48 protein-coding genes, 4 tRNA genes and 2 pseudogenes (1 of these 54 cut by a window edge) are annotated in these 56,782 nt (G+C 61.6%); 15 read left to right on the top strand and 39 right to left on the bottom strand.

What is annotated here, in order from left to right:
- The 9 genes from ACF8GB_RS12755 to ACF8GB_RS12715 all read right to left on the bottom strand — a co-directional run.
- A protein-coding gene (locus tag ACF8GB_RS12755) for a response regulator (RefSeq protein WP_058638618.1) crosses the window boundary here: on the bottom strand, positions 1–11 show its beginning. Its footprint begins 637 nt before the window's first position; only the first 11 of its 648 coding nucleotides appear in the window; the start codon lies at positions 9–11; its stop codon lies off the left edge, out of view.
- Positions 12–39: 28 nt separating this feature from the next.
- Entirely contained in the window at positions 40–2,940 is a 2,901-nt protein-coding gene (locus ACF8GB_RS12750; RefSeq protein ID WP_196126681.1) for an ATP-binding protein, read from the bottom strand.
- A gap of 115 nt (positions 2,941–3,055) precedes the next feature.
- Positions 3,056–4,243, bottom strand: a complete 1,188-nt coding sequence (locus tag ACF8GB_RS12745) for an EAL domain-containing protein (protein WP_145256808.1) — start codon at positions 4,241–4,243, stop codon at positions 3,056–3,058.
- Positions 4,240–7,062, bottom strand: a complete 2,823-nt coding sequence (locus ACF8GB_RS12740; protein WP_325943968.1) for an ATP-binding protein — start codon at positions 7,060–7,062, stop codon at positions 4,240–4,242. Before ACF8GB_RS12740 ends, ACF8GB_RS12745 begins: the two co-directional genes overlap by 4 nt.
- A 76-nt stretch (positions 7,063–7,138) precedes the next feature.
- On the bottom strand, positions 7,139–7,873 hold the full coding sequence (locus ACF8GB_RS12735; RefSeq protein ID WP_392527132.1) for a molecular chaperone: 735 nt from the start codon (positions 7,871–7,873) through the stop codon (positions 7,139–7,141).
- Positions 7,863–9,212 carry a fimbrial protein gene (locus ACF8GB_RS12730; protein ID WP_145256814.1) on the bottom strand — a complete coding sequence of 450 codons (1,350 nt, stop codon included), beginning with the start codon at positions 9,210–9,212 and terminating at the stop codon, positions 7,863–7,865. Before ACF8GB_RS12730 ends, ACF8GB_RS12735 begins: the two co-directional genes overlap by 11 nt.
- Positions 9,209–11,800, bottom strand: coding sequence for a fimbria/pilus outer membrane usher protein (locus ACF8GB_RS12725; protein ID WP_058638622.1), 2,592 nt, complete (start codon positions 11,798–11,800; stop codon positions 9,209–9,211). Before ACF8GB_RS12725 ends, ACF8GB_RS12730 begins: the two co-directional genes overlap by 4 nt.
- Positions 11,784–12,539 carry a molecular chaperone gene (locus ACF8GB_RS12720; protein ID WP_145256817.1) on the bottom strand — a complete coding sequence of 252 codons (756 nt, stop codon included), beginning with the start codon at positions 12,537–12,539 and terminating at the stop codon, positions 11,784–11,786. Before ACF8GB_RS12720 ends, ACF8GB_RS12725 begins: the two co-directional genes overlap by 17 nt.
- A 73-nt stretch (positions 12,540–12,612) precedes the next feature.
- On the bottom strand, positions 12,613–13,158 hold the full coding sequence (locus ACF8GB_RS12715; RefSeq protein WP_078479122.1) for a fimbrial protein: 546 nt from the start codon (positions 13,156–13,158) through the stop codon (positions 12,613–12,615).
- Between the two features lie 146 nt (positions 13,159–13,304).
- Between ACF8GB_RS12715 and ACF8GB_RS12710 the strand changes: the two genes are divergently transcribed.
- Positions 13,305–14,261, top strand: a complete 957-nt coding sequence (locus ACF8GB_RS12710) for an arsenic resistance protein (RefSeq protein WP_392527131.1) — start codon at positions 13,305–13,307, stop codon at positions 14,259–14,261.
- A gap of 6 nt (positions 14,262–14,267) precedes the next feature.
- On the opposite strand, the gene ACF8GB_RS12705 is transcribed toward ACF8GB_RS12710, so the two are convergent.
- Positions 14,268–16,241 carry a choline BCCT transporter BetT gene (locus ACF8GB_RS12705; RefSeq protein ID WP_197844702.1) on the bottom strand — a complete coding sequence of 658 codons (1,974 nt, stop codon included), beginning with the start codon at positions 16,239–16,241 and terminating at the stop codon, positions 14,268–14,270.
- A 164-nt stretch (positions 16,242–16,405) separates the two neighbouring features.
- Positions 16,406–17,290 carry a homocysteine S-methyltransferase family protein gene (locus ACF8GB_RS12700; RefSeq protein ID WP_178102749.1) on the bottom strand — a complete coding sequence of 295 codons (885 nt, stop codon included), beginning with the start codon at positions 17,288–17,290 and terminating at the stop codon, positions 16,406–16,408.
- 118 nt (positions 17,291–17,408) lie between these two features.
- Between ACF8GB_RS12700 and ACF8GB_RS12695 the strand changes: the two genes are divergently transcribed.
- Positions 17,409–18,230, top strand: coding sequence for an ABC transporter substrate-binding protein (locus tag ACF8GB_RS12695; RefSeq protein WP_058638626.1), 822 nt, complete (start codon positions 17,409–17,411; stop codon positions 18,228–18,230).
- Positions 18,227–19,048, top strand: a complete 822-nt coding sequence (locus ACF8GB_RS12690; RefSeq protein WP_058638627.1) for an amino acid ABC transporter permease — start codon at positions 18,227–18,229, stop codon at positions 19,046–19,048. Before ACF8GB_RS12695 ends, ACF8GB_RS12690 begins: the two co-directional genes overlap by 4 nt.
- Before the next feature lie 70 nt (positions 19,049–19,118).
- Here ACF8GB_RS12690 and ACF8GB_RS12685 read toward each other — a convergent pair.
- The 3 genes and pseudogenes from ACF8GB_RS12685 to ACF8GB_RS12675 all read right to left on the bottom strand — a co-directional run.
- A pseudogene (locus tag ACF8GB_RS12685) lies at positions 19,119–19,568 on the bottom strand (methyl-accepting chemotaxis protein); the annotation flags it as partial.
- 102 nt (positions 19,569–19,670) lie between these two features.
- A pseudogene (locus ACF8GB_RS12680) lies at positions 19,671–20,357 on the bottom strand (PAS domain-containing protein); the annotation flags it as partial.
- Between the two features lie 176 nt (positions 20,358–20,533).
- Positions 20,534–22,309, bottom strand: coding sequence for an EAL domain-containing protein (locus ACF8GB_RS12675; protein WP_392527129.1), 1,776 nt, complete (start codon positions 22,307–22,309; stop codon positions 20,534–20,536).
- A 211-nt stretch (positions 22,310–22,520) separates the two neighbouring features.
- Here ACF8GB_RS12675 and ACF8GB_RS12670 point away from each other — a divergent pair, with 211 nt between their 5' ends.
- Complete coding sequence (locus ACF8GB_RS12670) at positions 22,521–24,476, top strand: ATP-binding protein (RefSeq protein ID WP_392527127.1); 1,956 nt, start codon at positions 22,521–22,523, stop codon at positions 24,474–24,476.
- Positions 24,477–24,503: 27 nt separating this feature from the next.
- Here the strand turns inward: ACF8GB_RS12670 and ACF8GB_RS12665 are convergent, their stop codons facing one another.
- On the bottom strand, positions 24,504–25,025 hold the full coding sequence (locus ACF8GB_RS12665; RefSeq protein ID WP_392527126.1) for an AAA family ATPase: 522 nt from the start codon (positions 25,023–25,025) through the stop codon (positions 24,504–24,506).
- 485 nt (positions 25,026–25,510) lie between these two features.
- On the opposite strand from ACF8GB_RS12665, the gene ACF8GB_RS12660 reads away from it, so the two are divergent.
- A complete protein-coding gene (locus ACF8GB_RS12660) occupies positions 25,511–26,713 on the top strand; it encodes a PD-(D/E)XK nuclease family protein (RefSeq protein ID WP_392527125.1) in 1,203 nt (400 codons plus the stop codon).
- Positions 26,714–26,908: 195 nt separating this feature from the next.
- Here the strand turns inward: ACF8GB_RS12660 and ACF8GB_RS12655 are convergent.
- Together ACF8GB_RS12655 and ACF8GB_RS12650 are read right to left on the bottom strand one after the other, a co-directional pair.
- Positions 26,909–26,984: transfer RNA gene (locus ACF8GB_RS12655), tRNA-Thr, on the bottom strand.
- Between the two features lie 70 nt (positions 26,985–27,054).
- On the bottom strand, positions 27,055–27,465 hold the full coding sequence (locus ACF8GB_RS12650; RefSeq protein ID WP_058638634.1) for a pilin: 411 nt from the start codon (positions 27,463–27,465) through the stop codon (positions 27,055–27,057).
- 214 nt (positions 27,466–27,679) lie between these two features.
- On the opposite strand from ACF8GB_RS12650, the gene ACF8GB_RS12645 reads away from it, so the two are divergent.
- From ACF8GB_RS12645 to yacG, 4 genes are read left to right on the top strand one after another with little or no spacing between them, the layout of a single operon-like run.
- Entirely contained in the window at positions 27,680–28,888 is a 1,209-nt protein-coding gene (locus ACF8GB_RS12645; protein ID WP_392527123.1) for a type II secretion system F family protein, read from the top strand.
- A gap of 1 nt (position 28,889) precedes the next feature.
- Complete coding sequence (locus tag ACF8GB_RS12640; protein ID WP_196186749.1) at positions 28,890–29,759, top strand: A24 family peptidase; 870 nt, start codon at positions 28,890–28,892, stop codon at positions 29,757–29,759.
- Positions 29,756–30,379 (top strand): dephospho-CoA kinase, encoded by a 624-nt coding sequence (coaE, locus tag ACF8GB_RS12635; RefSeq protein ID WP_392527122.1) that lies wholly within the window; start codon positions 29,756–29,758, stop codon positions 30,377–30,379. Before ACF8GB_RS12640 ends, coaE begins: the two co-directional genes overlap by 4 nt.
- Entirely contained in the window at positions 30,376–30,576 is a 201-nt protein-coding gene (yacG, locus tag ACF8GB_RS12630; protein ID WP_023533231.1) for a DNA gyrase inhibitor YacG, read from the top strand. The genes coaE and yacG overlap by 4 nt, the downstream gene beginning before the upstream one ends.
- Before the next feature lie 49 nt (positions 30,577–30,625).
- On the opposite strand, the gene ACF8GB_RS12625 is transcribed toward yacG, so the two are convergent.
- On the bottom strand, positions 30,626–31,309 hold the full coding sequence (locus ACF8GB_RS12625; RefSeq protein ID WP_058638639.1) for an energy-coupling factor ABC transporter permease: 684 nt from the start codon (positions 31,307–31,309) through the stop codon (positions 30,626–30,628).
- 150 nt (positions 31,310–31,459) lie between these two features.
- On the opposite strand from ACF8GB_RS12625, the gene ACF8GB_RS12620 reads away from it, so the two are divergent.
- The gene (locus ACF8GB_RS12620; RefSeq protein WP_023533234.1) at positions 31,460–32,089 is read left to right on the top strand and encodes a DUF1780 domain-containing protein; all 630 of its coding nucleotides are present in this window, start codon (positions 31,460–31,462) and stop codon (positions 32,087–32,089) included.
- 349 nt (positions 32,090–32,438) lie between these two features.
- Positions 32,439–33,734, top strand: coding sequence for an NAD(P)/FAD-dependent oxidoreductase (locus ACF8GB_RS12615; protein WP_078479144.1), 1,296 nt, complete (start codon positions 32,439–32,441; stop codon positions 33,732–33,734).
- 36 nt (positions 33,735–33,770) lie between these two features.
- Here the strand turns inward: ACF8GB_RS12615 and ACF8GB_RS12610 are convergent, their stop codons facing one another.
- The 7 genes from ACF8GB_RS12610 to rluD all read right to left on the bottom strand — a co-directional run bounded on the left by ACF8GB_RS12610 (position 33,771) and on the right by rluD (position 40,099).
- Positions 33,771–34,817, bottom strand: a complete 1,047-nt coding sequence (locus ACF8GB_RS12610) for an FAD-binding oxidoreductase (RefSeq protein ID WP_268977718.1) — start codon at positions 34,815–34,817, stop codon at positions 33,771–33,773.
- 122 nt (positions 34,818–34,939) lie between these two features.
- Positions 34,940–35,015: transfer RNA gene (locus ACF8GB_RS12605), tRNA-Lys, on the bottom strand.
- Positions 35,016–35,021: 6 nt separating this feature from the next.
- Positions 35,022–35,098 (bottom strand) — tRNA-Pro (locus tag ACF8GB_RS12600).
- Positions 35,099–35,102: 4 nt separating this feature from the next.
- Positions 35,103–35,178, bottom strand: a tRNA-Asn gene (locus ACF8GB_RS12595).
- A gap of 483 nt (positions 35,179–35,661) precedes the next feature.
- Positions 35,662–38,226: an ATP-dependent chaperone ClpB gene (clpB, locus tag ACF8GB_RS12590; protein WP_023533276.1), complete on the bottom strand. Its 2,565-nt coding sequence runs from the start codon at positions 38,224–38,226 to the stop codon at positions 35,662–35,664.
- Positions 38,227–38,399: 173 nt separating this feature from the next.
- Complete coding sequence (pgeF, locus tag ACF8GB_RS12585; protein WP_058638641.1) at positions 38,400–39,140, bottom strand: peptidoglycan editing factor PgeF; 741 nt, start codon at positions 39,138–39,140, stop codon at positions 38,400–38,402.
- On the bottom strand, positions 39,137–40,099 hold the full coding sequence (rluD, locus tag ACF8GB_RS12580; RefSeq protein WP_023533229.1) for a 23S rRNA pseudouridine(1911/1915/1917) synthase RluD: 963 nt from the start codon (positions 40,097–40,099) through the stop codon (positions 39,137–39,139). The genes pgeF and rluD overlap by 4 nt, the downstream gene beginning before the upstream one ends.
- 147 nt (positions 40,100–40,246) lie before the next feature.
- Here rluD and ACF8GB_RS12575 point away from each other — a divergent pair, with 147 nt between their 5' ends.
- Together ACF8GB_RS12575 and ACF8GB_RS12570 are read left to right on the top strand one after the other, a co-directional pair.
- Entirely contained in the window at positions 40,247–41,266 is a 1,020-nt protein-coding gene (locus ACF8GB_RS12575; RefSeq protein WP_058638642.1) for an outer membrane protein assembly factor BamD, read from the top strand.
- 94 nt (positions 41,267–41,360) lie between these two features.
- On the top strand, positions 41,361–41,591 hold the full coding sequence (locus ACF8GB_RS12570) for a PP0621 family protein (protein ID WP_023533255.1): 231 nt from the start codon (positions 41,361–41,363) through the stop codon (positions 41,589–41,591).
- Between the two features lie 8 nt (positions 41,592–41,599).
- Here the strand turns inward: ACF8GB_RS12570 and thiO are convergent, their stop codons facing one another.
- The 5 genes from thiO to ACF8GB_RS12545 are packed head-to-tail and all read right to left on the bottom strand — an operon-like array spanning position 41,600 to position 44,420.
- Positions 41,600–42,697: a glycine oxidase ThiO gene (thiO, locus tag ACF8GB_RS12565; RefSeq protein WP_058638643.1), complete on the bottom strand. Its 1,098-nt coding sequence runs from the start codon at positions 42,695–42,697 to the stop codon at positions 41,600–41,602.
- Positions 42,698–42,753: 56 nt separating this feature from the next.
- Positions 42,754–43,140, bottom strand: coding sequence for a type IV pilin protein (locus tag ACF8GB_RS12560; RefSeq protein WP_058638644.1), 387 nt, complete (start codon positions 43,138–43,140; stop codon positions 42,754–42,756).
- A 1-nt stretch (position 43,141) separates the two neighbouring features.
- The gene (locus tag ACF8GB_RS12555; RefSeq protein ID WP_058638645.1) at positions 43,142–43,606 is read right to left on the bottom strand and encodes a hypothetical protein; all 465 of its coding nucleotides are present in this window, start codon (positions 43,604–43,606) and stop codon (positions 43,142–43,144) included.
- A complete protein-coding gene (locus tag ACF8GB_RS12550) occupies positions 43,603–44,241 on the bottom strand; it encodes a PilW family protein (protein WP_392527118.1) in 639 nt (212 codons plus the stop codon). The genes ACF8GB_RS12555 and ACF8GB_RS12550 overlap by 4 nt, the downstream gene beginning before the upstream one ends.
- Positions 44,238–44,420: a prepilin-type N-terminal cleavage/methylation domain-containing protein gene (locus ACF8GB_RS12545; protein WP_078479150.1), complete on the bottom strand. Its 183-nt coding sequence runs from the start codon at positions 44,418–44,420 to the stop codon at positions 44,238–44,240. Before ACF8GB_RS12545 ends, ACF8GB_RS12550 begins: the two co-directional genes overlap by 4 nt.
- 109 nt (positions 44,421–44,529) lie before the next feature.
- Here ACF8GB_RS12545 and ACF8GB_RS12540 point away from each other — a divergent pair, with 109 nt between their 5' ends.
- Positions 44,530–45,027: a GspH/FimT family pseudopilin gene (locus tag ACF8GB_RS12540; protein ID WP_078479151.1), complete on the top strand. Its 498-nt coding sequence runs from the start codon at positions 44,530–44,532 to the stop codon at positions 45,025–45,027.
- A gap of 36 nt (positions 45,028–45,063) precedes the next feature.
- Here ACF8GB_RS12540 and ispH read toward each other — a convergent pair whose 3' ends face one another.
- From ispH to murJ, 6 genes are all read right to left on the bottom strand, one after another.
- Complete coding sequence (gene ispH / locus ACF8GB_RS12535; RefSeq protein WP_058603167.1) at positions 45,064–46,011, bottom strand: 4-hydroxy-3-methylbut-2-enyl diphosphate reductase; 948 nt, start codon at positions 46,009–46,011, stop codon at positions 45,064–45,066.
- Positions 46,012–46,025: 14 nt separating this feature from the next.
- The gene (gene fkpB, locus ACF8GB_RS12530) at positions 46,026–46,463 is read right to left on the bottom strand and encodes an FKBP-type peptidyl-prolyl cis-trans isomerase (RefSeq protein WP_058603168.1); all 438 of its coding nucleotides are present in this window, start codon (positions 46,461–46,463) and stop codon (positions 46,026–46,028) included.
- On the bottom strand, positions 46,456–46,971 hold the full coding sequence (gene lspA, locus ACF8GB_RS12525) for a signal peptidase II (RefSeq protein ID WP_058638649.1): 516 nt from the start codon (positions 46,969–46,971) through the stop codon (positions 46,456–46,458). The genes fkpB and lspA overlap by 8 nt, the downstream gene beginning before the upstream one ends.
- Positions 46,964–49,795: an isoleucine--tRNA ligase gene (ileS, locus tag ACF8GB_RS12520; RefSeq protein WP_392527117.1), complete on the bottom strand. Its 2,832-nt coding sequence runs from the start codon at positions 49,793–49,795 to the stop codon at positions 46,964–46,966. Before ileS ends, lspA begins: the two co-directional genes overlap by 8 nt.
- A complete protein-coding gene (ribF, locus tag ACF8GB_RS12515) occupies positions 49,792–50,742 on the bottom strand; it encodes a bifunctional riboflavin kinase/FAD synthetase (protein ID WP_392475656.1) in 951 nt (316 codons plus the stop codon). The genes ileS and ribF overlap by 4 nt, the downstream gene beginning before the upstream one ends.
- Before the next feature lie 118 nt (positions 50,743–50,860).
- On the bottom strand, positions 50,861–52,399 hold the full coding sequence (gene murJ / locus ACF8GB_RS12510) for a murein biosynthesis integral membrane protein MurJ (RefSeq protein WP_196186685.1): 1,539 nt from the start codon (positions 52,397–52,399) through the stop codon (positions 50,861–50,863).
- 250 nt (positions 52,400–52,649) lie between these two features.
- Between murJ and rpsT the strand changes: the two genes are divergently transcribed.
- Positions 52,650–52,928, top strand: coding sequence for a 30S ribosomal protein S20 (rpsT, locus tag ACF8GB_RS12505; protein ID WP_023533220.1), 279 nt, complete (start codon positions 52,650–52,652; stop codon positions 52,926–52,928).
- Positions 52,929–53,056: 128 nt separating this feature from the next.
- On the opposite strand, the gene ACF8GB_RS12500 is transcribed toward rpsT, so the two are convergent.
- Genes ACF8GB_RS12500 through ACF8GB_RS12490 form a run of 3 tightly spaced genes read right to left on the bottom strand, consistent with a single transcriptional unit; the run spans position 53,057 to position 56,619 of the window.
- Positions 53,057–55,357 carry an MlaD family protein gene (locus ACF8GB_RS12500; protein ID WP_392527115.1) on the bottom strand — a complete coding sequence of 767 codons (2,301 nt, stop codon included), beginning with the start codon at positions 55,355–55,357 and terminating at the stop codon, positions 53,057–53,059.
- Positions 55,350–55,973, bottom strand: coding sequence for a paraquat-inducible protein A (locus ACF8GB_RS12495; protein WP_058603173.1), 624 nt, complete (start codon positions 55,971–55,973; stop codon positions 55,350–55,352). The genes ACF8GB_RS12500 and ACF8GB_RS12495 overlap by 8 nt, the downstream gene beginning before the upstream one ends.
- Complete coding sequence (locus ACF8GB_RS12490) at positions 55,960–56,619, bottom strand: paraquat-inducible protein A (protein ID WP_196125945.1); 660 nt, start codon at positions 56,617–56,619, stop codon at positions 55,960–55,962. The genes ACF8GB_RS12495 and ACF8GB_RS12490 overlap by 14 nt, the downstream gene beginning before the upstream one ends.
- Between the last annotated feature and the right edge of the window lie 163 nt (positions 56,620–56,782).

The raw sequence follows: 56,782 nt of genomic DNA, 5'->3' as shown, positions 1-56,782 counted from the left end.
TGATGAGGCATGCAGAAATACTCCAATAGGGGACAAGGCTCATCCGGGAATCTCGTCTGACAAGCGTTGCGCGACCTGGGCAAGCCGCTCGCACAGCGCACGGACTTGCCCGCCCAGGCGTGCGTCCAGCGGCAGTTCCTGCAACATGTTTTCCAGTCGCTGGCATGCGGTGTACAACGCGGTCGCGTTGATGCTGGCCAATGCACCGCTCAAACTATGCAACCGTTGTTCGACCAGAACTGCATCGCGCTCGATCACCCCCTTTTCCAACTGTTCGATGTCGCTTGCCAACGTCTGGGCAAGCAATTGGCGCATGGGCTGGGACAATTGAATCCAGCCTGAAAAATCCTCACTGCCCGGGTCGGTTGCAGCCTGGGTACCAGTCGATCCAGGGCAGTGGTTCATCAGTACCTGCCGCAGTGCACCAAGGCTCAGAGGCTTGACGATCCATGCGGTCATACCCGCTTGCAGGCAACGCTCACCTTCTTCGCGCAGCGCATTGGCGGTGATGCCGATGATGGGTACGTCCACGCCTGCCTCTCGCAGCGTGCGGGTCAGCGCGTAGCCGTTCATTTTGGGCATGTTGATGTCGGTGATGACCATGTCGAAACGCTTGGCGTGCCAGAGTTGAAGTGCCTGGTGGCCATCAGCCGCGACGGTTGGGTAAGCCCCGATGGCTTCGAGCTGCTCACGCATGACCGCCTGGCTGACTGGGTTATCCTCAGCCACCAAAACGCTCAACTTCAATGGTGCAGACGGCGCCTGCGACCCCTCTTTTTGCACAGGCACCACGGTCGACGAGGAGGCTACAACGGGCAGGCGTATGAACAGTGAGAAGCTGCTCCCAAGGCCAGGCTCACTGACCACGCGCATGGTGCCGCCCATCGACTCACTCAAGCGTGAACAAATGGAAAGCCCGAGCCCGGCACCTCCTCCTTCCTGCCCTGCCGATACCTGGTAGAACGGTTTGAACAGATGCTCCAGGGCCTTTTCGGGAATCCCTTTTCCGGTGTCCGTCACCTGCCATTGCAATAACACATCCTGATCGCCGCGCTCTTGAACGATCAAGCGCAGGCGTACGCGTCCAGAGGGGGTGAACTTGATCGCGTTGCCTAGCAAGTTGTGTAGGATCTGCCTGATCCGCCCGGCATCCCCTTCTACCTGTGCAGGCACATGGGCGTCTATTTCAGCTTCAAGCTGCAGCCCTTTACTTTGAGCTGTGGCTTCGAAACTGGCCTGTGCGTCGTCGACCAGCTGACGCGGATCGAAAGCGGCATGCTCGAATGCCATCTGCCCAGACTCGATCTTGGTCACATCCAGAACGTTACTGATCAGCTGGAACAGCACTGTCGACGAGTTTTCGATGATTTGCAGGTAATGCCGCTGGCGCTTACTGAGCTCGGTCAGCGAGAGCAGTTCAAGATTGCCCAGCACACCGTAGAGCGGGGTTCTAATTTCATGGCTCATGGTGGCCAGGAAAACGGTCTTGGCCTCATTGGCAGCCGTTGCACGCTGGTGGGCCTGGTTGAGCTGCAATTGCTCGTCGACGTGGCGGGTGATGTCATTGCAGCCGCAGAGGAACACGTCTTCTCCGTCGTAACGGGTAGCGACCGCCACCACCTGGACGTAACGCCCGTCTACCTGCAGGCACAGTTCGCCCGGCGCCTGGTCGCCGTGGTTATCGCGCAGCAGTTGAAGCACCGCTGCGGTAACGCCCAGTTGTACTGCGCACTCGTTTTCCAACAACACCCTGTGATCGTGGCGCCTCACGACGCACAGCCCGACTGGCACGTTGTGGAGGATGATGCGGCTAAAAGCCTCGCTTTCCGCCAGCCGGATTTGTGCTCGTTGAGCGGGCCTGACGATGCGCGACTTGTACCAGTGATTGACCCAGAGCCCCAGCAGGATCGCAGCGATGATTGTCAGCGCCAGGCCAAGCAGCGGCCATTTGGCGTAGCGCAGAAAGTCCCCGTAGCTGATGGCATACAGCCCAGTCCACGCGTCTCCCGACGACGACATCATCTTGAAACGCAAGCCGCTCCGGTTGAAGCTCAGGCCAAGCGGGGCCAGATCACCCTTGCCGCGCTCTCCCATCAAGACCTTGCCATCTGGGGAAATCAGGGTGAACTGGTTGTAGACCGATAGCCTGAGCACACGCTCGAATTCATCGACCTGCTCCGTATCCATTACCGCAGCCAAAACCATTTCCCTATCGCCCGTCGCACTCGGCTTGAGGGTGTGCTCGGGCGCCAACTTCAGAAGCGCGACCATGCGCAGGTTGTCGTTGTAAAGGCGTGCTGGCGCTCGCACCCAATGGACACGCTGGTCGGGCAGCACGTCGGGTTGAGCCAGCAAGTGCACCAGGCGATCGACCACGGTTACATAATGGCGAGGCAGCAGCGGCTGATGTTGACGCTGGTCGCCAGCAGCGGGCACGGCAATGCTTGCGCCCGCTCCCCGTTCGAGCACGAACAGTTGTGGCGATGCGTAGAACGAGCGGGCCCAGAACCCCCCGTAGTAGTCGGTCAGACGCAACCCCAACCCCAAGGCGCCGCGTATTTCCTGGTCCCGGAAATCGCCGGTGTAGGCCAGGGTGAAGGGTAAGGAGAGTTCGAATCCCTTCGCCTTGAGCAGTGTCTTGCCGTCGATGCTCGTTGAATCGAGCATTGTGACACCCTGCTCCACGGGTGGAGGAAGCTCGCCACCGGCTGGCATGCTGTTGGCCAGATTCTGCAGGAAGATCTCGTGCTCATGGATGATTTCGATCACCCGGGCAAAATGCAGCTCCAGCCGCTGCTGCTCCGATTCAAGCAGGCGCGACACTGCCCAGTAACACGTACTGGACAACAGCAGCATGAGCCCGCTGAGCAGCAGGATTGCCTTGTTCAGGCGCTGAGAGCTGCGCGCAAGTTTGTCCATGCGCAAGCTTGCATTTTTCATGGTGTTGATCGTCGACATCACTCTATGAAGGTGAGAGTGCTCCAACAGACACAAAATTCATGCCATATAGCGACATATTTACGTAGCTGAAACGTTTATTCCAGCATCCGATTCTTTATTCAACGCTCTGCCCGTTTAGCAAATAGAGCATGTTGTCTCGGTCCACGGCTGGAGAGATGATGAACCCCTGCACCTGGTGACACTGGGCCTTGCGTACAACTTCCAATTCCTCTCGCGTTTCAACACCTTCTGCTACTGTCACCAGCCCCAACGCGCGCCCGAGGTGGACGGCACTGGCCAAGGCGATGGCCATGTCGGGGTTGCATGCACAACCACTGACCAAGGAGCGATCAATCTTCATTTCGGTGAAAGGCGTGGAGATCAGGTTGGAATAGGAACTGTACCCTTTGCCGAAATCATCCTGTGCCAGGCCGAAGCCCATCATGCGCAGCCGGCACGTCCCTGCAAAGTAATCGCTGGAGCGCCGGGTGGTCGACGTTTCTGTCAACTCGAAGGTGATGGTCCTGGGGTCGGCGCCTCGTCCTCGAACCTTTCGGTGCAGCGTGTCGACCAGATCGGGACGGTCCAGCAGGTGCGTGGGCAGATTGATCGAGACCGGTAGCCTGTATCCTTCTGCGGCCCAAAGCGATTGAGCGCTAAGCGTTTGCTCAAGCATGTTGCACAGCAGCGGCAAATCAAGCCTTGCAGCCTCCAAATCGGGCAGAAATGCCCGCGGCAGCAAGAGACCTTCGGCTGGATGCAGCCATCTGGCCAGGGCCTCGGCACCGACGATCCTGCCGTCGAGCAGGGATTTCTTGGGCTGAAACCACGCCTGTATCTCGCCCGCCTGCAGTGCACGGGTAAGCGCGCTGGCCGAATGACCACCGGAACAGGATCGAGGTTGCAAGTGGCCTTGAGCGCAGGCGCTATCCATGTAGCGACGCAGTGCAGCGACATGATGCGCCTGCACGGGCTTGCTGATCATGCCGGCCAGGCGAATACCGAGGTTCTCGGCGACCTTGCCAACGCCGGCGAGCACGCGCGCAGAAGCCGCGGTCATCAGCCCCAGCGCCGGAGGCGTCGGTAGCAGGCTCATCTTCTGGATGAACTGTACGCCGTCCAATTGCGGCATCATCAGGTCAGTGACGACAAGGTCGTAGGCCTGGTTGCGCAACTGCTCGATCGCCAGGTTGGCATCGGCTTGCAGCGCGACGTCGAACCCACCGACGGACCGGAACAGCTGTGCCAGGTGCTGGTGTTGAAAGGGGTGATCCTCGACGATCAAGACGCGATAGATCATCAGGCCGCGCCCTTACGGTACGGCAGCAGGCACTGGTAGAGCGCGTGCAACGTGAAGGGTTTGACCAGAAACTGGTCCATTCCGGCGCCCAGGCAACGCTCCGCCTCATCGAGCATGGCGTTGGCGGTTGCGCCCACAATGGGGATGGCATGGCCCTGTTGCCGCAGGTGCTGCGCCAGCTGGTACCCGTTGATCCTGGGCATGTTCACGTCGGTCAGCACCAGGTCGAAGACTTCCTTCTGACACAGCGCCAGCGCTTGCTCGCCATCATTGGCAAGAGTGACCGTGCAGCCGAGCTTCTCCAGTTGATCCCGCAGGATCAGCTGGTTGATGACATTGTCCTCAGCCACCAGCACATGAATGCACAGTTTGGTTTCGATCATTGCTTGACGGGCTGTGGCGCTGTGTCGGGCCTCGATGCCCTGGGCCTGGCTCACCGCCTGGTTAAGGCACTGAAGATTGTTCAGCCCCACCTGCCAGTATTGAGTCGAAGGGCGAGAAAGCGCGTGCTCATCGGCGCAGGCCAATACCAATGGGCCAGGCCATTGCCTGATGACAGCCGAGCTGGCAGGCCCTGGACATAACTCGACCAGTACGATGCCCGGCTCATGACGGACGTCCGGCACGCCAATCGCCTGCGCCCGGGCACCCCAGCGACGCAGCCACCCAGCGGCATGATCGGCCAGTTCGGGAACAGGTGAATAAACCATCACGCCTTGGTTGAGCAAAGGCTGGGCCCAGCTCTGATCTTCATCGAGCGCCAATTGCCCGAGCGGCAGCGTGAACGAAAAGCTGCTGCCCAGGCCCGGCTCGCTGAACACACGAATCGACCCGTTCATCAACTCGACCAGCCGCTTGCAGATGGACAGGCCCAGGCCGGTCCCTGCCACCGTGTTGGTACTGGGACCACTTTGAAAGAAGGGCTCGAACAGGTGCTGCTGGTCCTGCTCGGGGATGCCCTGCCCCGTGTCCACTACCTGCCAGCGCAGCATCATGCGCTCCCCTTCGACCCCAACCAGGTGAAGCCTGACCATGATTCGGCCACTGCGGGTGAACTTGACCGCGTTGCTGAGCAGGTTGCCAAGAATCTGGCGGGTACGCGTCGTGTCGCCCAATACCTGCTCAGGAAGCTGCGGGTCCATGCAGCTGAGCAACTGCAACCCTTTGGTGTGCGCAGCCCCCATATAGCCCTGCATAACGTCCTGGGTCAGCTCGACGGGTGAGAACGCACTGACTTCCAGCGCCAGTTGCCCGGCCTCGATCTTGGACACATCCAGCACATCGCAGATCAGCTGCAGCAAGGTGGCCGATGAGCCTTCGATGGCATTGAGGTACCCCCTTTGCTGGCTATCGAGGTGGGTGCGCGAAAGCAGTTCGAGCGTTGCAAGCATGCCGTAGAGCGGTGTGCGGATTTCATGGCTCATGGTGGCCAGAAACAGTGTTTTCGCTTCATTGGCAGCATCGGCCAGCGCCCTGGCCTGTTGCAGCGAAAGCTCGGCGGTTTTTCGTTCGGTGATGTCGCTGAAGGCGCAGATCAGAACATCTTCGCGTCGATAGCGGGTAGGTGCATAACTCAGACACAGGTGACGACCATCGGCCATTTGCAGCTCTTCTGTGCAACTGGTCTGCGCAGGCTTGCCAAACGCACGGGTAATCCAGTCCTGACAGGCTCGGGTTCGCTCATCGCCCATTACAAGCCACTGCTCGCTCAGCCGATTGGCCAACACCACCGCACCGTCACGACGACGCAATACACACAGCGCAACCGGGGCGGTGCGGATGACGGCACTGCTAAACGCTTCGCTTTCGACCAATGCCTCGATTCGAGCAGCTGCCGGGCGGATGAGTCGCAAGTCGACCCGGCGGACCAGCCACAGCATCAGCAGTGTGACGGCGACACTGATCAATACTGCCAGCCCGAACGGCAGAATCAGCACTGGGACGATAGAGGCCAAGGGTGTGCTGTAGATGATCTGCCAATCCGAATGGTCGAGCTGTTTGCGAATGCTCAGGCGGTCTGGGAGCCAATAGCCGCCTTCCCAACCGAAACCATCATCCACGTGCGTTGCCGTATGGCGCTGGGAAGTCAATTGCTGCTCGCGGTCCTTGCTGGCGATGATCTGGCTTGCACTGTCGACCAGCTGGAATTCACCCGCCTGCTCATGGCGCAACGCTGCCACCAGCTGCGGGCCCTCTACTTCAAGCCCCAGCCAACCTGAAGCGCGGTCGCGCTCATCCATGGCAATGAAAATGTAGAGCGAGGGCGGTTTATCGTCTCCAGGGTCCGCCAGCCAGATTTGCTCGTTTCCTGGTTCGCCAGTCGATCCGCGCAGGCGTTGCAGCACGGCGCTGGGAACCTGGGGTGGGACCTCGGGCCGGCTGTAGAGCCACTGCACCGACGCATCCAAAGCGTGCGGCACGTATACCAGGTTGGTCTGCTTGGTGCGCAAAAAATCCAGCATGCGCGGCGTCAGCCACAAGCTCCAGGTACCGCTGGGCTGACGGAGAACAATATGGACTTCCTCGCCCGGAATGTAAGTTTCGCTATCGCTGGCAGTGGCAGCGTGCTTGACCGTCGAGAGCCCCAGCGACTTGAGCAAGGTCTGACGGCTGACAAAGAAATCCTGGGCGTTGAAGATGGCCTCGTTCATGTACCTGCGCCGGGACGAAATCTCCTCGTTCAGGGTCATGCGCATGTAACCGTAGGCGCCGACATAGACACCCGCTACGAGGGTGATCGCAAACAGGCGTAGAAGATTACGCGCCGCAATAGGCGTTGACAGGTTCCACTGGGCGGCAGGTAACAGGTTGGCTAGCTTCATGCAGCCAGCCTAGGGGCGGCACCGACAGACCTGAATAGGACGAATCTCAATCTGGCGATACGCCACGTGGCCTTGCTCAAGGGCTGATGGACACGGGGTGTGTGATGGGCCGCTCACCGCGTTGTGCGTTACCCTCGTCATCGAGCCATGAAAAGCGAAACGTCGCGTCGCTAGGCACGGTGGCCGGTGCCGTCTGCCATTGCATACTGAACGGTGCCAGCAAAGGCGCATCCAGAGCGATCGAGCCCTTGCCTTCGCCGATCTGCGCGTGGGAGAGGGAGATGTAGAACGGCGTTGGATTGCGCAACTGGACACTGCGACCTTGGGCCGTGACCACCAGGTGCGAAGGTGCTAGCTCAGCCTTGCTCGACAAACCCTGGGGCCGGTAGATGACTTTCAACTGAGTGCGGAGCGTGATCGTCAGACGCGTCGCACCCTCGTCCAGCACCTCGGTTGGCCGAGGTGGAATCTCGTACACATTAAGCCAGTACAACGACTCTCGATCCTGGGCAAGCACCTGCCCGGTCGTGACGAGGCGCACGCTTCGCTGCTGTTGGGGTTCAAGCCTGAACATCGGGGGAAGCGGCATGATCGGTGCGCTCGCGGTGTCCGGCGTGACAGCCAGGTCCCCATTGTCGACCCAAGTCTGGACCACGACCGGATAGGCGTTTTGATTGACCAGTGCCAGTGAGGTTTCGCGCTGGCCTTCATGCACGATGACCCTCGTGCGCTCGGCAGTGACCCCAGCGTTGGCGAGCGTGCTGATCAGCATAGCGACCAGCAGCAGACGTTGCCCACAGCTACTGAACACGTATCACCACCTGCGCTGTGGCCTCGACCCGGCCAGGCCTTACGGTAGGCAGGGTGCCGGTGGAGAGTTTCTCCAGACGCGCTCGGAATGTCTCGGTGTATTGGCCGATGCCATTGACGGTACCGGTCAGGTTAGCAGCGCTGCTGATCACCGGGTACCAACCCCGGCTAGCCGCACCACTGCCATTGGCAGAATCCTCATTGGCCAGCAAATTGATGGGCGCACCGCCGCGCAGCAGCCGTATGCCTACGCCCTGCGCCACGCCTGCCTGGCCATAACGGTCCGCCAGCAGGTAGGTCAGGCCGCCCTGAGCATTGACCAGGCCCAGGGAAGACGACGCAGCCAGGGCACCGGAGGAAACCTTGATGCCAATGGCCGTACCGTTGGCGCTGGTGCTGTTCACGATGTTGCTCTGGCAGCGAAAGTTGATCTGAAAGGGCATTTCGCGGCGGCCGCCCGCGTTGATTTCGCTCACGCTGATCGAGGGAAACACGACATAGGGGGTGACACTGGTGACGCTGCAGGTGGGATAACGCTTGAGCGTGACCTTGTTGTACAAGCCCAACGCACCAGGCCAGTTCCCGTACCAGCCACTCCAGTTTCCATAGTGCGTTTGACCCACTGTCGGATAGGCCAGCCCAGGCCCCTTGATGGCGATATAGGCCGCCGGCTGTGCGTAGCCGTAAAGCTGCGATGAAACCGTTTCGCTGTAGTAGTTGTAGCTGGGATCTTTGGGTGCACTGAACAGCTCCGCGCGAACGGCACTGAGGTTCTTGGCCTTGACCAGCTGATACCCGCGCGAGTCGGTGTCCAGCCCCGTGAGCCGCCGCTCCTGCCAGACGTCGGTGAACAGTTGGCCGGTTGCCAGGTGAGTCAGGCGCAACAGCACATTCGTCCAGGCTGTCCGGTAGGCGCTGCGCAAGCCCAGGGTGTTGCCGACGCTGTCGCCCCCCTGGAACCAGCCGCTGTAGACGTCGTCACCATTGGTGGAAAACATCTCGTAAACCGCATCCCGGGCCTCGCAGCGAAAAAACACGTATTCCGGGTTGAATCCGGCCGTAGCACCGTATTGGGTGAAAGGCGCTACCGAGCTGGCAATCAACGAACCGTAAGGCTGAAAGCTGGGGTCGCTGACGTTGATCACGCTAGGTAAGCCCAAGGAGCCATTGCAGGTATCACAGCCACCGGCCCACGCACCGGCAGTGCCCTCCCCGGGCCGGATGGCATCGTTGGCCGTGGTAGTGGCGGCGCCCACATAGGTGACCTTGTAACAAGTCGCCCAGGCGTTCTGAACGGTTGCGAACACAAAGGCTGCCAACAGCCAAGCCCTGAACGTCATGAGGGTTCCTCGTTAGGCGTGCATGTACTTTTCAGATGAATGAAGCCTTGGCTGTCATGGGCGTTGCTGCTGTTGACGTCGAAGGGCAACAGGCATGCCTGGTCGGGGCCTGAGCCCCAGCGGACCTGCAGGCGCCCGCTGTCGGCCTGGGCGCGTGCATACACCTGCCCGCCCTGTCCCACCATGCCAATGACGGTGCCCTGCTCGTCCAGCACATCGGCGCCCAGCGCAATGGCACCGCCGCCTGGCAAGCTGGCCTGGATCAACAGGGCATGGCCGATCAAGGTCTTGAAATCGACCAGCACCGCAGCACCGGCGTAGGGCGCGACCTTTCGTTCCGTTTCGATCAGCTCGGCCTGGTCACCCATGCCGCTGGGGTCGAGCCCTACCGGGTTGTACCGGTAGGGTGACAGCGAAGGCACCACCGCGTAGCCATCCGCGTTCACACGAGCCCCCTGCCCGCCCCGGATGATCGCGCCACCTGCGCCCTTGGCCCGCACCAGCGCGAAGGTGTCCCCCACATAGGGCCCCAAGGTCAGGCCGCCTCCATGCAGGACGGCTGCCCCGCGAATGCCACCATTGACCTGCCGGTAATCGGCGCTTTGCGAGTAACCGCCGTTGAATGTGGCAACGGCGCTTTGTGCCTGGAGATTGCCCGTCCAGTTCGTCCCGCGTCCGGCGCTGTCACGACTGGCCGCGATTGCGTAGCTCATGTCGCGCTGGGCTCCCAGGGTGCCGTTGATGCCCGTCTGGAAACTGCTGCCCTTGGTATCACCTGAGCGCTGCGTCAGCATCGAGCTGATACTCGGTGCCCGGGTCGAGCTGCCCAGGGGCATGGAGAGCGTCAGCGTCAGGGTATTGGTGCGATTGCTGGTGTCGTGCTGGTCTGCCTGGTTGGCGAAATCGGGCACGGCAGCACTGGTCACCGTGTCCCGGTACCACGTCGTGCGCTGGCGTGAATAGGCCAGGCTGTAATTGAGCTGCCGCCAGGTGTTGGAATAACCGAACTGCACCTGCGTATCACGGCTTTTGCCGTCGTAGTAGTCGCTGCTCGAGCCAGACAGATACAGATTTCCGTATCCCCCCAGCCCTTGGTTGACCAGCAAGGTCAGTTGATTGCGCTGCTTGAAACTGGTCGAGTCCCAACTGTCACCCCGCTCGGAGGCCTGCCGCGCACCCAGCGCATCAGCCAGATCCCGGTACCCTTGGGTTGAGTATCGATACCCGGCAAGGTTGAGGGTGGTGTTGGTGGGCTGAAAGGTACGGCTGTAGCTAAGCCCCATGCGCCAGCCTTGCTTGCGCTGTTGGTTTTCAACGGTGGCACTGGAAAACGTGCTGTTGACGCCGAAGGCGCCATAGGGCGTTGCCAGTACGCCACCGCCCAGCACAGCCAGGTAGTCCTGCGCTACCCGAGCGCCCAGGTTGGCCGAAATAGTATTGTTAAGGCCCCTTTGGTAAGTAGCCTCGGCAAAAGCCCCTTGGTTCGCACCGGTCTGGCGTACCTCACCCAGCGTGGCGCTGTAGCGAGAGATGCCCGGGCGGATGGAGTCGGGCACCGCCGCATACGGGACAGTGAAGCGTGTGATGCTGCCGTCAGCCTCGATTACCTGCACGTCCAGGTCACCGTTGTAGGCCGTACCGTACAGGTCGTCGATAACAAAAGGGCCCGCCGCCACCGTGGTTTCGTGCACCTTGCGGCCATTCTGACTGATCACCACGCGAGCGTTGCTCACCGCTGTGCCGCGCACCTGCGGGGCATATTGACGCTGTGAGTCGGGCAGCATGCGATCGTCACTGGCCAGGCGCACGCCCCGAAAGCCGATGCTGCCGAACAGGTTGCCTTCGGTGAAGCTGTCGCCGACCGTCAGTTCGCTTTGCCAAGGGGCAATGGCACGCTGTGCATACGTGCGAATGCTGTTCCAGCGGCTGACCGCAGTGCCCCCAAAGCTTGAGTAGCTGTAGTTGGACTGGTGCCGCAAACGCCACAGCCCAACGTTCACGCCCGTGTTCAGACCCAGGTAGCCGTAGTTGGCCGCCTGGCTTGCTGATGCTTCGTAGCGAGAGTTGTAGAGGCTTGCGTCGTAGTTGACGAAGCCCATCGTGCCGCCTGCGTCCCAGTCCTGCGGATCGACGTAGCCGCGCGGCTTGATGTCGAGCAATGCCTGGGGCACGGAGAGGTCCAGGCGCAAGCGAGCTGAGTCGTATTGAAACGTTGCCCCCGGTAGCCGCGTGCTCAGCGCCAGGCACTGGGCTGCGTCGGCGGTAGGTGTTTCAAGCGTGCGGGCGTTCATGTGTTGATGCAGGTACCGTTCGGAAAAACAGGGTTCGACGACATCGTCTTGCAGTCTGAAACTCACTTCGCTTCGGTTGACGTAAAGCGTGTTCACGTACACATCGACCAGGTAAGTACCCGGGTCGATCTGCTGCGCACGATTGAAACGCTCCAGGCTGCCACCGGCCAGACCCGAGCCAAGCAACAGGCTGTCGTCGAAGCGGTACTCACCCTCGCCATGGGCCAGCCGGGCCATCATCCAGGCGAGGCCGCACAGCAGGACCGAGGTGCGCCGCAGATTAGCGCTGCAAGCCATGAGTGATGCCCACACGTGCACCGTAGTCGTTGATCAACTGCGCGTTGAGCTGCGCCGCTGTACCTGTGAGCGCTCCGGTGGCCTCTGGCGTCCACTGCACCGAACCGTAGGGCGGCACCATGGCAGCGCGCAGTTTCACCTGTCTGTTGCCGACAGTGATCGTCGCGGCCCCGAACGAGGCATGGAAGCCCGTCGGATTGTCGACGAGCACGTGCCAGCTGGCGCCGCTCTCGACCAGACTGAAACGTAGTTTTTCAGGCAACTGCTCGACCGTGCCGGCGATGCCAGTAGGGCGGTAGAACAGCTTCAGGCGATTACGAAGGATCAGCAGCATCTGGCTTCTGTCAGCCTGTGCGGCGTTGCGCGGGGGGATCTGGAGCACGTTCAGATAGAACACCGACTCGCGGTCCTGAGGGAGCGCCGCGCCGGTATAGATGAGCCTCAAGGATTGTCCGCTGCCCGGAGCCACGCGTGACACGGCCGGATTGACCATGAACGGCGCCTTGGCAGTTTCTGGCGTAGACGCAGGATCATCGATATCCACCCAGGCTTGCACGACATTGGCGAAGGGGTCCTGATTGGTGAGCTGCAGGGTTTTTTCCTTCGCATTGCCGGGGTAAATGACCCGTGTACCCGTCACTACCACGCTGGCCTGGACGAGGGTCGCGCCCGTCATGCCGAGCACGAAGGCAAGCGCAATGGCGACCAGCCTGAGCCGGCCCACTGGCAAAGTTCTCATGCAGATACCTCGAAGGACTGCCGCCCTGGATACGAGCCCCCGGGCGGCAGTCGGAAAAAGTGGCGTGCGCCAATTACTCGTAACGCAGGGTGTAGGTAACCGCGCCAAGCACAGGGCCCGCAGTAACGGTGGCGGCCTCGGACACGTAACGCACGGCATAGTCGTGGCTTGTGGAGGTCTGGCCGGAACTCAGGATGATTTGTCCGGCGCTGACGGCCGCACCCCCTGCCAGGTTCACCGGGCTACCGCCGGGTGCGTCGAGCAACTGCAGTGCAACGCCGGTCGCGCCATTGGTGGCGGTGTTGGTCAGGTTGCCCAGCGATGTCGGATTGGTGGCCTGGAACAGCGTGGTGAATTGCTCGTTGGCGTCGGTCGGCGCGGCGCAGCCGGTCAGGCGCAGGGTGAATTTGGTCTCCCCGGTGTTTTTGCCGGTGCTGCCACTCAGCGCACTGGCTGGCACGCTTTGCATGACAACGGTTGGCTCGGTGTTGCCATCGACGACAGCAGAGCAGGTCTGATCGGTGACTTCTCCGCTGAAGGTGATGGTGTTGGCCGCGTTCGCCAGGCCGGGAACGGCCATGGTTGCAGCTGCAGCGAAAGCGATAGCGCGAATATTCATTACAGCGTCCTGTGGTTGTTATGTGGGCTGCGCATAGAATGCAGCCCTGGCGCTGTTGGATAACTCAGACGAGTCTTAAAACGGCCACACGCGCTCGATTGCCGCATCGCGCTACAGCGCTGCACTTTTTCCAAGCAGGTACGTTCTTGACCAGAGACCAACTCGAAACCCGGCAGACACCCCTTTATTTCGCCACCGTGCTGGTGGCCATCGCCTTCGGCCTTGTAGCCGATGCCAGTGCCTCTGTCCTGGAAGCACTGATCACGCCAGCCATCGCCGTGCTGATGTACGCCATGTTCCTGCAGATACCCTTTCTGCACCTGCGCGCGAGCCTGGCCAATCGGCGGTTCATGACTGCCTTGCTCCTGGCTAACTTCGTGCTGGTGCCCGTCCTGGCGTGGGCGTTGACCCGTGGGCTGACAGGCCACCCGGCCTTGCTGATCGGCACCCTGCTGGTCCTGCTGGCGCCCTGTATCGACTACGTGGTGGTGTTCACGCACATGGGCAAGGGCGATGCACGGCTCATGCTGGCCGCCACACCCGTGCTGTTGCTGCTACAGCTGGTACTGCTGCCGCTTTACCTGGCGCTCATGCTTGAAGACGGCGACCACATAAGCCTGGCGCTCGGGCCTTTCGTGCAGGCGTTCGTGCTGATGATCGTCGTGCCGTTGGCCTTGGCGGTGCTGACCAGTGCACACGTGGCCAAATCAGAGCGGGTCAGTCGCTGGAACGACGCCTGGGCCTGGATGCCGGTGCCGGCGATGGCACTCGTGTTGTTCGTGGTGATCGCTTCGCAGATCGGCATCGTGTTGCAGGCGCTGGATCAACTGCTGCCCGTGGTGCCGGTGTTTCTGGGCTTTGCGCTTTTGGCACCGGTGATTGGCTGGGCGACGGCACGGCTGATGGGCTTGCCTGTACAACAAACGCGCGCCGTGATGTTCAGTGCCTCGACGCGCAATTCGTTGGTGGTGTTGCCGTTGGCGCTCGCCTTGCCAGAGCAGATACGAACGCTGGCAGCGGCGGCGGTGATCACGCAGACAGTGGTCGAGCTGATCTGCGAGCTGGTGTACGTGCGGGCGTTTCCAGTGGTCGCCCGCACGTAGGCGGGTTCAGCTGACCACGTGCAGGTAGTGCAGGTGGCGCTCGTACTGGTCGAGGATGTCGCCGATCACATCTTCACGGCTCCAGCCCATGACATCGTAGTCCTGCCCGCCTTCGCGCAGGTACACCTCGGCACGGAAGTACTTGCGTGCATCGCTGTTGTCATCGGCATCGCGCATGACGAAGCTTGGCGTATTGAAGGCGCGGGGGCGAACCTCGTATTTGAAGCGGCCCTCACCGGCATGGGAAAGCTCCAGCGTGATGCGGCCGTCTTCGCGCTCATCCACCGTCACTTCGTAGCCTTGTTTGCGCAGCTCCTGTGCCACTTCCTCGCACGCGGGCTTGACCACCTCTCCAATGAAGCGAGTGACATGAGCCCTGCGCGGCATCATCGCGATATTGCGCAACCGACGCTGCCAGCCGCCGTGGTTCTGACGGCCCTGCCGCTGGCCCGGCAACGCCTGGGTTCGCAGACCACGCCGCGTGGCGTCCAGCCCCAGTGCTTTGAACAGCCCCCAGATGGAAAACAGCAGAATGATCGCGAACGGCAGCGCACTGGCGATGGTGGCGGCCTGCAAGGCCTTCAAACCGTTGGCCAACAGCAGGGCAATGGCTACTGCGCCCATGCTGACCGACCAGAACACACGTTGCCAGAGCGGTGAATGTCCCCTGCCGGACGAAGCCAGCATGTCCACCACCAAGGCGCCCGAGTCGGCTGAGGTGACGAAGAACACGACGACCATCAGCACCGCCAGCATCGAAATGGCTGTGGACCAGGGGAAATGCTCGAGAAACGCGAACAAGGCTAACGAACTGTCCTGATCGACCACCGTGGCCAGGTCTTTGATACCCCCGTGCAGGATCATGTGAATGGCCGAATCGCCAAATACGGTCATCCACAGCAAGGTGAAACCTGCCGGTACGAACAGCACGCCACAGACGAACTCGCGAATGGTGCGACCACGGGAAATCCGTGCAATGAACAGCCCGACGAAGGGCGACCAGGACAACCACCAGCCCCAGTAGAGCAAGGTCCAGCCACCAATCCAGTCGGTGGGTTCATAGGCGAATAGGTTGAACGTCTTGTTGACGATATCGGACAGGTACGCACCTGTGTTCTGCACATAGGCCTGGAGCAGGAAGACCGTAGGCCCGACTGCCAGGACGAAGAGCATCAGTACCACAGCAAGGCCCAGGTTGAGCTCCGAAAGAATCCGGATACCCTTGTCCAGGCCGCTGGCTACCGACAGCGTGGCCAGCGCACAGGTGACGGCGATCAGGATGACCTGGATCGTGGTGCTGATCGGAAGACCGAACAGCTGATGCAAGCCGCTATTGATCTGCAGCACGCCGTACCCAAGCGAGGTCGCCACGCCGAACACGGTGCCCAGGATGGCGAAGATATCAACCGCATGGCCAATGGGCCCGTAGATACGCTCCCCGATCAGCGGGTACAGCGCCGAGCGCAGGGTAAGCGGCAGCCCGTTGCGAAAACTGAAGTAGGCCAGGATCAGCGCCACGATGGCGTAGATCGCCCAGGCATGCAGGCCCCAGTGGAAGAATGTGATGTTCATCGCTTCGCGGGCCGCAGCCACCGTATTGGGGTCACCCACAGGCGGGTTGATGAAGTGCATCACAGGCTCGGCCACGCCGAAGAACATCAGACCAATGCCCATGCCCGCCGAGAACAGCATGGCGAACCAGCTCTTGTTGGGGTAATCGGGCTCGCTGTGGTCCGGGCCCAGCTTGATATCGCCGTAGCGGCTGACGGCCAGGAAGACGACGCTGATCAGCACCAGCGCAACGGTAAGAATGTAGAACCAGGCCGCATTGGTGACGATCCATTGCTGAACATGCTCGAAGACGCTTTGGGCATGCTCCTGGAAAAGGGTGGCGTATAAAACCAGCAACAGCACCAGTATCGCACTGGTGAAAAAGACAGGTGGGTTGATGGTGCTCCTGCGTTGTTGTTCTTCAGGCATAGGCATTGCTCCTTCTGACGTTCAGCGCTGCGCTCCATGGTTGGGCAGTCAGAACACGACTGCCCGTGGCGCATGATGAATGGAAGATGCTGAAACCTTACCGTCAGTTCCAGCATTTCCCAAACTTAAACGCTTCGCTTGCTTTTCAGATGCCCTTGAACCCGTCAGCCGAGGCGCTGTTTGAGCTCGGCAATGTGCTCAGGGCCAATGCCGCAGCAGCCACCCACCATGCTGGCGCCGCGTGCGCGCCAGTCTTTTGCCCAGGCCAGGTAGCCCGGTGGGTCCAGGTCTTCGCGCAGTTCGTCCAGCCCGTCGTTGGCGGTGGCTTCCTTGGGCTGGGGTGGGAAGGCGTTGGCATAGGCACCGATGGCGACTTCGCCACCTTGCTGATCGATGACCGAACGGGCGACATCGATGGCCGCGCCGATCACTTCCGGCTGGCTGCAGTTGAACAGCACCGCTGCTGCGCCCAGTTCGATCACCGCCTGCACGGCATCGGCCACCGGCTCACCGGAGCGCAGGCGCGGCACCGTATCGACGTCTTCATCCTGCAAGGTGAAGGACACCCAGAACGGGCGACCGTCCTCGGGCAGGTGGGCACGTATGGCGCGGACTTCAGCGATCGCGCTCTGGGTTTCGGCAAGCCACAGGTCAACGTGTGGCGCCAGGCCCTCAAGCAGCGGCCGCAGGACTTCCTCGACGCGCTCAGGCTGGAACAGGTCGGGACGATAGGACCCGAATAACGGCGGAAGCGAACCGGCCACCCTCACCGGGTGCGGGCCGGTGTCGGCTGCGTGGCGGGCCAATTGACCGGCAACATTGGCCAACTGCCGGCCTTCTTCGGCAAAGCGCGCTTCACCAATGTGGAAGGGGACGACCGCATAGCTGTTGCTGGTAATGACCTGAGCACCTGCGGCAATGAACGCCGCATGCACCCCCACCACCGCTTCCGGCGCCTCGGTCAACGCCAGTGCAGACCATTCTGGCTGGCGGAACGGCGCACCGCTGCGCTGCAGTTCGCGGCCCATGCCGCCGTCGAGAATCACCATCGCTCGCTCTGTCATATAACTACTCTGAAGGTGCTTATGAATAAAATTCATTATGTGGGTTAGATATATAACTATTTAATACCCTAATACTCATTTGGCCAACACTTCAGGTATGAACATGCGTTTTTCCACATTGCTCGGTGCAAGCCTTGCGCTGCTTGCGACCGCCACCCAGGCCTTTGCCGGCGCCACGCTGGAGCGGGTCGAATCACGCAAGGAACTGGTCAATGTGCTGATGGAGAGCTATCCCCCGTTCTCGTTTCTCAATGACCAGAATCAGCTCGACGGCTTCGACGTGGATGTGGCCAAGGCAGTGGCGGACAAGCTGGGCGTGAAGCTGCGCCTGGAGACGCCTTCCTGGGATGTGATCGCCGCCGGTCGCTGGAGTGGGCGCTACGACATCTGCATTTGCTCGATGACCCCCAGCAAGGCCCGCGCCCAGGTGTTCGACTTCCCTGTGGAGTACTACGCCTCCCCGGCTGTCATCGTGGTCAATGCCAAGGATGACCGCATCCACGGTGCAAAAGATCTGGACGGGCGCAAGGTCGGCCTGACCAGCGCGTCGAGCTACGAAAGCTACCTGAACAAGAATCTGGTCATCGAGGGTGACGAGGGCCGAACCCTCGACTACCCCTTCGACTTCGTGCAGATCGCCCCGTATGACACCGACAATGTGGCGTTCCAGGACCTAGGGCTGGGCGCGGGCGTGCGCCTGGATGCAATCCTGACCAACCTGGTCACGGCCAAGCCGCGCCTGGACCAGGACAAGCGTTTCAAGCTCGCCGGTGCGCCGTTGTATGAAGAACCCAACTCGGTCGCCATCGAGAAGGGCGACCCAGAGTGGGATGCCAAGGTTCGCCAGGTGTTCGCCGAGCTCAAGGCAGACGGCACCCTGGGCAAGCTGTCGCAGAAGTGGATCGGCGCCGATATCAGCAAATGAGCACGTTTCCGCCCTCCCCCAAGCCCGTGGCCAGTACCACGGGCACACGCCTGCTGGGCTTTCGCACACGGTTGATGCTCACCTGGCTGGTGATGTTCGCCCTGTTCGTCGGGTTCTTCCTGAGCTTCGACCTCAAGTTCTCGATCATCCTGGAGAAGTTTCCCAACCTGGCCGGTTTCAAACTGGGGCCCAACGGTTTTCTGCAGGGCGCAGCGCTGACGCTGTTTTTGTGCATATGCTCGATGGTGGTGTCGGTGGCGCTGGGCTTTGCCGCTGCGCTGGCACGCTTGTCCGGCAGCGCAGTGCTGGTGGGTGTTGCCAGTTTCTACACGTCGTTTTTCCGCGGTACACCGCTGCTGATCCAGATTCTGCTCATCTACCTGGGCTTGCCCCAGATAGGCCTGGTGCCCGGCGCGATCAGCGCCGGTATCATCGCCCTGTCGCTGAACTACGGCGCTTACCTCAGTGAAATCTTCCGCGCGGGCATCCTGGGTGTTGCCCGAGGCCAACGCGAAGCGGCGCTGGCGCTGGGCATGCGCCCGCCGCAGATTTTCTGCCACATCGTACTGCCGCAGGCCATGCGGGTGATCATCCCGCCAACCGCCAACCAGTTCATCTCCATGCTCAAGGATTCGTCGTTGATCTCGGTGATGGGGGTGTGGGAAATCATGTTCCTGGCCCAGTCCTACGGACGGTCGAGCTACCGCTACCTGGAAATGCTGACCACCGCTGCCGTGATCTACTGGGTGTTGTCGATCGCGCTGGAGCTGGTACAGGCGCGCCTTGAGCGGCATTACGGCAAGGCCTATCAGCGCTGACGGTGCCTAGCGCCTGCCCTTGGCCAGGGGCAGGCGTTGCGTTCATCGGCAGCCGTGCTGCCGGATGGGGCTAACGCCCCGCCTCCGCCACCAGTTTCGAAGAGAACTGGCCCACGGCGGTGACCACTTCCTGCGCACCTGACTGGATTTCCGTGATCACGGTACCCGCCTGCTGGGCCAGGCTCAGACCCAGTTCAGCCTGTTTCCTGCTCTCGCCCATGCTGTGTACCGCCTCCTCCACCAGCGCGTTGTTCTTCTGCACCACCTCGACGATTTCCTGGGTCGCGGCACTGGTTCGCCCGGCCAACTTGCGAACCTCGTCCGCCACCACGGCAAAGCCCCGGCCTTGATCACCGGCACGCGCGGCTTCGATGGCCGCGTTCAGCGCCAACAGGTTGGTCTGCTGGGCGATGCCGCCGATGGTCGACACGATGGACGTGATCAGGTGCGACTGATGCCCCAGCGCCTCGACACCCGTGGACACGTTCGAGACCTGCTCGACGATGCGGTTCATGGTCTCCACCGTGTCCCTGACCGCCTCCGCGCCGCGCTGGGCGGAGCTGTCGGTCTTCATGGAGATCTCATAGGCAACGTCCGCTGCCGAGCTGACCTGTTTCTCGCTTTCGACCTGAGCGGTGATATCCACCGCGAACTTCACGACCTTGTACAGCCGCCCGCGGGTGTCGCGCACCGGATTGTAGGAAGCTTCGAGCCACAGCTCGCGGCCGCCCTTGTCAAACCGCAAAAAGCGCTCAGCAACGAAGCGACCGTCGTTGAGGCTGGCCCACAGTCGCTGATAATCCGGCGACCGGGTGTAGGCCGGATCGCAGAAAATACTGTGATGCTTGCCAACGATTTCCGGGAGCGTGTAGTTCACCGTATTCAGGAAGTTCTGGTTGGCGGTGAGTATGGTGCCGTCCAGTGCGAACTCGATCACCGCCGTGGACCGGGAAAGCGCCTTGATCAGCTCGTCGTTTTCACGGGCCTTGTCGATGGCGGCGGTGACCTCGGTGCCGTAGGCCGTCATATGGGTCACCTCGCCGCTGGGGGCCTTGACCGGGCACCACGCCGCGCGCATCCACACCAGACGCCCATCGGCCGCGATGTAGCGGTAGTCGTCGCTCACCCCAGTGCCCTGGCTCATCGCGGTCTGGAAATCCTTGTAGCAAGGCAAGTCCTTCACATAGTCAGGCGTGAGCGCGCCCATCGATGTGCCGACAAGCTTCGAAGTGTCGATCCCCACGAAGCTGGAAAACCGCGGGTTGACGGCCGTGATCAGCAGGTTACGGTCCACGGTGATTTCAAGCATCTCTGTGGACCTGCTCTGTTGCGCAGCCCTGAGCCCATGAAGCTCCCGTTTAAGTGCCTCGACCTCATCCCTAAGCGCTTTGTTGAACATGGCGATCCTCGTCATTGCGGATGACAACTGTTGGGATTGAACAGGCGCTGACGGGCAGCGCACACCGAGTGCTGCTTCACCTAACGTCAGGCTTGCCGCGGCTGACGCAACCATGCAGCCAGGTCATCTGCCGGGAGGGGCCTTGCGTAATAATAGCCTTGCCCTTGATCACAGCCCCATCCCCGTAGCACATGATGGTGCAGGTCCGTCTCCACACCCTCGGCCACCACCGTCAGGCGCAGGTCGCGCAGCAGGCTGACCAGCCCGCGCACGATGTGCCAGTCATTGCCGCCAGGCTGCAGTTCGGCCAGCAGGGAACGGTCGAGCTTCACGCTGGTGGCGGGGATTTTGCGCAGGTAGATCCAGTTGCTGTAGCCGCTGCCAAAATCGTCGATGCCGATCGAAATGCCCAGGGCGCGGAAGCGCTGGAGCTGTTCCTGCACGGCATCGAAGTCGGCTATCAGGGCGCTTTCGGTGAACTCGAGCTCCACCAGGCTCGGGTGCACCTGGTGTCGGGCAAGCGCTCGCGTGACATCTTCGTATAGCTGACCATCACCCAGATCGAGGGCCGAGATGTTCAACGAGACCTGCAACATCAGGTCGCTGGCCTGCCACTGGGCAATTTGACGGCACACCTGTTCCACCACCCAGCGAGTTATGCCGCGGATGGAAGCGGTGGTTTCCGCCAGCGGAATGAACTCTGCCGGGCTGATCACGCCCAGTTGCGGATGCGTCCAGCGCAAGAGCGCCTCGACCGCCACGCAGCGGTTGCTGCCAAGGTCGATCCTGGGCTGGTAGGCCAGGCTCAACTGGTCAGGTGCCAGCAGTGCGGCTTCCAGGGCATTGAGTATGGCGGTGTTGCGCCGCAGGTTGGCGTCCACCACCGGGTCGTACGCCAACCAGCGCTGATCGCTCTTGCGAGCGGTGTCGGTCATGCTGGCCATCAGGCGCAGGATATCCGGCGAGGCGCTGGCGTCCACGCCCAGCGTCAGGACGCTGATACCGACATCCGGCGTGACCGGTACGTGACCGCTGCGCAGTGGCCCACCGAGCGAAGCCACCAGCGTCTGAAGCCAACCAGCGAGAAAGCTGGTATCGCACGCCTCAATCACCGTCATGAAGCCCAGGGTACTGGCCCGATAAAGGCGGCAGCCGGGCGGAAGTGTTGTGAGCAGCACTTCTTTGACTGCCCGCATGAAATCGGTGAAAAACTCGATGCCCAGCGCCTTGAACAGTCGGTCCATACCCGCGGCCGACACCGGCTCGATGAACACAGCCACCTGGCCGGCCGTCACGGCACCTTCCTTGAAGTCCGTCTCGAAGCGCCGCCGATTGGGTAACCCGGTCATCGGATCGTAGAAGTTCTGCCGGTGGATCGACTGCAGGCGGGCCACCACCACTTTGGCGGCGTTGGTCAGCAGATTACGGTCGCGCTCCGACAAGGCTTGGCGCGTGGCATGGTCGATGATGCACAGCCCACCCAGGCTGACGCCTGGCCGAACGATCAGCGGTGCGCCAGCGTAGTAGCGAATGTGGGGGGCCGATTGCACAAGCGGATTATCCACCGTGCGCGGGTCCTGCAGCGTGTCGCAGATCTCGAGCACCGTTTCCTGGCGCAGGCCATGGGCGCAGATGGACATTTCGCGCGGCGTGCGGTCGTCGGCCATGCCGATCTTGGCCTTGAATACCTGGTAATCGCGGTCGACGATGCTGACCAGCGCGGTAGGGACGTCGAAGTGCGCACAGAGCATGTTGACGACGCCATTGAGCACCGGATCCTCTCCATTTGCCAGGTCCGATGTAAGGCGGTCCACTTCAACCAGGCGCAAGCGCTCGTCTCGAAGGGTCGTCAAGTTGTCCATGAAAGCTCCGGTCGCGGTAACAGCAAATTCTAGCCCAGAAGGCACATTGCCAGCTTAGCTGTGATCGGTTTCTCTCGACAATTGAGCCCCCCCACCGGCGGTCGGCCAAAAAATCTATTGGACGCCTGCGGTCAGCTAGCCTAAAAGGCTGTCAGCCGCGCTTGGCACGGCAGATCGCGTAGATGATGCTCAGCCTGTTACGGAGTCAGCCTTGGCCTGGTTCAAAGAAAGGATTACCGCCATCCTGCAACGCCTGCGACGTGCCGAACCGAGCACGGCCAGCCGCTACGTGGGCGCCGCGTTGATCATCGCTGCGTGCTCCCTGGCGCGCGCGCAGATGTCGCCTGCCGCGCTCCCCTACCTGTTTTTCATTCCTGGCCTGATGCTGATCGGGTTCTGGTTCGGCGCAGGTCCGTCCCTGCTGGGGTGCACCATGGCGGTGCTGATCGCCCAGTATTTTTTCATCGGGCCGCTGGGTTTCGATGCTGACTGGGCCACGTGGGCCAACAGCCTGAGTTTTGGCGTGGTGACCTTCGCCATGGCGGTGGTGTGTGCTTCGCTCAGGCGTAACCTGAGCGCCGTGGAACGGCTCAACGATACGCTCGAGCAGCAAGTGCAACACCGAACGGGGGAGCGCGACAGCCTGTGGAACGTGTCCCCCGACCTGATCTGCACGTTGTCCGAAAACGGCCAGGTGCTGTCGGTGAACCCGGCGTGGCAGGTAGAAACGGGCTTCACTGAAGAACAGCTCAAGACTGGGACGTTCTACAGTTTCATCTCCCCCGCACAATTGGCGAACGCGTTGCGCGAGCTCAACCACAAGCCCATCGTCGAGCTCGACACCCAGAGCGTGCGCAGCGATGGCCAACCCTTGCTGCTCAACTGGCGCATTGCCGGGTTCGAGGGCCGTTACTTCGCCGTGGCACGTGACGTCACCCAGTACCGCGAGCGGCAGCAGGCGTTCGAGCAGGTCAGCCAGCAATTGCAGCAAAGCCAGAAGATGGAAGCGCTCGGGCAGCTCACCGGCGGCCTGGCCCATGACTTCAACAACCTGCTGACCGTGATCACCGGCACGCAGGACATGATCGAGCAACGCCTGGCGCAAGGCCGGCATGACGAACTGGGCCGTTACCTGGCGTTGGCCAGAGCTGCCACTCGCAAGGCCAGCACCCTCACCCACCGCCTGCTGACCTTCGCCAGGCAGCAACCACTGGCCAGCACCACGGTCGATGTGGTGCTGCTGGTGGACGACATGAAAGAGCTGCTGGCCAGAACCCTTACACCCAAGATCGAGTTTCAGCTCAGCCCATATCCGGCGCCAGCCTTGTGCTACTGCGACGCCCATCAACTGGAAAATGCGCTGCTCAATCTGTGCATCAACGCACGTGACGCCATGCCCCAAGGGGGCCGTTTGCAGGTGCGGGTCAGCAAGGTGACAAGCGGCACGGCTGAGCTGGAGCAGCTTGGGCTACGCGCGGGCGAATACATTCAGGTAAGCGTCACCGATACAGGCCTGGGGATGCCGGCCAGCATTGCCGAGCGGGCCTTCGAACCCTTCTTCACCACCAAGCCGCTGGGGTCGGGCACGGGTCTGGGGCTTTCGATGGTCAGGGACTTCGCTCGCCAGGCGGGCGGCACGGCAGTGATCGAATCGGTCATGGGCAGCGGCACCACGGTCAGTCTGCTGTTGCCCGTCCACCTTGAGCCGGCCCCGTCCAGCGTCACAGCAATCACGCACGCCACCCTGACAGCCCGTACCGACAACCGCGGCAGTGCACTGGTGATCGAGGACGAGTGCGCGATCCGGGAGCTGGTCGGCGAAGCGTTGCAGGAGCTCGGTTTCGAGGTGATCGAAGTTACCCATCCTGCCGACGCGCTGCACCTGATCGAACAGTGCCAAGACCTGCAGCTTGTGGTGACCGACCTGGTCCTGCCCGGCGGCCTGACGGGAGACAACATCGCCCAAGGGGTGCGGGCGCTTGTGCCGGCAGTGCGGGTGCTGTTCATTTCAGGGTTGATCGAGGCGCCGGCCAGCCTTGCCGAGCAGCAGCCACATACGCGCTTGCTGCCCAAGCCCTTCACGCTCGGCCAGTTCAAGGCGTGCGTCGAAGGGATGTTCGGTGACCAGGATGCACCCCTGCTGCTGGACCAGGCCAAACGCCGCTAACACCATGGCCGACAAGCGTCACATACCTCAGGGCTGCGAATCTATCGACGCCAGAAACTGACGCGTCTGCCGGTTGGAGCGAAGGTGCACGACCCGGCACCCTGCAGGCGCCGTCGCCATCAGGTGCTTGATCTTGTCCTGTGAAGAATGCCGCGTGGACCAGATGAACCGGATGAAGCCAGGCAAATTGCGCAGCGATTCGGGGCAGTCGTCTGGCAGGTCCGGGCGTGTGCGGCCCAACTGGGTCAAGGTCCTGACCAGCACACGCCAAAATCGGACCGTCAGGGAACGGTCAATCCAGATAAGCATTTGGGCCCTGGCAAGACGGTTGTCCCAGGTCGCCGAATGCCCGCCCTCGAAGATCCACCGTTCGCGCGCCTCCACTTCATGGCACAGGCGGGTCTTTTCGTCCCGGCTGCGCTCGACCCAGCCGGGTAGCCAGTGAATGGTATCGATATGCACGACCGGCAAGCCGGTTCGCTCGCCCAGGTGGCGAGCCAGCGTACTCTTGCCGGCGCCCGGTTGACCAACGATCATGACGCGTTTCATGGGGACTCCTTTTCAACCCGCCATTTTGTACAGGAGGCCGGGGTTGTAAAGAAGTCTCCAAGCTGCGTGCCAATTGCGCGCAGCCCGCTGGGCGCTGAGCAGATTGTGGTGCATCACAATACGACGCTTGAGGGGGCGTTTTGTGAGGTGGTGTTGGGGCGAGATTGGACTTTCAGGTGATTAGTACGGTGATGCCTGCTTGGGCGGGCGTTACGAGAGCGCACGTATCGCGTCGAAAGAGGCCTGGCATCGCGCCCTGTTAGCTGTAGAGCAGGCAAGCCGATTACATCTGATCTAGGAAAGCGCGAATCGGTGACCGTCTGGATCAATGAATACGTAGCTCGCGGCCTATATCATCGGCCCCGAGTACGATCCAACGTGATGGTTGATGTGCGAATTTCTGATCGCTACAGCACGCCGTTGATATCTAACTCGAACCCGAACCACGGGACAATGCTGAATCTGATTCTGGACAAATAACGAGCATGGACAAAGCGCAACTGTTGTTGAATCAGGCAGGCAGCCTGGTGAGGGAGACAGAAGCCAAGCTCGCAGCAAGCGGTGAGCTTTTCAATATCTTCTCCATCACCCGAATCGAGCGGGCCGAAGTCAATACCCACTCTGCGATGATTGCAGAACTCTTGAACCCCAAGGGCCGCCACGGTCAGGGTGAATGCTTTCTCGAACTGTTCCTGGCGACAATGGGCTTCGACTACGAAGGCAGCATCAGCGACGCCAAGGTCAATAAAGAGCAGTTTTTTGCGGGCTACGGCCGTGTCGACGTAGTGATCCACCTGCGGGACCACCTCATCCTGATAGAAAACAAGATCGACGCCCCTGACGGCAAACAGCAACTTAAGCGGTATAACGACATTGGCAAGGCCTCACGCAAGCCGTGGCAGTTGTGGTACCTGACAAAAAAAGGCACGCAAGCGCACGCAAACAGTCACTGCGGCGTGAGCTACCGCCAACTGTCTTACCAGGAGCACATCCTCGGCTGGCTTGAGCAGTGCATCAGCATCTCGACCGCAACGCCGGCGCTTCAGCACGCGTTAATCCAGTACAAGCATCTGGTCCAGAAAATCACCGGGCAAACCATGACGCATACAACACGACACGCACTGATCGAACTTCTCATTGCCGGCGACAATTTGCAGGCCGCCGAAGCCATTGCCCAGGCACTGCCCCATGCGAAGGGGACGGTATTGTTTGGCTTCTTCAATGCAGTACGACATGGGTTGTCGGCACAATGCACACCGGTGTCAGCGCCGCCTGGCTTTTCTGGGCATGACTGCAGCGAGGAGAACTGCCGCAAATGGTTCTATCCCAAGGCGTCGAGATTGAAGCACGTGGGGCAGTTTTTCGACATTGGCGTCGATGGCATGCTGCTTAGAATTGAGGTTGCGTCTGAGGCGCTGCACTACGGGGTGGTGCTGATCACGGGCGGGAAGATGGCGAGCGAGGGTGAGTTATCTGAGCAGACGCTTTCATTGCCTTCATCGTTGATGTGGAGGAATTGGAATGCGTTTAAATGGTATTCCTGCCTGTATCAAGACAATGTTGCTAGCGGCATGGAGGGTTTGTCTGATGCTGGGCGGTTGGTCAGGGAGGTGCTGCGTGTGGTTGAGTTGATCAGATCGGGCGTGGTGGACCGGTCTGGGCTGCAGCTTGAAGGTGCATTGAGCTGAATCGCTGTTGGAGTTTGATACACCCGATAGATCGTTGGGGGCGGTCTGACGTCCCGGTGAGGCCGCTCCAGTGGTCGTGTGATGCCAGGGGTGACGGGATAGGCTGCTAGGCCGTTCTGAGTGAACAGCGTGGTGCACTGAGGCGGCTTTTGCGGGGGTTCCAGAGATTTTAGTGGCCTTCGCTGGATTCTGAAGTGGTGCCGGAGACAGGAATCGAACCTGCGACCTTCGCGTTACGAGTGCGCTGCTCTACCGACTGAGCTACACCGGCGTGTAGCGCAACGTACCACTGCTGCACCCGTTACGCAAACCTCTGTTTCCATTCGTTTATTGCGTCACCCTTACGGCGCGGCGCAGCCGTTGGGGGCGAGGTCGGTTTCGATGTCGGTAGTGCAGGCCCAACCGGTGGCTGAGCGGGTCAGGGTCAGGGCCTTGCCCAGCACGGTCGCGGGGGCGTCGACCAGGGTGCAGACGATGCGGCCACTGGCGTCGCTGGCCTTGCCGGTGGCGGTGATCGCGCAATGGGCGGTGCTGGGCTGGCCGCCGAGGCTGGCGACGTCGGTGACGTCGCGGCCTTCGTTCAAGCGCAGGTCCATTGCGGTTTTCAGGGCGCTGATCTCCAGCAGGCCGGCGGCGGCCTTGGAGCGGGCTTGGTGGTTGGTGTACATCGGTAAGGCGATGGTCGCCAGAATGCCGATGATCGCGACGACGATCATCAGTTCGATCAGGGTGATGCCGCGTTGCCCTTTCATGAACAATTTCCTTTTCGATACGCAGACTCAGTGAGGTCAGGCTTGCCTCGACCGGCAGCGGCGCAGTAGGCCTGAACAGACACCTTTTGTCACCCCTACCCGCTTGGGCTTTGCCCTCGCTGCACTACTCTAGTGACCATCGGAAAGGCGCGCCTTTCCAAGGACGAGGCAAGCTGTTTCCAGGCTTGTCACAGGGACGAAAAAGGACATGTGCATGACGTCATCTACGCATCTCTATACCTGGCAGGGCACGGACGCCAGCGGCGCACCCGTCAGCGGCCAGACCACGGGGCGCAGCCCGGCCTATGTACAGGCTGCGCTGATTCGCCAAGGCATCACGGTGGCGCGGGTGCGGCCAGCGGGTGGGCTGGCACTGACCTGGCCGCGTTGGCAGGCCAGGCCGGACACGGCGGGTTTCAGTCGGCAGCTGGCGACCTTGCTGCGAGCGGGTGTGCCGTTGTTGCAGGCGTTCGAAGTGATGAGCCGTAGCGGCTGCCCTGAGGGGCAGGCGGCTGTATTGCTAGCGTTGAAAAAAGATCTGGGCGCGGGGTTGGGATTGGCGGATGCCTTGCAACGCCACCCTCGCTGGTTCGATGGGCTGTACTGCAACCTGGTACGGGTGGGTGAGCAGTCGGGGACGCTGGATCGCCAGCTCGAACAGTTGGCGTGCATGCTGGAGCAGCGGCGCACGCTTGAGAAAAAGGTACGAAAGGCGATGGCCTATCCCATCCTGCTGTTGCTCACGGGGTTGGGGGTTTCGACCATCTTGTTGCTGGAAGTGATTCCGCAGTTCGAATCGATGTTCGTCGGCATGGGTACGGCATTGCCAGCCCTCACCCAGTGGGTGATAGACCTGTCGGCGGGGTTCGGGCAGGTGGCGCCCTGGGTGGCGCTGGTGGGGGGGCTGTTGGGCGTCGGTGGGCGCCAGCTGTATCGCCAGCATACACCGGCACGCCTGTGGTGCGCGCAGCAACTGCTAAGCATGCCGGTATTCGGAGCGTTGTTGGGGCAGGCTGCGCTGGCGCGGTTCGCCCGCAGCCTGGCGACCAGTTATGCGGCTGGGGTGCCGTTGCTGGACGCGCTGGGCACGGTGGCCAGGGGGTGTGGGAGTGAGCTTCACGAGCAGGCGGTGATGCGGTTGCGTCAAGCACTGGCGAACGGTCGGGCCCTCAATCAGGCGATGGCTGAGGAGCGCGTGTTCCCGCCCCTGCTGGTGCAAATGACGGCAATCGGCGAGGCCAGCGGGACCTTGGACCAGATGCTGGACAAGGCTGCGATCCATTATGAGGACCAGGTCAGCCAGGCCCTGGACCAGCTGGCCAGTCTGCTGGAACCGGCCATCGTGCTGGTGCTGGGAGTGCTTGTCGGTGGGCTGGTGGTGGCGATGTACCTGCCGATTTTCCAACTGGGTAGCCTGATCTGATATGACGGTCTGGACACTGCAGGGCATGGAGCCTGCGCACTTCATCGCCTGGGCCGCGCTGCTCGGTTTGCTGGCAGGCAGCTTCATCAATGTTGTAGCGCATCGTTTGCCGATCATGCTCAAGCGGCAATGGCGACGCACTGCGCAAGAGATACTGGAGCTACCCCCAACCTCGTCTGCGCGGTTCGATTTATGGTTACCCGGCTCCCATTGCCCTTTGTGCAAGCACGTCATCCGTGCGTGGGAGAACATCCCTGTGCTCAGTTACCTGGCACTCAATGGCCGTTGCCGGGGGTGCAAGGGACGGATCAGCGTGCGTTATCCCTTGGTCGAGGTGGCCAGTACCCTGTTGTCGATGGCCATTGCCTGGCGCTTCGGCCCGTCGGAGCAAGCGCTTTTTGCGCTGCTGCTGACCTGGTGCCTGCTGACGCTGAGCCTGATCGATGCGGATCAACAGCTGTTGCCCGACGTACTGGTGTTGCCGACAGTGTGGCTGGGGCTGATCGTCAATGCTGGCAATGTGTTCGCGCCACTTGGCGATGCGCTGTGGGGCGCCGTGCTGGGTTATCTAAGCCTCTGGACCGTCTACTGGGCATTCAAGTTGCTGACCGGCAAGGAAGGCCTTGGGTACGGTGACTTCAAATTGATGGCGCTCATCGGTGCCTGGGGTGGCTGGCAGGTGCTGCCCCTGACCCTCTTGCTGTCCTCGGTGGCGGGCACATTCATAGGGTTGTGCCTGATCGGGCTGCGCCGGCATGCCATGGGGGCGGCAATGCCCTTTGGGCCTTATCTGGCTATTGCGGGGTGGATTGCCGTGCTCTGGGGTGATGAAATACCCCCCTCCTACATGCAACTGCTTGGATTCCAATGAGCACAGCGGCCACAACACCCTGGATTCTCGGCCTTACCGGCGGCATCGGCAGCGGCAAGAGCGCCGCAGCCGAGCGCTTCGTCGAGCTTGGCGTGCACCTGGTCGATGCCGATCAGGCAGCGCGGTGGGTGGTCGAGCCCGGCCGCCCAGCCTTGGCGAGCATCGTCGAGCACTTCGGCCCTGCCGTGCTGCAGGCGGATGGGCAGCTTGACCGTGCCGCGCTGCGCCAGTTGATCTTCACCGACCCGGCGCAGCGCAAATGGCTGGAGCAATTGTTGCACCCGCTGATCGGCCAGGAGATTTTCAGTTACCTGGCCAAAGGGCAATCGCCCTATGCGGTGTATGTCTCGCCCCTGCTGATCGAGTCGGGGCAGTATAAGAAAACCCAGCGCGTACTGGTCATCGACGCCCCGCAGACCCTGCAGGTAGCACGCACCCTCGCCCGCGACCACACCAGCGCCGAGCAGGTGCAGGCCATTGTTCAGGCCCAGCTGCCGCGTGAAGAACGCCTGCGCCATGCCGATGACGTGGTGGTCAATGACGGCGACCTAGGTCACTTGCATGCGCAGATCGACCGACTGCACCACTTTTATCTGACTTTACGAGGAGGCCAGCCATGAGCCAGCCATTGACCGTCGATTGCCCGACCTGTGGCGCACCTGTGGAATGGAACGAGAAGAACACCTTTCGGCCGTTCTGCTCCGACCGCTGCAAACTGATCGACCTGGGCGCCTGGGCGTCCGAGGAGCACAAGATTCCCGGAGCCGAGGACTCGGAAGACGAATTGTATTCAGGGGATCTGGAGCCTCGTCACTGATCACTTTGGGAGATACACCAGCTAGATGCTGTGCAGCGAGGCATGGCTGTCAGCCACCGCCTTCCTTCCAGGGAGCCTGCAGGTATCGAGTACGGTTGAACGTCTCCAGCCATTCGGGGCAGAAGACCACCAGTGCGCTGATGACGGTTCCGTTGATAAACGCTTCGGGAAACATCATCAGCCACAGGTAGCCCACGAAATCACTCAGCCACTCCGGCATGGCGAACAGCCCATCGAGCCAGAGCAACCCCAGCGCGGCACTAAGGCAGACGACCACCGTCAGTGCCGCCGGGAAAAACCCTGAGCAAAAGATGTACACGAAAAGGTTTCGCGGCTGCGCGCGTTCCACCGCGATGGCACAGATTTCGGTGACCAGGACCGGCAGGCCGACCAACAGCAGGCCGTTGACCCCTAACGCAGTCAACTCCTGACGCCCGAGCAGCAGCAGGCCCACTTGCGCCATGAAGCCACCCAGAACTGCCAGCGGCCAGTCCAGCAGCAGGGTGACGGCGGTCATGCCGATGAAGTGGTAGGACACGCCCGTGTCGAAATCACGCCGAACCAACCACAGCGCGAACAACCCGACCACGGTGCCGAACAGCAAGTGCTGGCGCCGCCGGTCGGTGACCAGCTCGACCCAGCGGGCCTGACTGGTGGCCCAGGCGAGCAGCGGCACGTAGCCGAGCCAGCCAACGGTCAGCGTTGTTCCCGACAGCACCTGCGCGCTGATCATGTAGGAATAACCTCAATCAATGCATGGACAAAGGCGAGTCTACACGTATTGCCCAAGTATCAGCGTGTCCCTACACCACAAGCATGCAATTCATTGATTCAAGGCGCGATCAACACCTGATCGTCATCAAATTACAGCTAAGCTTGCTTCATGGATGATTCCGATTACCTGCGCCTGCTGACCATCCAGGCCGAACAAGCCAATGCGTTTCTGTCCAATGCCCGCAAATGGGAGCGTGAGCGTTGGGTCTGCCAGCGCCTGCTGCAAGGCCTGAACATCGCGTATCGCAACGACGACTTCACACCCGCTGGCCAGGAGCCGCCTGACGTATTGTTCCGCGATGCGGCCTTCGAGGTGTTCTTCGTGCTGGACGAGGGTCGCCGGCTTAACGATGAATGGCGAGAAGAGCTGCAACGCAGGCGCAGCGCCTTTTCACTGGCGCAACTGGTGCGACGCGAAGCGCGCCCTCGCCGCATCAGTGCCACCGAGTTGCTGGGCAGGCTGGCACCTACCCTGCGCAAGAAAGCGCACAACTACCGTGAGCGCGGGCTGGACCTGAACGAGCTGGACATCATTGCCTTCGCCAGCCTCAAGCGCGAGGTGCTGGACCTCAACACCCACTTCCCGCCGCCCACCGAGTATTTGCGCCAGGGCTGGCGCTCGCTGTCGCTGGTCGGGCCAACCTTTGCCCGGGTGTTGTTCGCTCACCCGGATGCGCCGGACTTTCTTCGCGGCAACCTGGGGCGCAGCATCGTCTTCGATGTGGGGATCAGCCTTTGATCCTGTGCAGTGATCGTTTGCGATGACGTACACTCGGCGGCGCGGATAGAAAGCATTATCATTTGTTACAGCCGCGTGAGCGACCACTGTAGCGTTTGCCCCTGCACGAACGTCTATCCGTAGAGGCCCAGCATGACCCACGCCTGAACCCTGCGTGTCAGCCAGTGTCGATGATGACCTGCAAGCCCTGCATACACTGGGGTCGAGCATCTCGCCACCCCCGCTGTCTTGGGTTTGGCGCCCGTTGAGTGGACCGGAGCTATGAGCTGCCTTGCGCTCGCCCTCCCCTCTTACCCCGTGCGGCCGGCCCGTTGGGCCAAGAATTCCGTAAACCTTATGAGATATTCCCATGACTCATCGCATCGTGATTGTCGGCGGCGGCGCCGGCGGCTTGGAATTGGCTACCCGCCTGGGCAAGACCCTGGGCAAGCGCAAGCAGGCTGACATCACCCTGGTGGACACCAACCTCACCCATATCTGGAAACCGCTGCTGCACGAGGTGGCCGCCGGCTCCTTGAACTCCTCCGAAGACGAACTGAACTACGTGGCGCAAGCCAAGTGGAACCACTTCAACTTCCAACTGGGGCGCATGAGCGGCCTGGAGCGTGAGAGCAAGCGGATCCAGTTGGCTGCCACGCTCGATGAAGACGGCCGCGAACTGCTGCCCGCGCGTACCCTTGCCTACGACACCCTGGTCATCGCCGTGGGCTCGAACACCAACGACTTCGGCACCTTGGGTGCGGCGCAGCATTGCCTGTTCCTGGACACGCGCAAGCAGGCTGAACGCTTCCACCAGCAACTACTCAACCATTACCTGCGCGCCCACGCAGGCGATGTGGCCAGTGAAAAGATCAGCGTAGCCATCGTCGGTGCCGGTGCCACGGGCGTGGAGCTGGCTGCCGAGCTGCATCACGCGGCCCATGAACTGGCGGCCTACGGCCTGGACCGCATCCAACCGAAAGACATGCACATCACCTTGATCGAGGCAGGCCCGCGCGTGCTGCCGGCACTGCCGGAGCGCATCAGCGTGCCCGTGCATCAGACCCTTGAGAAGCTGGGGGTGAAGGTAATGACCAACGCGGCCGTCAGCGAAGTGACCGCCGAAGGTCTCAAGACCAAAGACGGCGAAGTGATCCAGGCCAGCCTGAAGGTCTGGGCAGCGGGCATCCGGGCGCCGGGTTTCCTGAAGGAGATCGATGGCCTGGAGACCAACCGCATCAACCAACTGGTCGTACGGCCCACCCTGCAAACCACCCGTGATGACGCTATTTTTGCCTTCGGTGACTGCGCCGCCTGCCCGCAGCCAAACAGCGATCGCAACGTACCGCCCCGGGCGCAGGCGGCCCACCAGCAGGCGTCGATGCTGGCGCAGAGCATCAAGGCGCGCCTTGAGAACAAGCTGCTGCCGACCTACCAGTACAAGGATTATGGCTCGCTGGTGTCGCTCTCGCGCTTCTCGGCCGTGGGTAACCTGATGGGTAACTTGATGGGCAGTGTGAAGCTCGAAGGCTGGCTCGCAAGGATGTTCTACGTGTCGCTGTATCGTATGCACCAGATGGCGTTGTACGGTTTCTTCCGCACGGCCCTGATGATGCTGGGCAGCAAGATTGGTCGCGGCACAGAACCACGGCTGAAGTTGCACTGACCTGGCTGCTGGCTGGGTGCACTCGCAGGCGCCCGGCTAGCGTCGCGTCCGAACGATTTCCTCGGCTGCCAGACGGCCGAGGTGGGGCGCTAGCACGATTCCAGGATGTGCCACCAAGGCGTACACCCCCTCGACGCCCGGAAGGTAACCCATCACAGGCTTGCCTTCCGGGCTCATCGGTCGGTGCCCGATACTGACCGCGCGCAGCGAAAGCGCCGTGGCGCCGATGAACATCTGCCGGATGGCTTTTGTGGTGCGCTCGACCAAGGCTGGCAACCCTGCCTCACCCTCGGCAGGCGCTTCTTCGGCGCAGGCCACGCCCCCTTCCAATGCCGGGCGTAACTCCAAGCCATTACCGTAGACCAGGTGCCGCACTACACCGGCTGGCGCCGCGAAGCGCATCAGTACAGCTGGCCGGGTAAGCAAGGGCAAGGGCAGACCGACACCTGCTGCAAGGCCGATTGCGGCACCGGCATTGGCCAGCACCACGGTATCGGCGGCGTAGGTTTGCGTTGCGCACCTGGCGGCCGTCACGCGTCCGTTGTGCGTCTCTATGCCATCGACCCGCCGGCCGTAGAGAACCTCTGCCCCGGCTTGCTCGGCGCCGCTCAACAGCATTTTCGCCAAGGCAACAGGTTCCACGGCAAAATCGTCCGGCGCCCAAGCGGCCAGTGCGGGTGGCGTGATCATGCACGGCTCAAGGGCGCTTATCTGCTGGGCGTCCAGTGGTTGAAGGTTTACGCCGGCAGAGCGTTGCTGGTCGATGAGGGCGGCCGTTTGCGCATCGTTGTCCAACCACACCATGGCGCCACGGGCGGCAATCGGCAAAGGCCCGAGGTCAAGCGCCAGCCGGTTGAAGTCGGCGATGGCCTGCAATGTGGAGGAAAATGCCGCCGGGTTGTCCGATGCACTGGCGCTGGCAGTGCCTACCCAGCCATATGACCAACGGGTAACGCCACTGGCGGCTCGAGACCCTTGCTCCAGAACAGTGACCCGAGCACCGAGCCTTGCAAGGTGCCACGCAATGGAAGCACCCATGATGCCTCCACCCACGACCACGACACTTGATGTGTTGGCTCCCATGCCAATAGGTCCCCAGACTGCGAAAGACACAGGCCAGAATAGCGGATTTGCGGGAAAATACAGGGCTTAGAAAAACCGAGGCAAAAGAAAAAGGGCATCTCATTCGAGATGCCCTTCTTACATGGTGGGTCGTGTAGGATTCGAACCTACGACCAATTGGTTAAAAGCCAACTGCTCTACCAACTGAGCTAACGACCCGGAAAATGGTCGGGGTGAGGGGATTCGAACTCCTGACATCCTGCTCCCAAAGCAGGCGCGCTACCGGACTGCGCTACACCCCGAGATTGGCTCCGCGACCTGGACTCGAACCAGGGACCCAATGATTAACAGTCATTTGCTCTACCGACTGAGCTATCGCGGAACTGAACTTCGGTACAACCTTACATCTTCGAAGCTTGTGTTAACTTCGGTCTCTTTGGCTATCCGCTTTCGCGTTATCGCTGCTGAGGCCGGCTATTCTACATTCTTCGTTTTGCTTGTCAACCACTTTTTTTCATTCAACTTACTGATTTCTAAGTTGTTTTGCGGTCACCGGTGTCGCTGGTGATTCGCTTAGTGCCTGACAACGCGGCGTATATTAGGGCCACTCGATTGATCATGCAAGCATAAATTTCAAAAATTTCAGCAAGTTATCTTGGATTAGCGCAAAGGCCCGGATTTACGGGGGTTGGCTGGGCTCGTCGATGACAGCATAAGGGTTGTCGGGGCCGTTTTGCGGCCCATCGCGGCACGAGGCCGCTCCTACCCTGACCGCATGATGCCTGATGCATCAGGATTTGGAGCGACATTGCCGAGGCGCCGGACCAGCCGCGATGGGCCGCGAGACGGCCCCAACAACTTAACGTCACGCAAAGACGATCTCGTCGCCTTCCACCGTGGCAGTGATCGCCGTACCTGGCACGAACTTGCCCGACAGGATCAACTGCGCCAGCGGGTTTTCGATCCAGCGCTGAATCGCGCGCTTGAGCGGCCGCGCTCCATACACCGGGTCGTAACCCACGGCGATCAGCTTGTCCAGGGCTTGCGGGCTCAAGCTCAGCGAAAGCTCGCGCTCCATCAAACGGCTGCGCAGCCGTCCCAGCTGGATCTCGGTAATGCCGGCGATCTGCTCGCGGCCCAGCGGTTCGAACACCACCACTTCGTCGATCCGGTTGATGAATTCGGGACGGAAGTGCGCGCCCACCGCATCCATCACGGCAGCACGCTGCGCCTCGCGATCGCCCACCAACTCCTGGATCTGTGCCGAGCCGAGGTTGGACGTCATCACGATGACCGTATTGCGGAAGTCCACGGTGCGGCCGTGGCTATCGGTCAAGCGTCCGTCTTCCAGTACCTGCAACAGCACGTTGAACACGTCGGGGTGAGCCTTCTCTACCTCGTCGAGCAGCACCACCGAGTACGGCTTGCGGCGCACGGCCTCGGTCAGGTAACCGCCCTCCTCGTACCCCACATAGCCTGGTGGTGCACCGATCAGCCGCGCCACGGAGTGTTTCTCCATGAACTCGGACATATCGATACGCACCATGGCCTCCTCGGTATCGAACAGGAATTCGGCCAGCGCCTTGCACAGTTCGGTCTTGCCCACGCCGGTCGGGCCGAGGAACATGAACGAGCCGCTGGGCCGGTTAGGATCGGACAAGCCTGCCCGGGACCGGCGCACCGCGTTGGCCACGGCGGTAACGGCTTCGCTCTGGCCAATCACACGCTGGTGCAGCAGCGCTTCCATTTTCAGCAGCTTTTCGCGCTCGCCTTCCAGCATCTTGGACACAGGGATGCCCGTCCACTTGGAAACCACTTCGGCGATTTCTTCCTCGGTCACCTTGTTGCGCAGCAATTGGTTATCGGTCTTGCCGTGCTGGTCGACCATCTGCAGGCTGCGCTCCAGGTCCGGGATTACCCCGTACTGCAGCTCAGCCATGCGGCTCAGGTCGCCTTTGCGGCGGGCGGCCTCAAGTTCCTGACGCGCTTGCTCGATCTTTTGCTGAATCTGGGCCGAACCCTGCACTTCAGCTTTTTCCGACGCCCAGATCTCTTCGAGGTCGGAATATTCACGCTCAAGGCGCTCGATTTCCTCGGTCAGCTTCTCCAAGCGCTTCTTGGCAGCCTCATCCTCTTCTTTCTTGAGCGCCTGGGACTCGACCTTGAGCTGGATCAGACGGCGGTCGAGACGGTCGAGGACCTCAGGCTTGGAGTCGATTTCCATCCGAATACGGCTGGCTGCCTCGTCGATCAGGTCGATGGCCTTGTCAGGCAACTGACGATCGGTGATGTAGCGGTGGCTGAGCTTGGCCGCCGCGATGATGGCGCCGTCGGTGATGGCCACCTTGTGGTGCACTTCATAGCGTTCTTTCAGCCCACGCAGAATAGCGATGGTGTCCTCTTCGCTAGGCTCCTCCACCAGCACCTTCTGGAAGCGACGTTCCAGGGCCGCGTCCTTCTCGATGAACTGGCGGTACTCGTTCAAGGTGGTGGCGCCTACGCAATGCAGTTCACCACGGGCCAGGGCCGGCTTGAGCATGTTGCCCGCATCCATGGCACCCTCGCCTTTACCGGCGCCGACCATGGTGTGCAGTTCGTCGATGAACAGGATCACCTGCCCTTCCTGCTTCGACAGTTCGTTGAGCAGGCCTTTGAGGCGCTCTTCGAATTCACCCCGGTACTTGGCGCCGGCAATCAGGGCCCCCATGTCCAGGGCGAGCAAACGCTTGCCTTTCAGGCCATCTGGCACTTCACCGTTGATGATGCGCTGGGCGAGGCCTTCGGCAATGGCGGTCTTGCCCACGCCGGGCTCACCGATCAGCACGGGGTTGTTCTTGGTACGGCGTTGCAGCACCTGGACGGTGCGGCGGATTTCGTCGTCACGGCCGATCACAGGGTCAAGCTTGCCTTCTTCGGCACGCTTGGTCAGGTCGACGGTGTACTTGTCCAGTGCCTGACGCGATTCCTCTGCGTTGGCATCGTTCACGGCCGCACCACCGCGCAGGTTGTTGATGGCGTTCTCCAAGGCTTTCTTGCTCACGCCCTGGCTGAGCAGCAACTTGCCCAGCTTACTGTTCTCATCCATGGCCGCCAACACGACCAGCTCGCTGGAAATGAACTGGTCACCCTTTTGCTGGGCCAGGCGGTCTGCCTGGTTGAGCAGGCGTGCCAGATCCTGCGACATGTTCACGTCGCCCGTGGGGTTCTGGATTTTCGGCAGTTGATCAAGTTCCTTGACCATCGCCTGACGCAGGCTATTGATGTCGAAGCCGACCTGCATCAGCAGTGGCTTGATAGAGCCACCCTGCTGTTCGAGCAAGGCCTGGAGCAAGTGGACAGGCTCGATAGCGGGGTGATCCATGCCAACGGCCAGGGATTGCGCATCGGATATTGCAAGCTGGAGCTTGCTGGTCAAACGGTCTATTCGCATGATGTTCCTTCCTGTAAAGGGCAGGTCGGAGCGATGGACAGCGCCTGTTTATGAAGAAACCTGCCTGAGATGTCTTATAGATAAGGCTGATTCTGGAAGATTCAAGCGTAGCGGGGTTGACGGAGGTCAAGCTGTTGGATTTGCACCGGTGTAAAGGCAGGTGCGGCCCATTGCTAGCGCGGCGCCAGCCACACCAAGGAAGCGAAACGCCCACCTTGCGGGGTACGCCGATAGGAGAAGAACCGCTCGTCGCTCACCGTGCATAAGCCGCCACCGTAAACAGCCGTGACCCCACGGGCTGCCAGGCGAATACGGGCCAGGGCGTAGATATCGGCCATCAGCTTGCCGGGTCGCTCACCGTCGACGAATGCCCGCGCGGCCTCCGGGTGCACCGCAGTAAAGGCATCACGCACTTCCAGGCCCACTTCGAACGCCTGGGGCCCAATCGCCGGGCCCAGCCATACCAGCACCTGAGCCGGTGGTACGTCCAAGCGATCCAGGGTGGCTTCCAGCACGCCCCCGGCAAGCCCGCGCCAGCCCGCATGGGCTGCCGCCACCTGCGTACCGGCCTGGTCACAGAAAAGTACAGGCAGGCAATCGGCGGTCATCACCGTGCAGGCGATGCCTGGCCGGTCGGTCCAGCTGGCATCGGCTTCGACCACGCGGGAGGGGTCGGCATCGACGACGGCCAAGCCGTGCACCTGCTTGAGCCAGGCGGGCTGGATGTCGAACTCGCCGCTCAGGCGCAGACGGTTCTGGGCAACGGCCGCAGGGTCGTCCCCCACATGGTCACCCAGGTTGAAGGTATCGAAAGGCGGCAGGCTGACGCCGCCCTGGCGGGTGGTGACGCAGGCGCGAACCGAGGCTGGCGCAGGCCAGTCCGGTGTCAGCAGCGACTGCGTCAGGCCACTCATCCGATGAAACTCTCGCGATCCTGGTTGAGCAGCGACAGCAGCCAGACGAAATCATCGGGCAGTGGCGATTCCCATTCCATGCGCTCGCCCGTCGCCGGGTGCACCAGTGCCAGGAAGCGTGCGTGCAGGGCCTGACGCGGGAAGGTCTTGACCGCCTCGACCATGGTCGGGCTTGCCGCAGGCGGGATGCGGAAGCGCCCGCCGTAGGTCTGGTCACCGACCAGGGGGAAGCCGACGTGGGCCATGTGCACGCGAATCTGGTGGGTACGGCCGGTTTCGAGCTTGACCCGCACGTGAGTGTGCGACCGGAAACGCTTGAGCACACGGTAGTGGCTGACCGCTGGCTTGCCACCGTCTGTGACAGCCATGCGCTGGCGCATGCCGCCGTGGCGACCGATGGGGGCGTCGATCTTGCCACCGGCAGTGACCACGCCCACCACGATGCATTCGTAGATACGGCTGACCGAGCGCTTCTGCAACTGGTCCACCAGGTGGGTTTGCGCCTGCAAGGTCTTGGCCACGACCATCAGGCCGGTGGTGTCCTTGTCCAGGCGGTGGACGATGCCGGCACGTGGCACGTTGATGATGTCGGGCACGTGATGCAGCAAGGCGTTGAGCAAGGTACCGCTGGCATGGCCGGCAGCCGGGTGCACCACCAGGCCCGCAGGCTTGTTGATGACCAGGATCTGGTCGTCTTCATAGACGATGTCCAGCGCAATGTCCTCGGCCTCCCATTCGCCCTGGGCTTCCTGCTCGGCTTCCAGGGCCAGCACGGCACCGCCATGCACGGTGTCACGCGGGCGCAGTACAGCACCGTCGACCGTCAGACGGCCATCTTTGATCCAGGCCGTCAGCCGCGAGCGCGAATACTCGTCGAACAGTTGGGCGGCGACCTGGTCGAGGCGTTGACCGCCCAGTTCGGACGGGACCTCTGCGCTAAGTTGAATGATCTCGGACATGCTCGATTCAGTGGGCGCACAGCCTTTGGTTTCAGCTGCGAGCTTGTGGTTAAATACGGCTTCTTTTGTCCCGGGGTTGGCCGGGGCGCTCATCATAACAGGACGGCCCCGCCCAAGACAGCGGCCGTCAAAGGGACGCAAGCCGCCATGCAAGTGAAACACCTGCTGCTGATCGCCATCCTCGGGCTCACCGCGGCCTGTTCCTCTAATAAGGAAGTCATCGACGAGAACCTCAGCGAGGCCGAGCTGTATCAGCAGGCCCAGGCTGACCTGGACAATTCCAGCTACACCAGCGCCGTGAACAAGCTCAAGGCCCTGGAGTCGCGATACCCGTTCGGCCGCTATGCCGACCAGGCGCAGCTGGAGCTGATCTACGCCAACTACAAGAACTCGGAGCCGGAGGCTGCCAAGTCGGCTGCCGAGCGCTTCATCCGCCTGCACCCGCAGCACCCGAACGTCGACTACGCCTACTACCTCAAAGGCCTGACCTCCTTCGACCAGGACCGTGGCCTGCTGGCGCGCTTCCTGCCGCTGGACATGACCAAACGCGACCCGGGCGCGGCACGCGACTCGTACAACGAGTTCGCGCAGCTCACCAGCCGTTTCCCCAACAGCCGTTACGCCCCGGACGCCAAGCAGCGCATGATTTACCTGCGCAACCTGCTGGCCTCCTATGAAATCCACGTGGCCGACTACTACCTCAGCCGTCAGGCATACGTGGCTGCCGCCAACCGTGGCCGCTACGTGGTGGAGAACTTCCAGGAAACGCCTTCGGTTGGCGACGGCCTGGCGGTGATGGTCGAGGCGTACCAGAAGATGCACCTGGACGACCTGGCTGCCACTAGCCTCGAGACCCTGAAGCTCAACTACCCGGACCACCCGAGCCTGGCCGATGGCGAGTTCCAGCCCAAGCAGACCGAGTCTGACGGTCGCGGCTGGCTGTCCAAGGCTACGCTGGGCCTGATCGAAACCGACACCCCGCTGCCACCGGGCCAGACCCGCGCCAACCAGGACGTGATCAAGCAGTTCCAGGATGCGCGTGACGAAATGCCCAAGGAGCTGCTGCCCAAGGACGAAAACGGCGACCCGATCGAGCCACCAGGGCCCAAGGAAGCCAATAGCAACCGCTCCTGGTTCAGCTACATGACCTTTGGTCTGTTCGACTGATTCGGGCGTTGCATGAAAGGGAGGTCCTGGACCTCCCTTTTTTATTGCCTGCGCCCTAGACTGTCATCCTCTTTCATTCGACAAGCTGAACACCATGGTTCGCCTACTTTTCTGGATCGTCCTGATCGCCGCCGCGTTCTGGCTGTGGCGCAAATTCAAACTCAGCCAGCAACCGCGTCAAGAGGCCAAGCTCGACGCGCCTCTGAAAATGGTTCGCTGCGCGCATTGCGGCGTGCACCTGCCCACCGACCAAGCACTGGCGCAGGGCAACACCTGGTATTGCAGCCAGGCGCACTTGCAGCAGGGGCCTGGCCGCCAGGGCTGATCAGGCGGTTAGCCAAGACGCCCATGGGGGGCGTAGGGTGCCGGGTCGATGATGGGCTCGGCGCCATTGAGCAAATCGGCCAGCAGTTGGCACGAGGCTGGCGCCAGCACCAGCCCGTTTCGATAATGGCCGCAGTTCAGCCATAACCCATCAAAACCTGGCACCGGCCCGATAAACGGAACGCCTTCAGGCGAACCTGGCCGTAGCCCGGCCCAGTGGGCCACCACGGGCGCGCCATCCAGGCCGGGCAGCAGATCCACCGCCGATGCCTTGAGGCTTGCCAGCGCCTGATCGGTGGGGGTCTTGTCGTAGCCGGCATGCTCCAGCGTGCTGCCTACCAGAATGTGCCCATCCCGGCGCGGAATGGCATAACGGCCTTTGGCAAGCACCATGCTTGGCAGAAAATCTTCAGCGCATTTGAACAGGATCATCTGCCCTTTCACCGGCTCGACCGGAAGCTCAAGGCCCAGGTGGCGTAGCAGTTCGCCGCTCCAGGCGCCGGCACTGAGTACGACTTCGTCGGCGGCCAGCTCGCCTTCAGCGGTGCTCACCCCAACGATACGACCGTCCTGCTGCACAAAACCCGTGATCTGGCAGTGCTCACGCACACTCACATTGGGTAATGCCAGCAACGCTGCCTTCAGCGATTTGACCAGGCGTGGGTTGCGCACATTGGCCACGCCTTCCATGTAGAGGGCCCGCTCAAAGCCTGGCCCCAGCACAGGGACTGCGTCGTACACCGCCGAAATGTCCACGGCGCTCAGCGGGCGCTGCTCACGGCTCGCCCAAGCCAAGGCCTGGGCTTGATCATCCAGGTCGAGCCAGTAAAGCCCGGTGGTATGCACTTCAGGGTCCAGGCCCGTGCTGGCGAACAGGCGCTCGCCCAGCTGTGGATAGAAGTCTTGCGACCAATGCGCCAGGGCGGTCACTGCCGGGCTGTAGCGCCACGGATACAGGGGTGAGACGATACCGCCCCCGGCCCAGGATGACTCGCGGCCTACCTCGCCCTGGTCGCATATCACCACCTGGTCAACGCTCGCCGCCAGGTTGAATGCCGTCAGCAGGCCAATGACCCCGCCACCGACCACCACTACTTGCTTGCTCATCTGTCGATTCAACACCTGAAGTAAAAAACCGCGATGCACCGGGCACCTGTGACCGTTCAGCCTCCCCAGCAGCGCGCGCTGTCGCTGGCGCCGTGGTTGCGCCCTACCCCAGCTTGATCAAGCTCGAAATCGCCACAGCGGTCTTCGGCCATGAGCCCTGTGGGCAAACGTCGGGCACGCAGGGTGAAGGTCTGGTCCTCGCGCAGCGCTTGCAGGCTGTAGTAGCGGTTGCCCGAAGGCAGACTCGGGTCGCCTTCGGCATACTGGCCAGTAAGCAAGCGATGGCGTTCCAGGCGCAATGCGGCATCTTGCAACAGGGCGACCACCTCGTGGCGCGCTGCCTGCCGCAGGTGGTCGTTGTAACGGGGGTAGGCAATGGCTGCCAGAATGCCGGTGACGGCCAGCACAATCAACAGCTCGATCAGGCTAATGCCTTGCTGCATGTCAGTCTCCTCTGAATCTTTGTCGCCACGCCATGCGGACAAGCTCACCGCCATCGTTGGCATACACCGCTTCCACTGCCTGCCGCGGATGACTTCGCTGGCTGACCGCGGTGACCCGGAACACGGTCACTGGTCGCCCCATCGGGATAGCCACGGCGCGTTGCGTAGTACCCAGGTTCTGCACCTGAAAAAAACCTTCCGGCCCGGCTTGCCAGGCCCCGGCCAGGCGATGAGGCTGCTCAGGCGGCAGACACACTTCACACGGCGGTGGCGGCGCCTGCACGATCGATTGCTTGCCAACCGCCAATGTGGCTTCGGCCTGCTCGAAGGCCAGCTGACCTTCTTTGAACAGGCCTACCATTTGCGTTTCAACGGCGGCTGCACGTAGCGCCGAAGTGCTCAGCCCCCCCAACAAAAGGCTCAGCACCAACGCCAACAGCAGCACCACCCCCCGCTCACGTGTCATGGCTCGCCCCCGTTGCGGCGGGCCACACTGACAACGTACTGCTGCTCCAGCGCCAACAAAGGGTCGAACAGATTCAAGTGCAGGTCGATGCGCTGGCCATCGTCCGCAGCCACCACGTGCAGACGGCGCACATGCTCAAGCAGGGGCTGGGTGCTGCTGCCACGGGTGAAGTACAGGGTATCGTCCCTGACGGCGTAACGATGCCGGGTGATGGGGATGGCCATCAGCGGCGCGGCGGCGTGGGCATGTCCAAGATGTACTTTGGCGTATCCGACGCAGTCAGTGAGCAGGGTCCATTGGGGCTTGAGCGAATGGCCCGGAAGGTCGGCCACTACCACCGTAAGGCTTGATTCCTCGACTTCCAGTGGTCGGCTAAAGGCGGCAAGGGTGTCGCCGTCCGGCAGATCAGCAGGCTCTAAGCGCAGGCAGCCGAACATGCCAGCCATGCGGACGTCCTGGGCCATGCGCAATAGGGCCAGCCGTGCATCTTCCTGCATGCGCAGCGCAGCCGCTTGCAACTGCCACGCCCGGTGGGCAGAGGTGAACAACTGGCTGGCGCCGGCCAACAGCATCAACCCGAGTGCCAGCGCCAGCAGCAGTTCGAGCAATCCGACCCCGTTTTGCCGAAGCCTCATGGCAGCGCCTGCTCATGTGCACTGGCAGATGCCAGCACCGCCTGCGCCTGCTGCCGAGCGTCATGCGTGGCCTGCAAAGCCTGCATGTGCAGCGCCGCTGCGGCAAACATGCCCACGGCAATCACCACCATGGCCAACAGCGTTTCCAAGAGCGTCATGCCCCGTTGCGTTACCTGCATCCCTGCAGCTCCTGCGACTTTTCATGCGTTGTCGATGTACGCCTGCCACTGGAAGGGTGACCCCGCGTGCGTGAAGCTAAAGCCAAGCACGCCCAAGGAGAAATGCACGGTGAAGCAACAGGGAGTAACACTGATACAAACGGTGTCGGCGCTGGCGGTGCTCGCTGTCCTGACGCAGCTTGGGGCGCCTGCCTACGTCAAGCTCAGCGATGACCTACACCGTGCTGCCGTCACGCGGGACTTGGCGCAAACGCTGCGTAGCGCACGCGGGCACGCCATGCTGTTGGGTGAGGATGTGCGGGTGCAGGCGCTCGACGATGCGTGGGGCAACGGATGGCGAGTGATGCTGGTGCAGGATTCGCGGGTGCTGCGTGAACAACGCCTGCGCCGGCCTCTGCAGATCGCCGCGAACCTGGGTACGACGATGACGTTCACGGCCATGGGCCTGCCAGTCAACCCTGCCGGCAACTGGCTGGCGGCGACTTTCGAGGTATGCACGCGCTCGGCCGGCACCAGCCAGCATCAAGTGGTGATGGCGTCCAGCGGCAGGGTCCGGGTATCGAATGAAATCCGCGATAGTCGAAGGTGCACAGATGCTGGGGCCTGAGCGTTTATGGATAAACGCTCAGGCCCGCGCAGGCGATCAGATCAATGAGCGCACACGCAGCTCTTTGGGCATCGAGAAGGTGACGTTCTCTTCACGCCCGTCCAGCTCTTCGGCACCCGTAGCGCCCCATGCCTTGAGCTGTTCGATGACGCCGCGCACCAGCACTTCCGGCGCGGACGCGCCTGCGGTGATGCCGATGCGGCCAACCTGGTCGAACCAGGCCCGCTGCAGGTCTTCAGCACCGTCGATCAGATGGGCCGGGGTGCCCATGCGCTCGGCAAGTTCACGCAGCCGGTTGGAGTTGGAACTGTTGGGGCTGCCGACCACTAGGACCACATCACACTCGTCGGCCAGTTGCTTCACGGCATCCTGGCGGTTTTGCGTGGCGTAGCAGATATCGTCCTTGCGCGGCCCGCCGATGTTGGGAAAGCGCGCACGCAGCGCGTCGATCACGCGGCTGGTGTCGTCCATCGACAGGGTAGTTTGCGTCACGAATGCCAAGTGGTCAGGGTCTTTCACCTGCAGATTGGCCACATCGTTCTCGTCTTCTACCAGGTAGATGGCCCCGCCGTTGCTGGCGTCATACTGCCCCATGGTGCCTTCGACTTCCGGGTGCCCGGCATGGCCAATCAGGATGCACTCACGGCCATCGCGGCTGTACTTGGCCACCTCGATGTGCACCTTGGTGACCAACGGGCAGGTGGCATCGAACACCTTCAGGCCGCGCCCACCGGCTTCCTGACGCACGGCCTGGGAAACCCCATGGGCGCTGAAGATGACGATGACATCGTCCGGCACCTGATCGAGCTCCTCGACGAAAATGGCGCCACGGCTGCGCAGGTCTTCGACGACGAACTTGTTGTGCACCACTTCGTGACGCACATAGATGGGCGGGCCGAACACTTCCAGCGCGCGGTTGACGATTTCTATTGCCCGGTCGACCCCCGCGCAGAAGCCGCGCGGGTTGGCGAGTTTGATTTGCATGATCGGCTCCAGGCCTACAGGGCCTTCACCTCGAGGATCTCCACCTCGAAGGTCAGGGTCTTGCCAGCCAGTGGGTGATTGAAGTCGATGGTCACCTGATCGTCGTCGAAGGCCTTCACCACGCCCGGCAGTTCGGCGTTGGCGGCGTCCTTGAAAATGATCAGCAAGCCATCGGACAGCTCCATGCCTTCGAACTGGGACCTCGGCATAACCTGCACATTCTGTGGGTTAGGCTGGCCGAAGGCGTTCTCCGGGGCAACCTCCACGGTACGCTTGTCGCCAGCCTTGAAACCGAACAGCGCGGCCTCGAAGCCCGGCAGCAGGTTGCCGTCGCCCACCTTGAAGGTGGCAGGTGCCTTGTCGAACGTGCTGTCGACCGTGTCACCGTTTTCCAGGTGCAGGGCGAAATGCAGGGTGACTTCGGTGTTCTGGCCGATACGAATGTCAGTCATGGACCGGCTCCTCGGATTTCTTGCTCTTGAACATATCCAGCGCCAACATGATTGCGCCGACGGTGATGGCGCTGTCAGCCACGTTGAAGGCCGGGAAGTAGTGGCGGTTCTGCCAGTGCACCAGGATGAAATCGACCACATGGCCCAGCACGATGCGATCGTAGAGGTTCCCGATAGCACCACCCAGTACCAGGGCCAGCGCTACGGCCAGCCAGGTTTCATGACGACCGAGGCGCTTGAGCCACACCACCAGCACTGCGCTGACCACCACGGCGATCAGGGCGAACAACCAACGCTGCCAGCCGGCGCCATCGGCCAGGAAACTGAACGCAGCGCCAGTGTTGTAGGCCAGGGTCCAGCTGAAGTAGTCGGGGATGACGACAATTTGCTGGTACATGGTCAGGGCATTGTTGAAGTACAGCTTGGTGGCCTGGTCGACGACCAGGACCAGCACGCTCAGCCACAGCCACGCGAGGCGCCCGAAGCGCCCCCCTGCAAGGTTAGGCATAGTGGCGCACCTCGCCGGAGCCGGTCAGGTTTTCCACACAGCGACCGCAGATTTCCGGGTGCTCCGGATGGCTGCCGACGTCTGCACGGAAGTGCCAGCAACGGCCGCACTTGGTGTAGCCGGACTTGACCACTTTCAGCTTAAGGCCTTCCACTTCGGTCGCCACCGCCTCGGCAGGCGCCTGCGCGAACGGCACAACGCTGGCAGCCGAGGTGATGAGCACGAAGCGCAGCTCGTCGCCCAGCTTGTTCAGGTCGGCGCTCAGGCCCTCGTCCGCATACAAGGTGACTTCGGCCTGCAGGTTGCCGCCGATGACCTTGGCGGTCCGCTGGTTTTCCAGTTCCTTGTTGACCGAAGCCTTGACCGCCATCACCCGATCCCAATAGGCGCGATCGAGTTCGGTGCCTTCCGGCAGCTCGCTCAGGCCCTCATACCAGCCATTGAGCATGACCGACTCGTTACGCTCACCCGGCAGGTACTGCCAGATTTCGTCGGCGGTGAAGGCCAGGATCGGCGCGATCCAGCGCACCAGCGCCTCGCTGATGTGGTACAGCGCGGTCTGGCAGGAGCGACGGGCGACGCTGTTGGCACCGGTGGTGTACTGGCGATCCTTGATGATGTCGAGGTAGAAACCACCCAGCTCCTGCACACAGAAGTTGTGCACCTTGGAGTAGACGTTCCAGAAGCGGTACTCGCCGTAGTGCTCTTCCAGCTCGCGTTGCAGCAACAGGGTGCGGTCCACCGCCCAGCGGTCCAGGGCCAGCATGTCCTGCGGCGCGAGCAGGTCGCGGGCCGGGTCGAAGCCGGTTAGGTTGGAGAGCAGGAAGCGTGCGGTGTTGCGAATACGCCGGTAGGCATCGGCGCTGCGCTGCAGGATCTGCTCGGACACTGCCATTTCGCCGGAGTAGTCGGTGGCAGCTACCCACAGGCGCAGGATATCGGCACCCAGGGTGTTGTTGACCTTCTCGGGCTCGATGGTGTTGCCCAGCGACTTGGACATCTTGCGGCCGTTCTCGTCCACCGTGAAGCCGTGGGTCAGCAGCTCGCGGTACGGGGCGTGGCCGTCGATGGCGCAGCCGGTCAACAGCGACGAGTGGAACCAGCCGCGGTGTTGGTCGGAACCCTCCAGGTACAAATCGGCGCGGGGGCCGGTGGCATGGCCGATGTCGTGGGAGCCGCGCAGTACATGCCAGTGCGTGGTGCCAGAGTCGAACCATACGTCCAGGGTGTCGGCGATCTTGTCGTACTGATCGGCTTCGGCGCCCAGCAACTCGGCGGCGTCGAGCTTGAACCAGGCCTCGATGCCCTGTTGCTCGACGCGCTTGGCAACCTCTTCCATCAACTCGACGGTGCGTGGGTGCAGCTCACCCGTCTGCTTGTTCAGGAAGAACGGGATAGGCACCCCCCAGTTGCGCTGGCGCGAGATGCACCAGTCAGGCCGGTTGGCGATCATCGAGTGCAGGCGTGCCTGGCCCCACGCCGGGACGAACTTGGTGTCCTCGATGGCCTTGAGGGCACGCTCGCGCAGCGGTTCACCGTCGCGTGGCTGTTTGTCCATGCCCACGAACCACTGTGCGGTGGCACGGTAGATCAGCGGCGACTTGTGACGCCAGCAATGCATGTAGCTGTGGCTGATGGTCTCGGTGTGCATCAGCGCACCGACTTCGCCCAGTTTCTCTACGATGGCCGGGTTGGCCTTCCAGATGAACTGCCCGCCGAAGAACGGCAGCGATTCGACGTACACCCCGTTGCTCTGCACGGGCGTGAGGATGTCATCGTTGACCATGCCGTAGCGCTTGCAGGTCACGAAGTCGTCTTCACCGTAGGCCGGCGCGGAATGCACCACACCAGTGCCTGCGCCGAGTTCGACGTATTCGGCCAGGTAGACCGGCGAGAGGCGGTCGTAGAACGGGTGACGGAAGTTGACCAGTTCAAGGGCCGAGCCTGGAGCGGTGGCGATCACCGAACCCTCAAGTTCGTAGCGCTTGAGGCAGGACTCGACCAGTTCTTCGGCCAGGACCAGCAGGCGCTCGCCGATATCGACCAGAGCGTACTGGAATTCGGGGTGAACGTTCAGTGCCTGGTTGGCAGGGATGGTCCACGGGGTGGTGGTCCAGATCACGATGGCGGCCGGCTTTTCGAGTGCCGCCAGGCCGAAGGCTGCGGCCAGCTTGGCGTCATCGGCGACAGGGAACGCCACGTCGATGGTCTGCGACTTCTTGTCGGCGTATTCGACTTCGGCCTCGGCCAGTGCCGAGCCGCAATCGAAGCACCAGTTCACCGGCTTGAGGCCCTTGAACACGTAGCCCTGCTTGACCATCTCGGCCAGGGCGCGGATTTCACCGGCCTCGTTGGCAAAGTTCATGGTCTTGTAGGGGTTGTCCCAATCGCCCAGCACGCCCAGGCGAATGAACTCGGTCTTCTGCCCTTCGATCTGTTCGGCAGCGTACTCGCGGCACAGCTCGCGGGTACGGTCGGCGGTCAGGTGCTTGCCATGGGTGACTTCGACCTTGTGTTCGATCGGCAGCCCATGGCAGTCCCAGCCCGGCACGTACGGCGCATCGAAGCCGGCCAGGGTCTTGGAACGGACGATCATGTCCTTGAGGATCTTGTTCAGCGCATGACCGATGTGGATCTTGCCGTTGGCGTAGGGCGGGCCGTCGTGCAGGACGAACTTGGGACGATCCTTGCCAATCTCGCGCAGCTTCTGGTACAGGCCAATGCTGTCCCAGCGCTGCAGAATCTGCGGTTCGCGCTGAGGCAGGCCGGCCTTCATGGGGAAGGCGGTGTCCGGAAGGTTTAGCGTGGCTTTGTAGTCGGTCATTTCAGGCTCTTGGTTAGCGGTTGAGCGTGCCAATGTGCACGTGCGGCGGCGATATCCGCATCGATCGCCGACTTCAGCGCCTCCAGGGAGGCGAATCGCTGCTCTTCACGCAGCTTGTGGTGGAACACCACCGTCAGGCGGCGGCCATAAAGGTCACCGGCATAGTCCAGAAGATGGATTTCCAGGTGCGGGCGTCCGTCACCGGCAACGGTAGGACGCACGCCAATGTTGCCGACACCCGCCCAGGCCTTGCCATCGATCTCGATACTGGCCAGGTAGACCCCGGCCAACGGTACACGACGGCGCTTGAGTTGGATGTTGGCGGTGGGTGTGCCGAGCTGGCGGGCCAGCTTCTGGCCATGCAACACGCGGCCGGTGATGCTGTACGGGCGGCCCAGCAGGTGCTCGGCCAGCTCGAAGTTGCCTTGCGACAGCGCCTTGCGCACCTCGGTACTGCTGACCCGCAGGCCGTCCTGGATCACGGTGTTGGCGGCTTCTACGGTAAAACCATACTGCGCGCCTGCCTGGACCAGGAAGGCGAAGTCGCCTTTGCGGTCACAGCCAAAGCGGAAGTCGTCACCCACTTCAAGATGCTGCACGCCCAGGCCATCGACCAGGATGGTACTGACGAAGTCGTCGGCGTCGAGCTCACCCAGGCGCTGGTTGAAGGCCAGGCACAACACGCGGTCGATGCCCTCCCCGGCCAGCAACGCGACCTTGTCGCGCAGCCGGGCCAGGCGGGCCGGCGCGGTGTCGGGCGTGAAGTACTCACGCGGCTGCGGTTCGAAGATTACCACGCAGGTCGGCAGGCCCAGGGCCTGGCCGCGCTCGCGCAGGCGCGCCAGGATTGCCTGGTGGCCACGATGTACCCCGTCGAAGTTGCCAATGGTGGCGACACACCCCCGGTGTTCGGGGCGCAGGTTGTGAAGACCTCGAACCAGCTGCATAACGCGCTTCTTGCTCATAAAGTGGCCGATTATAACCACACCCGGGCGCCGGTGACAGGCAGCAGCGCCCAAGGGCGGCGTGGATTGCGAAAAACCGACGCCTGACGCGCCCGCCGCCTCAGTGCAAGGCTTTGCGGGCGAACTGCCGAGGCCGGAAACCGCACAGGTACAGGCAACCAAAGTAGGTGACGACGCCCGCCATGATCAGCGCCATCAACCGCATCAGTCGTTCAAGCATGTTTCCCTCGACCCAGGCCGGCAGGTAGTGCATGCCGGCCAACAGGACACCGGACATCAGGCCTGCCGCCAACACCAGCTTGAGCAGAAACACGGCCCAGCCCGGTTGCGGCTGGAACAGCTGCTGGGTGCGCAGTTTCCAGAACAGCAGGCCGGCGTTGAGACAGGCGCCAAGGCTGATGGCCAGGGCCAGTCCGGCATGCGCCAGCGGGCCGATGAGCACAAGGTTGAACAGTTGCGTGCAGACCAGGGTGAAGACGGCAATCTTCACTGGCGTGCGAATATTCTGCTGCGCATAGAAGCCCGGCGCCAGCACCTTGACCATGATGATTGCCAGCAGGCCAACGGAATAGGCGATCAGCGCCTGCTGGGTCATGGCCGCATCGGTCGCGCTGAATTTGCCGTACTGGAACAGGGCCACGGTCAGCGGCTCGGCAAGGATCGCCAGCCCCAGCGTACACGGCAGCACCAGCAAAAAGCACAAGCGCAGGCCCCAGTCGAGGATGCGCGAGTACTCTTCCCGGTCCTTGTTGGCGTAGGTCTTGGCCAGGGTCGGTAGCAAGATGGTGCCCAAAGCGACGCCCAGGACACCAGACGGCAGTTCCATAAGCCGGTCTGCGTAATACATCCAGGAGACAGAACCTGCCACCAGGAACGAGGCGAAAATAGTATTGATGATCAGCGATATCTGGCTCACCGAGACGCCGAGGATGGCAGGGATCATCTGCTTGAGCACCCGCCACACGCCTGCATCTTTCAGGTTCAGCCGCGGCAACACCAGCATGCCGATCCTTTTCAGGGCCGGCAGCTGGTAGAGCAGTTGCGCCAGGCCACCGGCCAGCACGCCCCAGGCCAGCGCCATGATCGGCGGATTGAAATACGGCGTGAGCAATACGGCGAACACGATCATCGCCACGTTGAGCAAGGTCGGCGTGAAGGCCGGCACGCTGAAGCGGTTCCAGGTGTTGAGGATGGCGCCCACCAGCGATGACAGCGAGATCAGCAATATATAAGGAAAGGTGACCCGCAGCAGATCGGTGGTGAGCTGGTATTTCTCGGCGTTGTCGACGAAACCAGGCGCCGTGGCCCACACCACCCAGGGTGCGGCCAGTATGCCGATGCCGGTCACAACGGCCAGCACCAGCGTCAGCAAGCCGCTGACGTAGGCCACGAAAGTACGCGTGGCCTCTTCGCCCTGCTGGCTTTTGTATTCGGCAAGAATGGGCACGAATGCTTGGGAGAACGCCCCTTCGGCAAAGATGCGGCGCAGCAGGTTGGGTAGCTTGAATGCAATAAAGAAGGCATCGGTGGCAACGCCGGCGCCGAAAATACGCGCCAGAATGGTGTCGCGGACAAAGCCCAGCACCCGCGAAATCATGGTGATCGAGCTTACCGCAGCCAGGGATTTGAGCAGGTTCATCGAAAAGATTCACGCCAATGACAGAGGACGCTGCCAGAGCGCGCCCGAATGTGCGATACTCCCGCGCCTTCGCAGGGGAGCCAAAAATTCCCGAGTGTACAGGTCGCGCAGCAGAAAGGAATCTTTCCCGCTTGTTGGCGCACCGCTCGGCGGAACCTTGCAAGTGGCCTTGACATCCGTCCGACTGATCGGCATGATTCGCGGCCTATTTTGTTTGCTATTTACCTAAAGTCTTTCGAGGAGCTCGACGGTGGCCAACTCACCTTCCGCCAAGAAACGTGCAAAACAGGCTGAGAAGCGTCGCAGCCACAACGCCAGCCTGCGTTCCATGGTCCGCACCTACATCAAGAATGTAGTTAAAGCCATTGACGCAAAAGACGCCGAAAAAGCGCAAGCCGCTTACGTTCTGGCTGTACCTGTAATCGACCGTATGGCCGACAAAGGTATCATCCACAAGAACAAGGCTGCTCGTCACAAAGGCCGTCTGAATGGCCACATCAAGGCGCTGAAAGAAGCTGCAGCTGCCTAAGCGACGCGCTAGTCAAAAAACCGACCTCAGGGTCGGTTTTTTTATGCCTGCGTTTTGTGAGTTTCCCGGTTCGCGGCTCAACGCACGCTCTGAAAAGTTGCAGGGCCGCATGGCGGCCCTGCCCTGTATCACTTGGCGATCTGGATCTTGGGTGCCCACTGCAGCCATTCGTCTTCGGCTTTTTCGAACAGCGGAAAGGTTTGCCTTGGCCGAGCCGGGGTGCCCATGCGTTCACCCTCGGGCGTCGCGAAGGCGATACCGCCATCGATCAGTGTTTCCAGCGACTCCGTGCGCACGGTGGCGCCCTTGAACAAGCCCCAATCGAAGCCGAAGCCGCTGCTGTTCCAGAAGCGGCTGCCGCTACGTACCAGGCTGGCATAACGTGGCTCGATCAGAATGTGGATCAACACCCTGTCGGCACTCTGCCCCAGTTCGACATCGGTCACCTTGCCCACCGCCACCTCGCGGAATGTCACGGGCACACCGGGCTTGATGGAGCCTAGCCGAGGTGCGCTGAGGGTCACTGGCAAACCCACTTCGGGCCCCGCAACCTCGGGCGCTTCGGCCAGTGCGATGAAGTCACGCTGAGGACCCCTGTCCTTGACCGCAGGCTGTACCTCCAGGTACTGCCCGCCTACCAGCGTGTCGAGGTTTTCGGTGCGCACCAGGCCGAAGGATGGCTTGACCACCCAAAACTGAGTGCCGGCACGAGCTATGCGCTCTGCCGCTTCGGTAATACGCGCCTTCAACAGCACTGCCTGCATGTCCTTGGTAAGGTCCACACTTTCTACACTGCCCACATCCAGCCCCCGGAAGCGGATGGCGGTGCCTGGCTTGAGCCCATCGGCACGCTCTACGCGGATGGTGATAAGGGTACCGGCACGATTGGCTGCCTCCTGGCTCTCATGCAAGCGGAAACGCGGGATATGGCGCTTTAGCGGCACATTGGGCCGTGGCGTGTCGAAGGCAATGCCGCCTGCCATCAAGGTCTGCAGGGATTCACTCTTGATCTTGATGCCGGACAGGCCACCGGTGAGGGTAATACCACTGGCGTTCCAGAACCGTGTCGAGCCGTTTACTAGTTTTTCGTATTCTTTCTCGATGTGAACACCGATCAGAATGCGGTTGCTGTCACGGGCGAACTGATAGCTTTGCACGCTACCTACCTTCACCTGCTTGAAGGTTACGGGGCTACCTACTTCCAGGGAGCCCAGGGTATCTGCGAACAGCACCATGTGCAGGCCCGGCGCCTTCAGGTCCAACGGCGGCGCTTTGGCGCGCGCTTCGAACTCGCGCTCAGGGCGAGCGCCTTTCTCGCCAGGGCGGATGGCTATGTAGTTACCCTTGACCAGCGCTTCCAGGCCCGTGATGCCCGCCAGGGAAATGGAAGGCTTGACCACCCAGAACTGGGTGCCATCAACCAGGTAGTCTTCGGTCAATGGGTCCAGCGTCAGCTCGGCGGTGGCGCTGGATAGGTTGTCTTCCATTTTCAGGGTCTTGAGAGAGCCCACCTGGATACCTTTGTACATGACGGGCGTACGGCCTGCCTGCAAGCCCTCGTAGTCGCTCAGCTTTACCTTTACTCGAATACCGGCCTGAGCTGCATCGAAGTCCTCGTACAGGCGAAATGGCAGGCTTGGGTCAGTGGGCGGGCTGTCCTTGCGGTGCTCTGGCGTGGCAAAGGCGATACCGCCGGCGACGATGCTCGACAGCGACTCACTGCGCACCTTGACCCCCGACAGAGAGGCATCGATGCTGACGCCGCTGGCGTTCCAGAAGCGCGTGTGCTTGCGCACCAGACTCGCATAGGCCGGCTCAATGAAAATCTTCACCTCGACCGTGCTCTGGTCTTCGGAAAGCCGGTAACTCTTCACGCGGCCGACCTGGATTTGCTTGTAGAAGATCGGGCTGTCTTTATTGAGCGACCCCAGGCGCTCGGCCTTGAGGGTAAGGTGCAAACCAGGCTCGGAATCCGACAGTGGGGGTGCCACCTTGAGCGCGGTGAACCGCTTGGTGGGCTCCCCTTCTCCAGGGCTGACGGCAATGTAGTTACCAGACACCAACGTCTCGAGGCCGGATATACCTGCCAGGCTGACGCTCGGCTTGACCAGCCAGAAACGCGTGCCCTTGTTCAGATGCCCTTCGGCCGCCTGGTTCATCTTGATGGTAGCGATGACCCCCTGATTCTCGCCCTCTGCATCCAGCACCAGGCTCTTGACCTTGCCGACCGGCATGCCTTTGTAGATGACTTCGGTCTTGTTGGCGACGATGCCTTCGCCCGACTCGAAACGCACCTCGATCTGCACGCCAGCCTCACGGTAGGCCTGCCATGCGAGCCAGCCTCCGATCATCAGTGCGATCAGGGGCAGGATCCAGATGGCCGACCAATTGGAGGCAGGGCGGGTTTTAGCCGTTGGCAGGTCACTCATGGTCGTCATCCGACTCCGTGTTATCCCAAATCAGTCGGGGATCGAAAGTCAAAGCAGCAAGCATTGTCAGGATCACCACAGTTGCGAAGGCGACAGCGCCCAGATTGGCTTCGACATTGGCTATCCTGCCGAAATTCACCACTGCCACCAGAATGGCGATGACGAATATGTCGAGCATGGACCAACGTCCTATGAATTCGATGAAACGGTACATCCAGATCCGTTGACGCGCCGACAGGGGCTGCCTGCGCTGCACGGAATACAACAGCAGGCCGATCCCCACCAGCTTGAACGTAGGCACCAGGATACTGGCCGTAAATACCACGGCCGCAATCGGTACCATGCCGTGCTTGAGCAGGGCAATGACGCCCGACATGATGGTGTCGGGCGTGCCTTGACCGAATGAGCTGACGGTCATGATCGGCAGCACGTTGGCCGGAATATAAAGAATGGAGGCAGCGATGAGCAGCGCCCAGGTGCGCATGATGCTGTTCGGTCGACGCGGATGCACCCTGGCACCGCACCGCGTGCAAGTTTGGGATGCGTCGCCTGTGGCTTGCCTGTTCAGTTCATGACACTCGTTGCAGACAACGATACCTGCATCAATCGCCCGCATGCGGGTCCTCCCCCGATAATGCACTCCAGACCTGATGCGGTGACATTACGACCTCCAGCCAGACCTGAATCAACAGCAGACTGATGAAGCAGAACAGCCCAACCCCTACGGTAAGTTCCGCCAGGTCCACCAATTTGACGATAGCCACGAGCACGCCCATGAAGTAGACCTCGAGCATGCCCCAGTCACGCAAGTGGTGATAGGTCCTGTACAGCAACAACCCTAGCCTGCGCCCTGTGTTAAGCCGAATCGCCAGCAAAACGACCAGCTGACACATCAGTTTTGCCAACGGTATCGCCATGCTGCACAGGAAAACCACGATGGCCACCCCCTGCATGCCCGAATCGTACAATCCCAGTACGCCGCTCCAGACGGTGTCGTCCGATGTCTGACCTAGCAGATGCAACTGCATGATCGGCAGGAAATTGGCTGGGATGAACAGCGCCAGCGCCGTCAGCACCAACGCCAGGCTGCGATTGACCACATTATGCCGGTGCGCATAGAGCTCGTAGCCGCAGCGTGGGCAAAGCGCTTTTTCACCGGGGTGGATCACAGGTTTGCGTAAGAGTAGATCGCATTCATGGCATGCGACCAAGTCTTCGAGTGACAGATCAGCCAGCGTTTCTGGCTCGACGGGGTTGGACATAGGACGCTTCTGAGTAAGTGCGTGGGGTTATTCTAGTGATCTTATGGAGGACGGCATAGGCTGGAGATACAGCTTCGAATGGCCAGGCGATCTAAATTTGGATTCTTGCCGATCAGGGAGGGGTGCCTGAGCGACAGGCAGGCTTGGAAAATTTTTTGGACGC

The organism is Pseudomonas sp. xss_4, assembly GCF_043104125.1.
Lineage (GTDB): Bacteria > Pseudomonadota > Gammaproteobacteria > Pseudomonadales > Pseudomonadaceae > Aquipseudomonas > Aquipseudomonas parafulva_B.
The sequence above is the reverse complement of the archived record's forward strand: the minus strand, read 5'-3'. Positions and strand labels throughout refer to the sequence as shown.

Excerpts from the sequence above, each read along its gene's own strand:
- ACF8GB_RS12750 (WP_196126681.1), bottom strand. The coding sequence starts at position 2,940 with ATGAAAAATGCAAGCTTGCGCATGGACAAACTTGCGCGCAGCTCTCAG.
- ACF8GB_RS12740 (WP_325943968.1), bottom strand. The coding sequence starts at position 7,062 with ATGAAGCTAGCCAACCTGTTACCTGCCGCCCAGTGGAACCTGTCAACG.
- ACF8GB_RS12730 (WP_145256814.1), bottom strand. The coding sequence starts at position 9,212 with ATGACGTTCAGGGCTTGGCTGTTGGCAGCCTTTGTGTTCGCAACCGTT.
- ACF8GB_RS12725 (WP_058638622.1), bottom strand. The coding sequence starts at position 11,800 with ATGGCTTGCAGCGCTAATCTGCGGCGCACCTCGGTCCTGCTGTGCGGC.
- ACF8GB_RS12720 (WP_145256817.1), bottom strand. The coding sequence starts at position 12,539 with ATGAGAACTTTGCCAGTGGGCCGGCTCAGGCTGGTCGCCATTGCGCTT.
- ACF8GB_RS12715 (WP_078479122.1), bottom strand. The coding sequence starts at position 13,158 with ATGAATATTCGCGCTATCGCTTTCGCTGCAGCTGCAACCATGGCCGTT.
- ACF8GB_RS12705 (WP_197844702.1), bottom strand. The coding sequence starts at position 16,241 with ATGCCTGAAGAACAACAACGCAGGAGCACCATCAACCCACCTGTCTTT.
- ACF8GB_RS12700 (WP_178102749.1), bottom strand. The coding sequence starts at position 17,290 with ATGGTGATTCTCGACGGCGGCATGGGCCGCGAACTGCAGCGCAGCGGT.
- ACF8GB_RS12695 (WP_058638626.1), top strand. The coding sequence starts at position 17,409 with ATGCGTTTTTCCACATTGCTCGGTGCAAGCCTTGCGCTGCTTGCGACC.
- ACF8GB_RS12690 (WP_058638627.1), top strand. The coding sequence starts at position 18,227 with ATGAGCACGTTTCCGCCCTCCCCCAAGCCCGTGGCCAGTACCACGGGC.
- ACF8GB_RS12675 (WP_392527129.1), bottom strand. The coding sequence starts at position 22,309 with ATGGACAACTTGACGACCCTTCGAGACGAGCGCTTGCGCCTGGTTGAA.
- ACF8GB_RS12665 (WP_392527126.1), bottom strand. The coding sequence starts at position 25,025 with ATGAAACGCGTCATGATCGTTGGTCAACCGGGCGCCGGCAAGAGTACG.
- ACF8GB_RS12660 (WP_392527125.1), top strand. The coding sequence starts at position 25,511 with ATGGACAAAGCGCAACTGTTGTTGAATCAGGCAGGCAGCCTGGTGAGG.
- ACF8GB_RS12650 (WP_058638634.1), bottom strand. The coding sequence starts at position 27,465 with ATGAAAGGGCAACGCGGCATCACCCTGATCGAACTGATGATCGTCGTC.
- ACF8GB_RS12645 (WP_392527123.1), top strand. The coding sequence starts at position 27,680 with ATGACGTCATCTACGCATCTCTATACCTGGCAGGGCACGGACGCCAGC.
- ACF8GB_RS12640 (WP_196186749.1), top strand. The coding sequence starts at position 28,890 with ATGACGGTCTGGACACTGCAGGGCATGGAGCCTGCGCACTTCATCGCC.
- coaE (WP_392527122.1), top strand. The coding sequence starts at position 29,756 with ATGAGCACAGCGGCCACAACACCCTGGATTCTCGGCCTTACCGGCGGC.
- yacG (WP_023533231.1), top strand. The coding sequence starts at position 30,376 with ATGAGCCAGCCATTGACCGTCGATTGCCCGACCTGTGGCGCACCTGTG.
- ACF8GB_RS12625 (WP_058638639.1), bottom strand. The coding sequence starts at position 31,309 with ATGATCAGCGCGCAGGTGCTGTCGGGAACAACGCTGACCGTTGGCTGG.
- ACF8GB_RS12620 (WP_023533234.1), top strand. The coding sequence starts at position 31,460 with ATGGATGATTCCGATTACCTGCGCCTGCTGACCATCCAGGCCGAACAA.
- ACF8GB_RS12615 (WP_078479144.1), top strand. The coding sequence starts at position 32,439 with ATGACTCATCGCATCGTGATTGTCGGCGGCGGCGCCGGCGGCTTGGAA.
- ACF8GB_RS12610 (WP_268977718.1), bottom strand. The coding sequence starts at position 34,817 with ATGGGAGCCAACACATCAAGTGTCGTGGTCGTGGGTGGAGGCATCATG.
- clpB (WP_023533276.1), bottom strand. The coding sequence starts at position 38,226 with ATGCGAATAGACCGTTTGACCAGCAAGCTCCAGCTTGCAATATCCGAT.
- pgeF (WP_058638641.1), bottom strand. The coding sequence starts at position 39,140 with ATGAGTGGCCTGACGCAGTCGCTGCTGACACCGGACTGGCCTGCGCCA.
- rluD (WP_023533229.1), bottom strand. The coding sequence starts at position 40,099 with ATGTCCGAGATCATTCAACTTAGCGCAGAGGTCCCGTCCGAACTGGGC.
- ACF8GB_RS12575 (WP_058638642.1), top strand. The coding sequence starts at position 40,247 with ATGCAAGTGAAACACCTGCTGCTGATCGCCATCCTCGGGCTCACCGCG.
- ACF8GB_RS12570 (WP_023533255.1), top strand. The coding sequence starts at position 41,361 with ATGGTTCGCCTACTTTTCTGGATCGTCCTGATCGCCGCCGCGTTCTGG.
- thiO (WP_058638643.1), bottom strand. The coding sequence starts at position 42,697 with ATGAGCAAGCAAGTAGTGGTGGTCGGTGGCGGGGTCATTGGCCTGCTG.
- ACF8GB_RS12560 (WP_058638644.1), bottom strand. The coding sequence starts at position 43,140 with ATGCAGCAAGGCATTAGCCTGATCGAGCTGTTGATTGTGCTGGCCGTC.
- ACF8GB_RS12555 (WP_058638645.1), bottom strand. The coding sequence starts at position 43,606 with ATGACACGTGAGCGGGGGGTGGTGCTGCTGTTGGCGTTGGTGCTGAGC.
- ACF8GB_RS12550 (WP_392527118.1), bottom strand. The coding sequence starts at position 44,241 with ATGAGGCTTCGGCAAAACGGGGTCGGATTGCTCGAACTGCTGCTGGCG.
- ACF8GB_RS12545 (WP_078479150.1), bottom strand. The coding sequence starts at position 44,420 with ATGCAGGTAACGCAACGGGGCATGACGCTCTTGGAAACGCTGTTGGCC.
- ispH (WP_058603167.1), bottom strand. The coding sequence starts at position 46,011 with ATGCAAATCAAACTCGCCAACCCGCGCGGCTTCTGCGCGGGGGTCGAC.
- fkpB (WP_058603168.1), bottom strand. The coding sequence starts at position 46,463 with ATGACTGACATTCGTATCGGCCAGAACACCGAAGTCACCCTGCATTTC.
- lspA (WP_058638649.1), bottom strand. The coding sequence starts at position 46,971 with ATGCCTAACCTTGCAGGGGGGCGCTTCGGGCGCCTCGCGTGGCTGTGG.
- ileS (WP_392527117.1), bottom strand. The coding sequence starts at position 49,795 with ATGACCGACTACAAAGCCACGCTAAACCTTCCGGACACCGCCTTCCCC.
- ribF (WP_392475656.1), bottom strand. The coding sequence starts at position 50,742 with ATGCAGCTGGTTCGAGGTCTTCACAACCTGCGCCCCGAACACCGGGGG.
- murJ (WP_196186685.1), bottom strand. The coding sequence starts at position 52,399 with ATGAACCTGCTCAAATCCCTGGCTGCGGTAAGCTCGATCACCATGATT.
- ACF8GB_RS12500 (WP_392527115.1), bottom strand. The coding sequence starts at position 55,357 with ATGAGTGACCTGCCAACGGCTAAAACCCGCCCTGCCTCCAATTGGTCG.
- ACF8GB_RS12495 (WP_058603173.1), bottom strand. The coding sequence starts at position 55,973 with ATGCGGGCGATTGATGCAGGTATCGTTGTCTGCAACGAGTGTCATGAA.
- ACF8GB_RS12490 (WP_196125945.1), bottom strand. The coding sequence starts at position 56,619 with ATGTCCAACCCCGTCGAGCCAGAAACGCTGGCTGATCTGTCACTCGAA.